The 55,757-nt window shown below is 64.9% G+C and carries 53 protein-coding genes and 1 other RNA gene (2 of these 54 running past the window's edge); 33 read left to right on the plus strand and 21 right to left on the minus strand.

Annotation, left to right across the window (positions count from 1 at the left end):
• Together JQ587_RS15680 and JQ587_RS15685 are read right to left on the minus strand one after the other, a co-directional pair.
• Positions 1–1,429 carry the beginning of an EAL domain-containing protein gene (locus JQ587_RS15680; RefSeq protein ID WP_212298331.1) on the minus strand. Its footprint begins 1,448 nt before the window's first position, so only the first 1,429 of its 2,877 coding nucleotides appear in the window; its start codon is at positions 1,427–1,429; its stop codon lies off the left edge, out of view.
• Between the two features lie 139 nt (positions 1,430–1,568).
• A complete protein-coding gene (locus tag JQ587_RS15685) occupies positions 1,569–2,567 on the minus strand; it encodes an NAD(P)H-quinone oxidoreductase (protein ID WP_212425866.1) in 999 nt (332 codons plus the stop codon).
• Positions 2,568–2,680: 113 nt separating this feature from the next.
• Between JQ587_RS15685 and JQ587_RS15690 the strand changes: the two genes are divergently transcribed.
• Complete coding sequence (locus JQ587_RS15690) at positions 2,681–2,872, plus strand: DUF1192 domain-containing protein (protein ID WP_212425867.1); 192 nt, start codon at positions 2,681–2,683, stop codon at positions 2,870–2,872.
• 433 nt (positions 2,873–3,305) lie between these two features.
• Positions 3,306–3,815: a protease adaptor protein RcdA gene (gene rcdA, locus JQ587_RS15695; protein WP_212298328.1), complete on the plus strand. Its 510-nt coding sequence runs from the start codon at positions 3,306–3,308 to the stop codon at positions 3,813–3,815.
• A 208-nt stretch (positions 3,816–4,023) separates the two neighbouring features.
• Here the strand turns inward: rcdA and rpmE are convergent, their stop codons facing one another.
• Positions 4,024–4,251 carry a 50S ribosomal protein L31 gene (rpmE, locus tag JQ587_RS15700; RefSeq protein WP_027530154.1) on the minus strand — a complete coding sequence of 76 codons (228 nt, stop codon included), beginning with the start codon at positions 4,249–4,251 and terminating at the stop codon, positions 4,024–4,026.
• Positions 4,252–4,452: 201 nt separating this feature from the next.
• On the opposite strand from rpmE, the gene JQ587_RS15705 reads away from it, so the two are divergent.
• The gene (locus JQ587_RS15705; RefSeq protein WP_212425868.1) at positions 4,453–6,300 is read left to right on the plus strand and encodes an ABC transporter ATP-binding protein/permease; all 1,848 of its coding nucleotides are present in this window, start codon (positions 4,453–4,455) and stop codon (positions 6,298–6,300) included.
• A 457-nt stretch (positions 6,301–6,757) separates the two neighbouring features.
• Here JQ587_RS15705 and JQ587_RS15710 read toward each other — a convergent pair whose 3' ends face one another.
• The 4 genes from JQ587_RS15710 to JQ587_RS15725 all read right to left on the minus strand — a co-directional run bounded on the left by JQ587_RS15710 (position 6,758) and on the right by JQ587_RS15725 (position 9,721).
• On the minus strand, positions 6,758–7,024 hold the full coding sequence (locus tag JQ587_RS15710; RefSeq protein WP_212298326.1) for a hypothetical protein: 267 nt from the start codon (positions 7,022–7,024) through the stop codon (positions 6,758–6,760).
• 68 nt (positions 7,025–7,092) lie between these two features.
• Positions 7,093–7,539, minus strand: a complete 447-nt coding sequence (locus tag JQ587_RS15715; RefSeq protein ID WP_212425869.1) for a GNAT family N-acetyltransferase — start codon at positions 7,537–7,539, stop codon at positions 7,093–7,095.
• Between the two features lie 106 nt (positions 7,540–7,645).
• Positions 7,646–8,674: a peptidoglycan -binding protein gene (locus tag JQ587_RS15720; RefSeq protein WP_212425870.1), complete on the minus strand. Its 1,029-nt coding sequence runs from the start codon at positions 8,672–8,674 to the stop codon at positions 7,646–7,648.
• 24 nt (positions 8,675–8,698) lie between these two features.
• Positions 8,699–9,721 carry a flagellar motor protein MotA gene (locus tag JQ587_RS15725; RefSeq protein WP_212298323.1) on the minus strand — a complete coding sequence of 341 codons (1,023 nt, stop codon included), beginning with the start codon at positions 9,719–9,721 and terminating at the stop codon, positions 8,699–8,701.
• A gap of 182 nt (positions 9,722–9,903) precedes the next feature.
• On the opposite strand from JQ587_RS15725, the gene JQ587_RS15730 reads away from it, so the two are divergent.
• Both JQ587_RS15730 and JQ587_RS15735 read left to right on the plus strand, forming a co-directional pair.
• Positions 9,904–10,713 carry a DUF1295 domain-containing protein gene (locus JQ587_RS15730; protein WP_212425871.1) on the plus strand — a complete coding sequence of 270 codons (810 nt, stop codon included), beginning with the start codon at positions 9,904–9,906 and terminating at the stop codon, positions 10,711–10,713.
• Entirely contained in the window at positions 10,710–11,741 is a 1,032-nt protein-coding gene (locus JQ587_RS15735) for an SAM-dependent methyltransferase (protein ID WP_212425872.1), read from the plus strand. The genes JQ587_RS15730 and JQ587_RS15735 overlap by 4 nt, the downstream gene beginning before the upstream one ends.
• Before the next feature lie 2 nt (positions 11,742–11,743).
• Here JQ587_RS15735 and JQ587_RS15740 read toward each other — a convergent pair whose 3' ends face one another.
• The gene (locus tag JQ587_RS15740; RefSeq protein ID WP_349629504.1) at positions 11,744–11,968 is read right to left on the minus strand and encodes an addiction module antidote protein; all 225 of its coding nucleotides are present in this window, start codon (positions 11,966–11,968) and stop codon (positions 11,744–11,746) included.
• A 795-nt stretch (positions 11,969–12,763) separates the two neighbouring features.
• Between JQ587_RS15740 and JQ587_RS15745 the strand changes: the two genes are divergently transcribed.
• Together JQ587_RS15745 and JQ587_RS15750 are read left to right on the plus strand one after the other, a co-directional pair.
• Positions 12,764–13,957, plus strand: coding sequence for an efflux RND transporter periplasmic adaptor subunit (locus JQ587_RS15745; protein WP_212425874.1), 1,194 nt, complete (start codon positions 12,764–12,766; stop codon positions 13,955–13,957).
• Positions 13,958–13,963: 6 nt separating this feature from the next.
• The gene (locus JQ587_RS15750) at positions 13,964–17,113 is read left to right on the plus strand and encodes a multidrug efflux RND transporter permease subunit (RefSeq protein ID WP_212425875.1); all 3,150 of its coding nucleotides are present in this window, start codon (positions 13,964–13,966) and stop codon (positions 17,111–17,113) included.
• Between the two features lie 83 nt (positions 17,114–17,196).
• Here the strand turns inward: JQ587_RS15750 and JQ587_RS15755 are convergent, their stop codons facing one another.
• The 8 genes from JQ587_RS15755 to tkt all read right to left on the minus strand — a co-directional run bounded on the left by JQ587_RS15755 (position 17,197) and on the right by tkt (position 26,798).
• A complete protein-coding gene (locus JQ587_RS15755; protein ID WP_212425876.1) occupies positions 17,197–17,988 on the minus strand; it encodes an inositol monophosphatase family protein in 792 nt (263 codons plus the stop codon).
• Positions 17,989–18,082: 94 nt separating this feature from the next.
• Positions 18,083–19,189, minus strand: coding sequence for a tetratricopeptide repeat protein (locus JQ587_RS15760; RefSeq protein WP_212298315.1), 1,107 nt, complete (start codon positions 19,187–19,189; stop codon positions 18,083–18,085).
• 8 nt (positions 19,190–19,197) lie between these two features.
• Positions 19,198–19,866, minus strand: a complete 669-nt coding sequence (locus tag JQ587_RS15765; protein ID WP_212425877.1) for a thiamine phosphate synthase — start codon at positions 19,864–19,866, stop codon at positions 19,198–19,200.
• Positions 19,867–19,869: 3 nt separating this feature from the next.
• A complete protein-coding gene (locus JQ587_RS15770) occupies positions 19,870–20,895 on the minus strand; it encodes a class I fructose-bisphosphate aldolase (protein WP_212298313.1) in 1,026 nt (341 codons plus the stop codon).
• A gap of 296 nt (positions 20,896–21,191) precedes the next feature.
• The gene (gene fba / locus JQ587_RS15775; RefSeq protein ID WP_212298312.1) at positions 21,192–22,259 is read right to left on the minus strand and encodes a class II fructose-bisphosphate aldolase; all 1,068 of its coding nucleotides are present in this window, start codon (positions 22,257–22,259) and stop codon (positions 21,192–21,194) included.
• 51 nt (positions 22,260–22,310) lie between these two features.
• Positions 22,311–23,507, minus strand: coding sequence for a phosphoglycerate kinase (locus JQ587_RS15780; protein WP_212425878.1), 1,197 nt, complete (start codon positions 23,505–23,507; stop codon positions 22,311–22,313).
• A 127-nt stretch (positions 23,508–23,634) separates the two neighbouring features.
• A complete protein-coding gene (gene gap, locus JQ587_RS15785; protein ID WP_212298310.1) occupies positions 23,635–24,642 on the minus strand; it encodes a type I glyceraldehyde-3-phosphate dehydrogenase in 1,008 nt (335 codons plus the stop codon).
• 170 nt (positions 24,643–24,812) lie between these two features.
• A complete protein-coding gene (tkt, locus tag JQ587_RS15790) occupies positions 24,813–26,798 on the minus strand; it encodes a transketolase (RefSeq protein WP_212425879.1) in 1,986 nt (661 codons plus the stop codon).
• Between the two features lie 299 nt (positions 26,799–27,097).
• On the opposite strand from tkt, the gene JQ587_RS15795 reads away from it, so the two are divergent.
• The 5 genes from JQ587_RS15795 (at position 27,098) to JQ587_RS15815 (ending at position 29,805) form a co-directional block, all read left to right on the plus strand.
• Positions 27,098–27,418 carry a DUF4164 domain-containing protein gene (locus JQ587_RS15795; protein ID WP_027530137.1) on the plus strand — a complete coding sequence of 107 codons (321 nt, stop codon included), beginning with the start codon at positions 27,098–27,100 and terminating at the stop codon, positions 27,416–27,418.
• Positions 27,415–27,798: a cell division protein ZapA gene (locus tag JQ587_RS15800; RefSeq protein WP_212298308.1), complete on the plus strand. Its 384-nt coding sequence runs from the start codon at positions 27,415–27,417 to the stop codon at positions 27,796–27,798. Before JQ587_RS15795 ends, JQ587_RS15800 begins: the two co-directional genes overlap by 4 nt.
• A 204-nt stretch (positions 27,799–28,002) precedes the next feature.
• Positions 28,003–28,163, plus strand: a non-coding RNA gene (ssrS, locus tag JQ587_RS15805) — 6S RNA.
• Positions 28,164–28,406: 243 nt separating this feature from the next.
• Positions 28,407–29,003, plus strand: coding sequence for a 5-formyltetrahydrofolate cyclo-ligase (locus tag JQ587_RS15810; RefSeq protein ID WP_212298307.1), 597 nt, complete (start codon positions 28,407–28,409; stop codon positions 29,001–29,003).
• A complete protein-coding gene (locus tag JQ587_RS15815) occupies positions 28,981–29,805 on the plus strand; it encodes a TIGR00282 family metallophosphoesterase (protein ID WP_212298306.1) in 825 nt (274 codons plus the stop codon). The genes JQ587_RS15810 and JQ587_RS15815 overlap by 23 nt, the downstream gene beginning before the upstream one ends.
• Positions 29,806–30,135: 330 nt before the next feature.
• Here JQ587_RS15815 and JQ587_RS15820 read toward each other — a convergent pair whose 3' ends face one another.
• Together JQ587_RS15820 and JQ587_RS15825 are read right to left on the minus strand one after the other, a co-directional pair.
• Entirely contained in the window at positions 30,136–31,560 is a 1,425-nt protein-coding gene (locus JQ587_RS15820; RefSeq protein WP_212298305.1) for a methyl-accepting chemotaxis protein, read from the minus strand.
• 107 nt (positions 31,561–31,667) lie between these two features.
• The gene (locus JQ587_RS15825) at positions 31,668–33,416 is read right to left on the minus strand and encodes a methyl-accepting chemotaxis protein (protein WP_212425880.1); all 1,749 of its coding nucleotides are present in this window, start codon (positions 33,414–33,416) and stop codon (positions 31,668–31,670) included.
• Positions 33,417–33,635: 219 nt separating this feature from the next.
• On the opposite strand from JQ587_RS15825, the gene JQ587_RS15830 reads away from it, so the two are divergent.
• The 7 genes from JQ587_RS15830 (at position 33,636) to JQ587_RS15860 (ending at position 38,901) form a co-directional block, all read left to right on the plus strand.
• Positions 33,636–34,382, plus strand: a complete 747-nt coding sequence (locus JQ587_RS15830) for a YebC/PmpR family DNA-binding transcriptional regulator (protein WP_212298303.1) — start codon at positions 33,636–33,638, stop codon at positions 34,380–34,382.
• A gap of 76 nt (positions 34,383–34,458) precedes the next feature.
• Positions 34,459–34,986, plus strand: a complete 528-nt coding sequence (gene ruvC, locus JQ587_RS15835; protein WP_212298302.1) for a crossover junction endodeoxyribonuclease RuvC — start codon at positions 34,459–34,461, stop codon at positions 34,984–34,986.
• Positions 34,983–35,600 carry a Holliday junction branch migration protein RuvA gene (gene ruvA, locus JQ587_RS15840; protein WP_212298301.1) on the plus strand — a complete coding sequence of 206 codons (618 nt, stop codon included), beginning with the start codon at positions 34,983–34,985 and terminating at the stop codon, positions 35,598–35,600. Before ruvC ends, ruvA begins: the two co-directional genes overlap by 4 nt.
• Positions 35,601–35,725: 125 nt before the next feature.
• Positions 35,726–36,784 carry a Holliday junction branch migration DNA helicase RuvB gene (gene ruvB / locus JQ587_RS15845; protein ID WP_349629505.1) on the plus strand — a complete coding sequence of 353 codons (1,059 nt, stop codon included), beginning with the start codon at positions 35,726–35,728 and terminating at the stop codon, positions 36,782–36,784.
• Between the two features lie 130 nt (positions 36,785–36,914).
• Positions 36,915–37,838: a metallophosphoesterase gene (locus JQ587_RS15850; RefSeq protein ID WP_212298300.1), complete on the plus strand. Its 924-nt coding sequence runs from the start codon at positions 36,915–36,917 to the stop codon at positions 37,836–37,838.
• Between the two features lie 68 nt (positions 37,839–37,906).
• A complete protein-coding gene (ybgC, locus tag JQ587_RS15855; protein WP_194466161.1) occupies positions 37,907–38,356 on the plus strand; it encodes a tol-pal system-associated acyl-CoA thioesterase in 450 nt (149 codons plus the stop codon).
• Between the two features lie 77 nt (positions 38,357–38,433).
• Positions 38,434–38,901 carry a nuclear transport factor 2 family protein gene (locus JQ587_RS15860; protein WP_212298299.1) on the plus strand — a complete coding sequence of 156 codons (468 nt, stop codon included), beginning with the start codon at positions 38,434–38,436 and terminating at the stop codon, positions 38,899–38,901.
• A 207-nt stretch (positions 38,902–39,108) separates the two neighbouring features.
• Here JQ587_RS15860 and JQ587_RS15865 read toward each other — a convergent pair whose 3' ends face one another.
• On the minus strand, positions 39,109–39,861 hold the full coding sequence (locus JQ587_RS15865) for a type 1 glutamine amidotransferase (protein ID WP_212425881.1): 753 nt from the start codon (positions 39,859–39,861) through the stop codon (positions 39,109–39,111).
• Positions 39,862–39,905: 44 nt separating this feature from the next.
• Complete coding sequence (locus JQ587_RS15870; RefSeq protein WP_212298296.1) at positions 39,906–40,832, minus strand: LysR family transcriptional regulator; 927 nt, start codon at positions 40,830–40,832, stop codon at positions 39,906–39,908.
• A gap of 150 nt (positions 40,833–40,982) precedes the next feature.
• Here JQ587_RS15870 and JQ587_RS15875 point away from each other — a divergent pair, with 150 nt between their 5' ends.
• From JQ587_RS15875 to JQ587_RS15915, 9 genes are read left to right on the plus strand one after another with little or no spacing between them, the layout of a single operon-like run.
• Positions 40,983–41,939: an N-carbamoyl-D-amino-acid hydrolase gene (locus JQ587_RS15875; RefSeq protein WP_212298295.1), complete on the plus strand. Its 957-nt coding sequence runs from the start codon at positions 40,983–40,985 to the stop codon at positions 41,937–41,939.
• Between the two features lie 57 nt (positions 41,940–41,996).
• On the plus strand, positions 41,997–42,824 hold the full coding sequence (locus tag JQ587_RS15880) for an ABC transporter substrate-binding protein (RefSeq protein ID WP_212425882.1): 828 nt from the start codon (positions 41,997–41,999) through the stop codon (positions 42,822–42,824).
• Positions 42,821–43,678, plus strand: a complete 858-nt coding sequence (locus JQ587_RS15885; protein WP_212425883.1) for an amino acid ABC transporter permease — start codon at positions 42,821–42,823, stop codon at positions 43,676–43,678. The genes JQ587_RS15880 and JQ587_RS15885 overlap by 4 nt, the downstream gene beginning before the upstream one ends.
• Positions 43,675–44,439, plus strand: a complete 765-nt coding sequence (locus JQ587_RS15890; RefSeq protein ID WP_212425884.1) for an amino acid ABC transporter ATP-binding protein — start codon at positions 43,675–43,677, stop codon at positions 44,437–44,439. The genes JQ587_RS15885 and JQ587_RS15890 overlap by 4 nt, the downstream gene beginning before the upstream one ends.
• Positions 44,440–44,455: 16 nt before the next feature.
• Positions 44,456–45,286: an ABC transporter substrate-binding protein gene (locus JQ587_RS15895; RefSeq protein ID WP_212425885.1), complete on the plus strand. Its 831-nt coding sequence runs from the start codon at positions 44,456–44,458 to the stop codon at positions 45,284–45,286.
• Positions 45,273–46,157 (plus strand): polysaccharide deacetylase family protein, encoded by an 885-nt coding sequence (locus JQ587_RS15900; RefSeq protein WP_212425886.1) that lies wholly within the window; start codon positions 45,273–45,275, stop codon positions 46,155–46,157. The genes JQ587_RS15895 and JQ587_RS15900 overlap by 14 nt, the downstream gene beginning before the upstream one ends.
• An 8-nt stretch (positions 46,158–46,165) precedes the next feature.
• The gene (locus JQ587_RS15905; RefSeq protein WP_212425887.1) at positions 46,166–46,819 is read left to right on the plus strand and encodes an aspartate/glutamate racemase family protein; all 654 of its coding nucleotides are present in this window, start codon (positions 46,166–46,168) and stop codon (positions 46,817–46,819) included.
• Between the two features lie 20 nt (positions 46,820–46,839).
• Complete coding sequence (locus tag JQ587_RS15910; RefSeq protein ID WP_212425888.1) at positions 46,840–48,423, plus strand: ABC transporter substrate-binding protein; 1,584 nt, start codon at positions 46,840–46,842, stop codon at positions 48,421–48,423.
• Positions 48,420–49,790: an amidohydrolase family protein gene (locus JQ587_RS15915; protein ID WP_212425889.1), complete on the plus strand. Its 1,371-nt coding sequence runs from the start codon at positions 48,420–48,422 to the stop codon at positions 49,788–49,790. Before JQ587_RS15910 ends, JQ587_RS15915 begins: the two co-directional genes overlap by 4 nt.
• 98 nt (positions 49,791–49,888) lie before the next feature.
• On the opposite strand, the gene JQ587_RS15920 is transcribed toward JQ587_RS15915, so the two are convergent.
• Positions 49,889–50,788 carry a LysR substrate-binding domain-containing protein gene (locus JQ587_RS15920; RefSeq protein WP_212425890.1) on the minus strand — a complete coding sequence of 300 codons (900 nt, stop codon included), beginning with the start codon at positions 50,786–50,788 and terminating at the stop codon, positions 49,889–49,891.
• 273 nt (positions 50,789–51,061) lie between these two features.
• Between JQ587_RS15920 and JQ587_RS15925 the strand changes: the two genes are divergently transcribed.
• The 5 genes in view from JQ587_RS15925 to JQ587_RS15945 are tightly spaced (at most 23 nt apart) and all read left to right on the plus strand, a layout consistent with a single transcriptional unit that may run on beyond the window.
• Positions 51,062–52,099, plus strand: a complete 1,038-nt coding sequence (locus tag JQ587_RS15925; protein WP_212425891.1) for an ABC transporter substrate-binding protein — start codon at positions 51,062–51,064, stop codon at positions 52,097–52,099.
• A 23-nt stretch (positions 52,100–52,122) separates the two neighbouring features.
• Entirely contained in the window at positions 52,123–53,163 is a 1,041-nt protein-coding gene (locus tag JQ587_RS15930) for an ABC transporter ATP-binding protein (protein ID WP_212425892.1), read from the plus strand.
• Positions 53,160–54,035 (plus strand): ABC transporter permease, encoded by an 876-nt coding sequence (locus JQ587_RS15935; protein ID WP_212425893.1) that lies wholly within the window; start codon positions 53,160–53,162, stop codon positions 54,033–54,035. Before JQ587_RS15930 ends, JQ587_RS15935 begins: the two co-directional genes overlap by 4 nt.
• The gene (locus JQ587_RS15940; RefSeq protein ID WP_212298282.1) at positions 54,032–54,838 is read left to right on the plus strand and encodes an ABC transporter permease; all 807 of its coding nucleotides are present in this window, start codon (positions 54,032–54,034) and stop codon (positions 54,836–54,838) included. The genes JQ587_RS15935 and JQ587_RS15940 overlap by 4 nt, the downstream gene beginning before the upstream one ends.
• An 8-nt stretch (positions 54,839–54,846) precedes the next feature.
• Positions 54,847–55,757, plus strand: partial view of an NAD(P)/FAD-dependent oxidoreductase gene (locus JQ587_RS15945; protein ID WP_212425894.1) — the 5' portion only. The gene runs 226 nt beyond the window's last position; 911 of the gene's 1,137 nt are visible here — the first part of the coding sequence; its start codon is at positions 54,847–54,849; its stop codon lies beyond the right edge, outside the window.

The raw sequence follows: 55,757 nt of genomic DNA on the forward strand, positions 1-55,757 counted from the left end.
GGCGGAAATCCTGCACCAACCTGCCGCGGCGCTGGTCGAGCACGCTGTCGAGCGCGGCGCGGAAACGGTCCTGGTCGAGCGGATGCAGCACCTCTAACCAGGACGCGGCCGGGCCTTCCAGCGTGCCGCGCTTGAGGCCGAGCAGCGCCTCGGTCTCGGGGCTGGTGAAGACCTTGTCGGCGGAGACGTCCCAGTCCCAGATCAGATCGCCGGAACCGGCCAGCGCCAGCGCGCGGCGTTCGATGTCGGAGACGACGCCGGTGGTGGCGCCGCCGCCCGCGAACGCATGCTGCATCACCGTGAAGCCGATCAGCATCACGATCAGCACGAGGCCGCCGAGCAAAGCAGGGCCGACGATGTCGTTGGTGACGGAGCCCGCCACCGTCATGCCGGCTGCGACCACCCAGACCACGAGGAGGAACCAGGTCGGGATCAAGAGCACCGCGCGGTCGAAGCCGTGGGTGGAGAGATAGACGATCAGCGCGAAACCGGCGAAGGCGATCAGCACCAGCGAGATGCGCGCGATGCCGGAGGCAACAGCCGGATCAAACAGCGCGAGCGCGACGAGGGATCCGAGGAACGCGAGCCAGCCCACCGTGATGTGCGAATAGCGCACATGCCATCGGCTGAGGTTGAGATAGGCAAACAGGAACACCAGCAGCGTCGCCGCCAATATCGCTTCACCGGCCGCGCGCCAGATGCGCTCGGCGTTGTTCGACATGTCGAGCACCTTGCCCCAGAAGCCGAAATCGACGCCGATATAGACCAGCACCGCCCAGGCCAGCGCCGCGGCGGCTGGGAACATGATGCTGCCCTTCACCACGAACAGAATCGTCAGCACCAGCGCCAAGAGGCCGGAGATGCCGATCACGATGCCCTGGTAGAGCGTGAAGGAGTTGACCTTGTCCTTGTAGGCTTCCGGCTCCCACAGATAGAGCTGCGGTAGCTTGTCGGTGCGCAGTTCCGCGACGAAGGTGACGACGGCGCCGGGGTCGAGCGTGACACGGAACACGTCGGCGGTCGCGCTCTCCTGGCGTTCCGGCCGGTCGCCGATGGACGGCGTGATGGTCGCGATGCGCGACAGCCCGAGGTCGGGCCACAACAGGCCGGAGGACACGATGCGGTAGTGCGGGGCGACGATCAGGCGGTCGAGCTGGTCGTCGGTGTTGTTGGCGAGCGCGAACACCACCCAGTTCTGGCCACCCTCGCGGGCGCGCACCTCGATGCGGCGGACGATGCCGTCGGTGCCGGGCGCGGTGGAGACCTGGATGCGGTCGGCGTCGCTGCGCTGATGCTCGAGCACGCCGGTGAGGTCGATCGCGGGCGCGTCGCCGCGGACGCTGACGGCGTCAAGCGCGCGTGCAGGCGACGCGGCGACGAGAACCATGAGGCCCAGCGCGATGGGCGCGAGGCACCTGATCAGACGCAAGGTCAGTTCTCCGCGTTCGACGCAACTCTTCGGTGCAAGACGATTTCACGCCGGACGGAATTGGTTCGGCGCGCCGCGATAGATGCCACGAAAGCGAGGAAAATCAAAGGGTTTCCGGCGTCTCCTGTGGGCCGCTGGCCTAGACCTCCAACACAATTTTGCCAATATGTGCTGAGGTCTCCATGCGCCGGTGCGCGTCGGATGCCTTTTCCAGCGGGAAAGAGCTGTCCATCAGCGGTTTCACCCGGCCTTCGCGCAGAAGCGGCATCACTTTCGCTTCAATGGCGGCCACCATCGCCGCCTTGTCCGCATTACTACGGGGCCGCAAGGTCGAGCCGGTATGCGTCAGACGCTTGACCATCACCTTGGCGATGTTGGCGGTAATCTTGGGGCCGTTGAGGGTTGCGATCTGCACGATGCGGCCGTCGACGGCGGCGGCGTCATAGTTGCGGTCGACATACTCGCCCGCGACCATGTCGAGGATCAAATTGACGCCGGCCTTGTTGGTCTCTTCCTTGACCACGGCGACGAAGTCCTCGGTCTTGTAGTTGATGGCGCGGTCGGCCCCGAGCTTGAGGCAGGCATCGACCTTGTCCTGCGAGCCGACGGTGACGAATACTTTTGCGCCGAATGCCTTGGCGAGCTGGATCGCCATCGTGCCGATGCCGGAGGAGCCGCCATGGATCAGCAGCGTCTCGCCGGCCTTCAGGCCGCCGCGCTCGAACACATTGTGCCACACCGTCATCAGGGTTTCCGGCAGTGCGCCGGCTTCCTTCATCGACAGCGCCGGCGGCACGCTCATGGCCTGGGCGTCCTGCGCGATGCAATACTGCGCATAGCCGCCGCCGGCGACGAGCGACATCACCTTGTCGCCGATCTTGTGCCGCTTGGCGTTGCTGCCGACGGCGACCACTTCACCTGCGATCTCGAGGCCGGGCAGGTCGCTGGCGCCGGGCGGCGGCGGATAGGCGCCGGAGCGCTGCGCCACGTCGGGACGGTTGACGCCGGCGGCCTCGACCTTGACCAGGATCTCGTCGGGGCCGGGCTGCGGCAGTGCTCGTTGTTCCGGCACCAGCACCTCGGGTCCGCCGGGAGCGGAGATGGCGACCACGGTCATTTGCGCGGGCAGCTTGTCCATGATGTGTCCTTGAGCAAAGGTGCGGGAGGAACGAGGCCATTGCTTAGCCAGCGCGGTCCAAGCTGGCAACCGCCTCAGCCGTGTGGCCGGACACGAACGCAGGAGGAACGACGATGCCGATGGAAGACGACGACCGCCCGCGCAAGAAGATCACCCATGAAATTGGACAGGATCTCTCACTGTTGTCGGTCGAGGAATTGACCGAGCGGGTCGCTCTGCTCAGGACCGAGATCACGCGATTGGAAGAAGCCGCCTCCAAGAAGCGCGCCTCGCGCGACGCCGCGAACAGTTTCTTCAAATCGTAAGGCTTGCGTGTCTTGGCGCGCGTCGCGCCGATCTCTCCGCCGTCATCCCGCGCTACGCGCCGCCCCGGAATGACGGCGGGGAGCGCGCGCAACACCCACTCGGCCAGTGACCGACATGGCTAACGAACTCTCAAAGAATTCGTTCGTTTACGCACCATTAAGCTTTCGAGTTTATGACTGGAACCGTCCTCGTTTGGACACCGAGTGGCTCCTGTCCACTCTGTTTGACGCCTCCCTGTTATCAACTTTCAAAGCCGCCGGTCTCCGGCGGCTCTTTTTTTGCCTCTCTTTTGGGTTGAATTCCTGGGAATGACCCGCGGAAACCATATCCGCGCTTGTCGCTGGACTCCGCGATCCGCCCGCGCAATGATTTGTTCATCATAAGCCGGCGCCAAAGCCGGATAGGTAAACAGTTGCGTAAGGGGCGTTAACCATGGAACGTTTGCAAGCCGAAGGTGCTCTCGTTCAACTCAGCGAGCGGTTCACCAATTCTGCGGCGTTCGGCGTCCTGTTCCGTGAGGGCATGGATCTCGTTGAAGAGACCGCCGCCTATCTCGACGGCGCCGGCCGCACCGAGGCCAAGGCGCTCGATCGTGCCGTCAGCCTCACCTATGCAACCGAAAGCATGCGCCTCACCACGCGCCTGATGCAGCTTGCCTCCTGGCTGTTGCTGCACCGCGCAGTGAAGGAGGGCGAGATGACGCTGGTCCAGGCCAACCGCGAGAAGACCAAGGTCAAGCTCACCGCCGCCGATCCCGGCCCCGCCGACACCATCGAGAAGCTGCCGAGCCAGCTCCAGGATCTGATCCATCGCTCGATGAGCCTGCAGACCCGAGTGCGCCGCCTCGACACCACCATCCACACTCCGCCGGCCGACCACATCGCGATCGGCAACCCGCTGGTGCCGCATCTCAACGCGTTGAAGGCTGCGTTCGAGCGGTAAGCTCCTATCAACAATTTCAATCGTCATTCCGGGACGCGCCACTTGGCGCGGGCCCGGAATCCATACTCTCGATCGTGGTTATGGATTCTCAGAATGCGCAATTGCGCATCGTAGCTCGCGACTTAGGTCGCGCCCCGGAATGACGGCAAAAACAAAAACGCCCCTGGTTTCCCAGGGGCGTTTTTCGTGTCCAGCCTTGTGGCCAGGATCAATCCTTCTTGAGGAAGCCCGAGAACTTCTTCTGGAAGCGCGAGACGCGGCCGCCGCGGTCCATGAGCTGGGCGTTGCCGCCGGTCCAGGCCGGGTGCGATTTCGGGTCGATGTCGAGGTTCAGCGTGTCGCCTTCCTTGCCCCAGGTGGAGCGGGTCAGGTACTCGGTTCCGTCGGTCATCACGACCTTAATCGTATGATAATCCGGATGAATTTCGGCTTTCATGGCAATTCCTAGGGCGCCCGGCGCCTTGCTTGAGGGGCTATCGAATGACGGATTTGGCCGGGTCTATACCTCACGGGCCCCCTTAAAACAAGCCATTGTGGGGACAGGAGAACCGGGCCGTCCCCTAAGGGACTTACCGGATTTGCCACTACCCTTGCACCGGCCTATGTGGAGCTAACTCCTCTTCCTGGGTCCGATCTCATGAGCGCAGTGGAACGGCTTGACGACCAATATCGCGAGGGCCAGATCGCGCCCGCTGAGACCGCCTCAATCGAAGCCGAGCTGATCGAGCAGCCCGCCAAGGGCCGCGCCAGGCTGCGCCCGCTGATGGCGCTTGCACCCTATGTGAACCGCTATCGCGGCCGGGCGGCGCTGGCCTTCGTCGCGCTCACGGTTGCCGCGCTGACCACGCTGCTGGTGCCGGTCGCGGTGCGCCGGATGATCGATTTCGGCCTGACGCCCGAGGGCATCGAGCTCATCAACAGCTACTTCTCGGTGATGATCGCGGTGGTGGCCGTGCTCGCGCTCGCAAGCGCCTCGCGCTACTATCTGGTGATGACGATCGGCGAGCGCATCGTCGCCGATCTCAGGCGCGATGTCTTTGCGCATCTGCTCTCGCTGTCGCCGTCTTTCTTCGATTCCGCGCGCAGCGGCGAATTGGTGTCGCGGCTCACTGCCGATACCACGCAAATCAAATCCGCCGTCGGCGCCTCGGTGTCGATCGCGCTGCGCAACCTCATGATGTTCTTCGGTGCGGCTGCGATGATGGTGATCACCAGCCCGCGCCTCTCCGGCTTCGTGCTGCTGGCGATCCCCCTGATCGTGCTGCCGCTGGTCGCCTTCGGGCGCTGGGTGCGGCGGCTGTCGCGTAACGCGCAGGACACGCTGGCCGACGCGTCCGCCTATGCCGGCGAGCTGGTCGGTGCAATCCGCACCGTGCAGGCCTATACCAGCGAGGGGCTGGCCGCGAAGCGCTTCGGCGGCGAGGTCGAGCAGGCCTACGAGGCCGCGCGCACCTCCACCCAGGCCCGCGCCGTGCTCACCGCCATCGTCATCTTCATCGTGTTCGCAAGCGTGGTCGGGATCCTCTGGATCGGCTCGCATGACGTGCTCACCGGCACGATCACGCCGGGCCGGCTCGGCCAGTTCGTGCTCTATGCGGCCTTTGCCGCGGCCGGCCTCGGCCAGCTCAGCGAGGTCTGGGGTGAGGTGTCGGCCGCATCAGGCGCAGCCGAACGCCTGTTCGAGATCCTGCACGTGCAGCCCGACATCAAGGCGCCCGTCACGCCGCGCGCGCTGCCGGTGCCGGCACGCGGCGAGGTCGGCTTCGATCAGGTCAGCTTCGCCTATCCGGCGCGGCGCGACGTCAATGTGCTCGACGCCGTGTCGTTCACCGTGCGCCCAGGCGAGAAGGTCGCGATCGTCGGCCCGTCCGGCGCGGGCAAGAGCACGATCTTCCATCTGCTGCTGCGCTTCTACGATCCGCGCAATGGCGCGATCTCGCTCGACGGCGTGCCGGTGAAGGCCGCCGACCCGCGCGATTTCCGCTCACGTATCGCGCTGGTGCCGCAGGAATCCAATGTCTTTGCGGCGAGCGCCCGCGAGAACATCCGCTTCGGCCGTCCCGATGCGACCGATGCCGAGGTCGAGCGCGCCGCCGAGCTCGCGCATGCCGCCGAGTTCATCCGCCGCCTGCCCGAAGGTTTCGACACCCCGCTCGGCGAGCGTGGCGTCACGCTCTCCGGCGGCCAGCGCCAGCGCATCGCGATCGCACGCGCCATCTTGCGCGATGCACCGCTTTTGCTGCTCGATGAAGCCACCTCCGCCCTCGACGCCGAAAGCGAGACGCTGGTGCAGACCGCGCTCGAAGAGCTGATGCGCCACCGCACCACGCTCGTCATCGCGCATCGCCTCGCCACCGTGCTGTCCTGCGACCGTATTCTGGTGATGGACCAGGGCAGGATCGTCGAGCAGGGCACCCATGCCGAGCTCGTTGCGGCGAACGGGCTTTATGCGAGGCTGGCGAGGTTGCAGTTCGAGGGGGTGTGAGTTGGACAAGGACGAAGCCGCAATCCTCAGGCGATACTGGTTTGGCTCAGTCCATGAAATTGCAGATATGGAGTTGCAGCGGAGCACGTGGCTCTCGCCGCCGACCCCAAGCCCACATTGGTCATATGTTGAGTTCTGCTGTTCATTTCCGCAACCCGGTCAGCTTCAGTTTGCATTTGATCGAGGGCACCTCTCCGTGCCTGAGTTTAATTTGTTGATTGCTCTCGGCAGCGCGATCGATGGCCACGAACCGCCTCGGGGCGACGCATACGACCATCGTGCAATTCTAGCCGATCCTGCTTGGCACGCAGTCGTCGCGAACGCCGAGCGAACGCGCCAAGAGTTGTTGGCGCTCACGAACGATCCAATAGAACGAAACTATTTAGTCGGCGACCAATCGGCCGCGTAAAAGTTGCCCGGATGGGATTGTTCTTGACAGTTTAGTTCGGGGAAGTGTTTACGGGCACTTCGGCGAGCCCATCGGCACGTTCGGCCAGGGCCAGTTTTTCCAGCTGCCGCCCTCACCGATGCAGGCCGAGCCACCATTGGCCGGCGCCGGGCTGTCTGTCGGGGCAGGGGTATTCGTTGGCGCGGGCGAACCGGTCTCACTCGCCGTCTTGGGGAGCGGAGCGAGGCGCTGATCGACATAGATCGTCGAGACATAGCCGGCGACGATGACGCCGAGAAATACCGAAGACCCCTTGGCCAAATCGCTCAGCCGCATCGATCCTCTCCATCTGCTTTGGTCGTTGTCACACTAGCGAATCCCGCCGCGCTATTGCGTGACATCAGTCACGGCCGCCACGTCATCTTCAGCACCGGCCGTCCCGACGTCGGGTTCACGTCTACGCCGGCATGGGCAAAGCCGTTGCGTTCGTAGAAGCGGATCGCGCGGCCGTTGTCCTTGTTGACCAGCAGTGTGACGCCCGATGGCGACAGGCGTTTTGCCTCGTCGACCAGCAACCGTGCCGCATCCGAGCCCCAATGGTTTGGGTCAACGACGAGCTGATCGAGATAGCCCTCGCCGTCGATGGTGACGAAACCGGTCAGCACGCCATCTTGTTCCGAGACGATGATTTGGGCCTTCGGCACCAGCTCGCTGCGCCAGCGCTCGCGCCACCAGTCCAGCCGTGCCGCGAAGTCGATCTGCGGATAGGCCTGCTGCCAGGTGCGATGCCAGAGGTCGATCGCCGCCGCTTCATCGGCGTCCACATAGGGGCGGAGGTGGAGGGAGGTCATCAGTATGTACCGTCGTTCCGGGGTGCGCGCAGCGCGAACCCGGAACCTCGAGATTCCGGGTTCGATGCTGTGCATCGCCCCGGAATGACTGTCTCAAGAAGCACCACTACCGCTCCGTCAGCTTCAGCTCGATGCGGCGGTTGCGCTTGTAGGCGTCTTCGGTGTTGGCGGTGTCGAGCGGCTGGAATTCGCCGAAGCCGGCGGCGACCAGGCGCTGCGCCGGCACGCCGAGCGAGATCAGATATTGCACCACCGAGATCGCGCGCGCCGCGGACAGGTCCCAGTTCGACTTGAAGTTCGGGCCATTCACCGGCCGCACGTCGGTGTGGCCGTCGACGCGCAGCACCCAGGCAATCTCGGCCGGGATCTTCTTGTCGAGCTCGATCAGCGCGGCTGCGACCGTATCGAGCTCGGCGCGGCCCTCGGGCAGCAGCGTCGCCTGTCCAGTGTCGAAGAAAACTTCGGACTGGAACACGAAGCGGTCGCCGACCACGCGGATGTCGGGACGGTTGCCGAGAATGGCGCGGAGGCGTCCGAAGAATTCGGAGCGGTAGCGTGACAGTTCCTGGACGCGCTGCGCCAGCGCGACGTTGAGGCGCGAGCCGAGATCGGCGATGCGATTTTGGGATTCCTTGTCTTTCTTTTCTGAAGCATCGAGCGCTTCTTCGAGCGCCGCCAATTGCCGGCGCAGCGCGCTGATCTGCTGGTTCAGCACCTCGATCTGCGCCAGCGCTCGCGCCGAAACCGCTTTCTCGGAGTCGAGCGCCTTGCCGAGCTCGGAGGTCTTGCCTTGCGCGTCGTTGCCGGCAGCGGCGAGCCCGTCATAGAGGCCCTTCATGCGGTCGCGCTCGGTCTCGGCCGAGGCGAGGCCAGCCTTGAGCTGCGAGACCTGATCGTCGAGCGAGAGCTTGCCGAGCTTCTCCAGCGACAACAGCTCGGTGAGCTGGGCGATCTTGGCGTTGAGCTGCTCCAGCGCCTTGTCCTTGCCGGTCACCTCCTGCGACAGGAAGAACTGCACGACCAGGAACACCGAGAGCAGGAACACGATCGACAGCACCAGCGTTGACAGTGCGTCGACGAATCCGGGCCAGTAGTTGAAGGCGCCTTCGCTGCGGCGGCCGCGGGCTAGAGCCATGCTCGCCTCTCAAATGCTGATTGCTTAACTCTTCTCGGGCTGGCGCGCTATGCGCTCCAGGAGGCGGCGGATCTCGCGGTTCTGCTCGCCCTGGCCGTCGGCCCATTCGCGGATCATCTGCTGCTCGGTCCGCATATGCGAGACCAGCGCCTGAATCGCTTCGGCAAGGCTCGCCATCGCCGCCGTGGTGCCGCGGCTGGCGCTGCCTTCCTCGAGCACGGAGCGCAAGCGTTCGACGGCGGCCTGGAGCTCGCCGCTGGCAACCCCGCCGCCACTGCTTGCGATGGCGGCGACCTCGCCGCTGCCGTATTCGCGCACGGTGGTGGCGAGCCAGTCCTCGAGGTCGGTGTAGAAGCGGTTCTGCGCCTGGCTCGATTGCAGGTCGAGGAAGCCGAGGATCAGCGAGCCGGCGAGGCCGAACAGCGAGCTGGAAAACGAAATGCCCATGCCGCCGAGCGGGGCGGCCAGCCCCTCCTTCAGCGTGTCGAACAGGGCGCCGGCATCGCCGCCGACCTTGAGGCCGTCGATCACCTTGCCGACCGAGCCGACCGTCTCGATCAGGCCCCAGAATGTGCCGAGCAGGCCGAGGAAGACGAGCAGGCCGGTCATGTAGCGGGAGATGTCGCGGGCCTCGTCCAGGCGGGTCGCGATCGAATCGAGCAGGTGCCGCATCGTGGTCTGGGTGATGGACATCCGCCCGGTGCGCTCACCGCCCAGGATCATCGCCATCGGCGCCAGGAGCTTCGGGTGCCGGGCCGGCGCCAGGCCGGGATCGGCGATGCGGAAATTGTTGACCCAGGACACCTCGGGATAGAGCCGGATGACCTGGCGGAAGGCCAGCACGATGCCGATGAACAGCACGGCCCCGATCAGGGCGTTCAGCCCGGGATTGGCGAAGAAGGCCTGGATGATCTGCTTGTAGAGCACCACGCCCACCAGCGTGCACAGCACCAGGAAGACCAGCATCCGGACCAGGAAGACGCTTGGCGAGGATAGTTTTGTGTACTCGATATCGAGGGAGGAGCGGGGCGAGGCGCCTGACGGCATGGCCGGTATCATCCATTACGACTGCTTGCTTGCCTCCGCACTATGGCACAGCGCTCGCCCAAAAAAAGCGCCGGATGTGCGGATTTCGGGAAGGGTGGGGAACCCGAAGCTGAAACCGGGCTTTGATAGAGACGTATTTTGCAAAACTTCGGCATTCCACAGGCTTAAGTCGGATTTTTTGCATGGCGATGTTTCTCGGAGGACTGACGGCCATCGCGCTCTCGCTCGCGGTCCTGATGGCCTTCGCCTGGGTCGTGCAGCAGCGCACCGGCAATTCCGGCTGGGTCGATACGATCTGGACCTTTGCGGTCGGCCTGGTCGGAGTGGGCAGTGCATTGTGGCCCATCGCGGGGGACGGTCCCAACGCCCGGCAATGGCTGGTCGCCGGCCTCGTGGCGGTCTGGTCGCTCCGGCTGGGCACCCATATCGCGATCCGCACCGCTGGGATCACCGACGATCCCCGCTATGCCGCCTTCGCCGCGGAGTGGGGGCTCAACGCCCCGCGGCGGATGTTCATCTTCCTGCAGAACCAGGCGCTCGGCTCGGTGCCGCTGGTGTTTTCCATTTTCGTCGCGGCGCATGTCCCTATGCCGGCGTTGCGGAGTCAGGACGTCCTCGGAGCTGTGATCCTGCTGATTGGGATCGCCGGCGAAGCGCTGGCGGATGCGCAGTTGCGCCGGTTCCGGCACGATCCCGCCAACCACGGCAAGGTCTGCGATGCCGGGCTGTGGCGCTGGTCGCGCCATCCCAATTACTTCTTCGAATGGCTCGGCTGGCTCGCCTATCCCGTGATCGGCCTTGCCGACGGATATGCGTGGGGCTGGGCCAGCCTGCTCGGGCCCGCCTTCATGTACTGGATACTGGTCCACGTCACCGGCATCCCACCCCTGGAAGCGCAGATGCTGCGATCGCGCGGCGAGCGCTACCGCGCCTATCAATCCAGAACCAGCATGTTCTTTCCCCTGCCACCGAGAGAGGGAATGGCCGCATGAGCGTCGTGTCCACGATCATTGGGACTGCCGAACGCGTGCCGCTGCCGGATCTCGTGGTCCGCGCCGCCATCCAGCGCCTTTGCTCGCGCACCGCAACGCGCCTGTCGGCGCACGGGGCGGGTGACGATGCCGCCTTTGCCGGACGGATGATGCTGCGGTCGATCGCCGAGCACGCGGACGCCGCCAACACCCAGCACTACGAGGTGCCGTCGAGCTTCTTCGCGCAGGTGCTGGGCCCGAACCGCAAATACTCTTCCTGCTTCTACAAGACCGATGCGACGACGCTGCAGGAAGCCGAGGAGGAAGCGCTGCGTCAGACCGTCGAGCACGCCGGTCTCGCCGACGGGCAGACCATCCTCGAGCTCGGCTGCGGCTGGGGGGCGCTGGCGCTGTGGATGGCGCGGCAATTTCCGCATGCGAAGGTGACGGCGGTGTCGAACTCGCAGTCGCAGCGCGCCCATATCGAGGGGATGGCCCAGAGCCGCGGTCTGCTCAACTTGCGCGTCGTCACTGCCGACATGAACGTGTTTGCGGCGGAGGGCCAGTTCGACCGCATCGTCTCGATCGAGATGTTCGAGCACATGATGAACTGGCGTAAGCTGATGACGCGCGTGCGCTCATGGCTCGCCCCCGAGGGGCGTTTCTTCATGCACATATTCACCCATCGGGTCGGCTCCTACGTGTTCGACCACGCCAATCGTGAAGACTGGATCGCGCAGCATTTCTTCACCGGCGGTGTGATGCCGAGCCATCAGCTCATTCGCCAATATACCGACATCTTCGCGATCGAGAAGGAATGGCGCTGGAGCGGCACGCACTATCAGCGCACCGCCAACGACTGGCTCGCCAATTTCGACGCGCATCGCGACACGATCGAAGCCTCTCTGCGCAACGTCTATGGTGAGGACACGGCGTTGTGGATGCGTCGCTGGCGCTGGTTCTTTCTCGCCACCGCCGGCTTGTTTAGCTATGCCGATGGGACGGAGCGGGGCGTCAGCCACTACCGGATGAAGGCGGCAGACCTTTGAGCCTAAGCAGCCTTGCGGGTTCGCGGCTTCGCCGATCTGCGCGGCTTGCCGGACTTTCTGGATAAGGGGCGCGCAGTCAGACCTAAGCCAAGCGCGCGCAACACCCCCAGCATGGTTGAGAACTCCGGATTTCCGGTCTCGCCGAGGGCCTTGTACAGCCCTTCGCGGCTCAGCCCGGTCGATCTTGCTATCTCGCTCATGCCGCGGGCACGCGCAACCGTATTCACAGAGTCGATGCGGCGCTGGCGTTGGTTTCTTCTCGCAGCCTCAGGCCTGTTCGGTTACGCCGACGGAACGGGTGGCGTCAGCCACTATCGGATGAAGGCGGCGGGGCGGGGCGCGTCGTGATGATTTCCGCGCCGTAGTCCGATCCTACCTAAGTATGGTCACTTCATACCTGCGCGCGATAGTCCGGCCAGGTCCTTGGTGTTACCGATACATCCAGAGTGAAAGGCAACGGAACCGGCCAGCGAGCCGGCAGTTGCGGGACAAGGCCGGCGGCGTAGTGCCCACCGGCCTTTCTCCCTGCTCTGCCACTCAACTGATGTTGGCCGTCACAGCTGGTGCAGCGAGTACGCCATGAGAAACATCGCCGATCTCCTCGTGTGGCTCTGGCAGGGAAGTCAGCCCGCGTCCAACACTCAGGTTGCGGCCATGCCTGACAACCAAGATCGATCCAGCATGGCTGATTTTGTCAGGATCCTGCAGGCTTACGATAAGGCCCAGTAGCTTGTCGCAAGCTCCATCCTCGCAATGACATTGAGCTGAGAGGCACGCGCAGAGGCTGCGGCATTGCGATGTTCTGTCGCAGCGCGGCGCGGTGGAACCTGACTCACAATCTGGTGAGTCCCAAAAATCAGCCTGAACTCAGCGCGATAGCGCGTGTGACATTGAGCCGCCCGCGCGATGCGTTGCGTCGCAGTACGCCCATTCTATTTTGATCGCATCAGCCGCGCAGGAAGTCCAAGACGGGCGTTGCGCGAGGCGTGATCAGTTTCAACAATTTTGGGGCACCCCACTTCATGTCAGGACTTCGAGCGCGATCGGCATGCGTTGCAATGATGCTCGCGGCCCTTGCGCCGCTGCTAGCTGCTTGCGACGAATCTTCATCGGCCATTTCGGCTGCCCAGCCCATCGAACCCGACGTCAGCATCGTCACAGTCAAGCCGCAGCTGCGCGCCGTGGTGCGCGAGCTGCCGGGCCGGATCTCGCCGACGCGCGTCGCCGAAGTGCGCCCTCGCGTCTCCGGCATCGTGGTCGAGCGCCTGTTTCGCCAGGGCAGCGAGGTGAAGGCGGGCGATCCGCTCTATCGCATCGATCCGCGCCCGTTCGAGGTCGAGGTGATGGCCAATGAAGCCGCGCTTGCCAAGGCTGACGCGGCCTTGATGCAGGCGCAGCAGCAGGCGCGCCGTATCGCGACGCTGACCAGCCAGCGCGCCGCGCCCGAAGCCGAGAACGAAAAGACCATCGCCGCCGAGCTGCAAGCCAGGGCCGAGGTCGAAGGCCGCAAGGCGGAGCTCGCGCGGGCAAAGCTCAATCTCGACTACGCGACCGTGCGCGCGCCGATCGACGGCGTAGTCGGCGCCGCACTCGTCAGCGAAGGCGCGCTCGTCGTGCAGAACGAGACCAATCTCGCCACCGTGCAGCAGCTCGATCCGATTTATGCCGACTTCACCCAGTCGGTGACCGAGCTCAATCAGCTGCGCCGCGCTTTTGAAAGCGGCGATCTCGATCGCATCGAGGCCGATGCCGTCAAGGTGCGCCTCGTGCTCGACGACAACACCCTCTATGCGCTCGATGGCAAGCTGCTGTTCTCCGACGCCAAGGTCGACGCCCATACCGGCCAGGTGACGCTGCGCGGCGAGTTCCGCAATCCCAAGCGCGAGCTGCTGCCGGGCATGTATGTGCGTGTCCGTCTCGACCAGGGTCTGGACTCCGATGCGATCGCGGTGCCGCAGCAGGCGGTCCAGCGCAATGGCGGCGGCGGCAGCGAGGTGTTCGTCGTCAAGGACGACAACCGCATCGCGGTGCAGCCGATCCGGACCGGCTCCGTGCAGGACGGCATCTGGTTCGTCACCGACGGCCTGAAGGCCGGCGACAAGGTCGTGGTCGAGGGCTTCCAGAAGTTCGCGGCCGGCGACAAGGTCAAGCCGCAATCCTGGTCCGAGGCCGAGGCGAGCGCGGATAACCGGCACGCTCTCAAGGTCGCGCGGTAACGCATCATGGCGAGCTTCTTCATCGACAGGCCGATCTTCGCCTGGGTCGTCGCGCTGTTCATCTGTCTGATCGGCGCGATCTCGGTCCCGCTGTTGCCGATCGCGCAATATCCGATCATCGCGCCGCCCTCGATCTCGATCTCGACGAGCTATCCGGGCGCGTCGCCGGAAAACCTCTACAACAGCGTCACCCGCCTGATCGAGGAGGAACTCAACGGCGCCTCCGGCATCCTCAATTTCGAATCGACCAGCGACTCGCTCGGCCAGGTCGAGATCATCGCCAATTTCCAGCCGGGCACCGACACCAGCGCGGCCTCGGTCGAGGTGCAGAACCGCATCAAGCGCGTCGAGGCGCGCCTGCCGCGCGCGGTGATCCAGCAGGGCATCTTGATCGAGGAAGCCTCGAGCGCGGTGCTGCAGATCATCACGCTGAACTCGACCGACGGCAGCCTCGACGAGGTCGGTCTCGGCGACTTCATGATCCGCAACGTCCTCGGCGAAATCCGCCGCATTCCCGGCGTCGGCCGCGCCACGCTTTATTCGACCGAACGCAGCCTTCGCGTCTGGGTCGATCCGGCCAAGCTGGTCGGCTACGGGCTCACGGCGGACGACGTCAACAAGGCGATCGCTGCGCAGAACGCGCAGGTCGCTTCGGGCAGCATCGGCGCAGAGCCGTCGACCGACAACCAGCGCACCTCCGCGCTGGTGCTGGTCAAGGGCCAGCTTTCGTCGCCGGATGAATTCGGCGCCATCATCCTGCGCGCCAATGCCGATGGTTCAACGGTGCGGCTGCGCGATGTCGCGCGCGTCGAGGTCGGCGGCCTCAGCTACCAGTTCAACACCCGCCTGAACGGCAAGCCGACGGCCGGTCTCTCCGTGCTGATGTCGCCGACCGGCAACGCGCTGGCGACCGCGAGCGCGGTCGAGGAGAAGATGAAGGAGCTGTCGCGCTTCTTCCCGGCCAACATCTCCTACGAGATCCCCTACAACATCACGCCGGTGGTCGAGGCCTCGATCAAGAAGGTGCTGACGACGCTGTTCGAGGCCGTGGTGCTGGTGTTCGTGGTGATGTTCTTATTTCTCCAGAACATCCGCTACACCATCATCCCGACCATCGTGGTGCCGGTAGCGCTCTTGGGCGCCTGTACCACGCTGTTGCTCGCAGGGTACTCCATCAACATGCTCTCGATGTTCGGCATGGTGCTCGCGGTCGGCATCCTCGTCGATGACGCCATCGTCGTGGTCGAGAACGTCGAGCGCATCATGGCCGAGGAAGGTCTGCCGCCGAAGGAGGCGACGCGCAAGGCGATGTCGCAAATCACCGGCGCCATCATCGGCATTACGCTGGTGCTGATGGCGGTATTTGTGCCGATGGCGTTCTTCCCGGGTTCGGTCGGCATCATCTACCGCCAGTTCTCGGTGACCATGGTCGCGGCGATCGGCTTCTCCGCCTTTCTCGCGCTGTCGCTGACGCCGGCGCTGTGCGCGACCTTGCTCAAGCCCGTCACGGCCGGTCATGGTCACGCAAAGAGGGGCGTATTCGGCTGGTTCAACCGCATGCTCGAAGGCGGCAAGGAGGGCTATTCCCGCACCGTCGGCTTCTCGCTCAAGCGCACCGGCCGCCTGATGATGATCTATGCTGCGCTGCTGGTCGGGTTGTCCTGGGCCTTCGTCAGTCTGCCCGGCGGCTTCCTGCCGGTCGACGACCAGGGCTTTGTCACCACCGACGTGCAGACGCCGTCGGATTCGTCCTACGGCCGCACCGAGGCCGTGATCGAGAAGGTCGAGAAATACCTGGCGGAGCGGCCGGGGGTCGACGACGTCACCTTCCTCACCGGCTTCAGCTTCTCCGGCCAGGGCATGAACACGGCGCAGGCCTTCATCACCTTGAAGGACTGGTCGGAGCGCGGACCGAAGGAATCCGCTGCCGCGATCGTTGCCGACATCAACCGCGATCTGTCGTCGTCGATCCGCGACGCCAAGATCTCGGCGCTGCAGCCGCCGCCGATCGACAATCTCGGCAATTCCTCGGGCTTCTCGTTCCGTCTCCAGGATCGCGGACAGAAAGGCTATCCGGCCCTGATGCGCGCCGCCGACCAGCTGATCGCGGAGGCCAATGCGAGCCCGGTGCTGCAGAAGGTCTATGTCGAAGGTCTGCCCGAAGCCGGCGTGGTCAATCTCATGATCGACCGCGAGAAGGCCGGCGCCTTCGGCGTCACCTTCGAGGACATCAACAACACGATCTCGACCAATCTCGGCTCGAACTACATCAACGACTTCCCGAACCGCGGCCGCATGCAGCGCGTCGTGGTGCAGGCCGATAGCCGCGACCGCATGAAGACCGAGGACATCCTCAACTACAACGTCAAGAACAGCCGCGGCCAGCTGGTGCCGTTCTCCTCCTTCGCGACCGTCGAATGGTCGCGCGGCCCGACGCAGATCGCCGGCTTCAACTACTACCCGGCGGTGCGCATCTCGGGCGAAGCCAAGCCCGGCTTCACCTCGGGCGATGCGATCGCCGAGATGGAGAAGCTCGCCGGCAAGCTGCCGCGCGGCTTCGGCTACGAATGGACGGGACAGTCGCTCCAGGAGAAATTGTCCGGCTCGCAGGCGCCGTTCCTGCTGGCGCTGTCCGTGTTCGTGGTGTTCCTGTGTCTCGCCGCACTCTATGAGAGCTGGACCATTCCGCTCGCGGTGCTCTTGACGGTGCCGCTCGGCATCGTCGGCGCGGTGGTGGCGGCGATGCTGCGCGGCCTGCCCAATGACGTCTATTTCACCGTCGGCCTGATCACCATCATTGGCCTCGCGGCGAAGGACGCGATCCTGATCATCGAGTTCGCCAAGGATTTGCGCAAGGAAGGCAAGCCCCTGGTCGAGGCCACGATCGAGGCCTGTCGCCTGCGCTTCCGCCCGATCCTGATGACCGGCCTTGCCTTCATCTGCGGCGTGCTGCCGATGGCGATTGCCCACGGCGCCGGTGGCGCCAGCCAGCAATCGCTCGGCACCGTCGTTATGGGCGGCATGATCGCGGTCGTGATCCTGGCGCTGTTGATGGTGCCGGTGTTCTTCGTCTCCGTGCAGCGCGTGCTGGCGGGAGACAGGGAGCCGAGGGCGAAAGCCGAGGCGTATGGGCCGCCAGCGCCGGTGAAGCCGTAGCCAGCAGGCTGGTAAGGAGCGCACGCTGTCTCACCCCCTCGCCCCGCAAGCGGGGCGAGGGGGCGCACCGTCGATGCGTCGCGCTACGCTGGCTTCCGCAAAATCTTCACCAGCTCGCCGTGCACGAACTCGTTGCCGCACACGACGTGACCCGTCAGCAGCGGATCGCCCGGCGTGTTGATGTCGCTCACGGTGCCACCGGCTTCGCGCACCATCAGCATGCCGGCGGCGATGTCCCAGGATTGCAGATTGCGCTCCCAATAGCCGTCGAGGCGGCCAGCGGCGACGAAGGCGAGATCGAGCGAGGCGGCGCCGAAGCGGCGCAGGCCTGCGACGCGATCCTGGATCGCGGTCATCTCGCGGCGGAATTCCTCGTGGTCGCCGCGGCCGATATGGGGCAGGCCGCAGGCGACCACGCATTCGTTGAGCTGGCGGCGGCCGGCGACGCGCAGGCGCTGGTCGTTGAGGAAGACGCCCTTGCCGCGCTCGGCGATGTAGAGCTCGTCATTGGCGGGATTGTAGATCACGCCGGCGATCACGGTGCCTTCACGCGCGAGCCCGATCGAGATCGCGAATTGCGGAATGCCGTGCAGGAAGTTGGTGGTGCCGTCCAGGGGATCGACGATCCAGGTGTGGCTCTTGTCGGTGCCCTCGCGCTGTCCCCCTTCCTCGCCGATGAAGCCGTAGCCGGGTCGCGCCTTGGCGAGGTCCTGGTAGAGGATCTCCTCGGCGCGCTTGTCGGCGAGCGAGACGAAGTTGGCCGGCCCCTTCAGCGAGACCTGGAGATGCTCGATCTCGCCGAGATCGCGCTTGAGGCTGCGGCCGGCACGGCGCGCAGCTTTGACCATGACGTTGATAGTTGCGGAATACAGCATGAGATCAGTCTTTATCGGGGAGGGGCGCGAAACCGCGCCATTTGAGGGGATTGGGTGCCCCGCGAGGGGCCAAACGTCAAGTGATTGCGTCAAGTCATTTGGTCCCGAGCCATTTCTTGGCGGCGGCCTCCGCCTTGGCCTGGTCCTCAGGGGGGAGCTGCGAAAATTGCTTATCGAGCTCGGGTTCGCCCTTGCCGGCGGTTCGGGCGACAAGATGCCATTTGAACCCCTCGATCTTGTCGACCGGTGTCCCGTCGCCGTAGATCATCACCCAAGCCAGTCGGCTTTGCGCGATCGCGCTGCCCTGGCGGGCAGCCTTACGCAACAGCGCCACGGCAGCCGGCTTGTTCTGCGGCGTGCCGGTGCCGTTGAACAGGGCGATGGCATATTCGACCTCGGCATCGACATTGTCGGCCAGCGAGGCCGCCTGGAGCAGCCGCACCGACCGTTCGGGGTCCTTCGGCACCCCGGTGCCCTCCTTGTAGAAGGTCGCGAGCGCGTATTGCGCCTCGGGCAGGCCGGCGTCGGCCGCCTGGCGCAACAGCTCGGCGGAGCGCTTGACGTCCTGCGGCAGGGTCTGGCCGTCGAGATAAAGCAGCGCGAGATTATAGGCCGCCTTGGGCTCGCCGAGCTTGGCGGCGGAGGCCATCAGCTTGACCGCCTCGCCCTTGTCGACCGGGCCGCCGCGGCCGGCCATGCGCAGCATGGCGAGCGCGAACATCGCCTCGCGGTCGCCGGCATCGGAGGCGCGCTTGTACCACTCGACCGCCTTGGCGTAGTCGCGCCGGATGCCCATGGCGTTGGAATAGAGCTCGCCCAGCATGGTCATGGCCTTGGCATCGCCGGTCTTGGCGCGCGCGCTGGCGAGGTCGAAGGCGGTCTTGTACTGGCCGCGCTGATAGGCGCCGAACACCAGGTCGACGTTGGAATTGTCGGTCGCCGGCGCCGGAATCACGGTGGCCGGCAGCGTCGGGCTCGGCGAGGCCGACGGCTTTGGCGCCGGCGCGGCCTCCTTCTTCTTGGTGATCGTGTGCGGCGCGGCCTTCGGCTTGTCTTTTGCCGCGTCCTTGGGCGCTTCTTTGGGCTTCTGCTTGTCGGGCGCAGGGCTCGGGATCGTGGCCGGCGGCGTGAGCTGGAGCTGCGCAGCCGCAGGCGTTGCCAGGACCAGCGCGGCCAGAAGCGTGATGCGAGGGAGCTTCATGGCGGGCGCTAGCCCTGGCCCACGGCAGCAGCCGTGAAGGCCTTCTTGATCGTGGCATCGGCCTCGATCAGCGCCGCTTTGGGGCCGCGCGGGTCGGCCCAGACGAGATCGCCGACCAGCACGAAATCGGCGCCGCTGGCGGCGAAGTCATGCGCCTCCTCGAACGACATGGCGAAGCCGACGCAGGGCGGCTCGAACAGCTCGGCCCACCAGTCGAGCCGCTCGGCGATTGCCTGAGGAGAGGGGCGCTGGCCGTTGGCGTCGGGCTCGCCGAACAGCAAATAGTCGGCGCCCGTCTCGCCCGCTTCCATGGAATGGTGCCGCGTCGTCAGCCCGCCGACGCCGGCGATGCGATCGGGCTTGAGCGACGGCATCGCCTCTTTCAGTGCGGCGATGCCGGGGAGATGCGCGCCGTCGGCGCCGCCGCGCGCGACGAGCTCAGGATGGTCGTCGACGAGCAGGGCCGCGCCGGCATTCTGCACGACCGGGGCCAGGGCCTTGATCCGCGAGATCATGGTGCGCTGGTCGGTCTCCTTCAGCCGCACCAGCACCGCTGCAACGTCGGCGGCTGCGAGCAGGCCCGGCAGCTCGGCAACAAGCGATGCGGGATCATCGACAACAGGCGTCGCGAGATAAAGGCGTGGCGCCGGGCGCGGCGGAGGCGGTTTGTTCGACAAGATCTAGGCTGCCTTCTTTTCCAGGCTGCTTTGCCATTCGCCCTTGGAGGCGAGGCCGTTCATGCGCGCACGATGACTGAATGCGTCTTGTCCGGCCGTAACATTCTCAGGCCTGCCCGACCAGGCCTTCTGCGGCGCGGCCTGCAGCGCGCGGCCATAGGAGAAGGTCAGGCCCCAGGGCAGCGGGCCGAGCTTGTGCATGGCGTTGAGATGCGCGGTCGCATCCTCATCGGATTGGCCGCCGGAGAGGAAGGCGATTCCGGGCACGGCCGCCGGCACGCAGGCCTTCAGCAGCCGGATCGTCTTCTCCGCGACTTCCTCGACGGAGGCCTGCTTTGCGCATTTCTTGCCCGAGATCGCCATGTTCGGCTTCAGCACCATGCCCTCGAGCGCGACGCGCTGCACCCGCAATTCCTGAAACGTCTTGTTGAGCACGCGGCTCGTAACGTCGTAGCAGCGGTCGATGTCGTGATCGCCGTCCATCAGCACCTCAGGCTCGACGATCGGCACGATCTGCGCGGCCTGGCACAGCGCGGCGTAACGCGCCAGCGCGTGGGCGTTGACGCTGATTGCGGTCATCGAGGGAACGCCGCTGGCGATGTCGATCACCGCGCGCCATTTGGCGAAGCGCGCGCCGCGTTCGTAATATTTCTTCAGCCGCTCGGCGAGCTTGTCGAGTCCGATGGTGACGAGCTCGCCCGGGCACATCGGTAAGGCTTGCGTGCCCTCGTCGACCTTGATGCCGGGAATGGCGCCGCTCTGTTCGATCAGCTTGACCAGCGGCGTGCCGTCTTTCGCGTCCTGCCAGATCGTCTCGTCATAGAGGATCACGCCCGAGATGTACTGGCTCATGGCCTCCTTGGAGCGGAACAGCATCTCGCGATAGTCGCGGCGGTTGCCTTCGGTCGATTCCACGCCGATCGCGTCGAATCGCTTCTTGATGGTGCCGGAGGATTCGTCGGCGGCAAGGATGCCCTTGCCGCGCGCGACCATGGCGGTCGCGACCTTGTTGAGCTCAGTCAGATTCATCGAGAGGTCCTCCCAAAACGATTCTGCCCTTGCCTGTGAAAATAGACGGTTCTCGGGCAATTGCCGAGTTAACGTTGGTCGCAGGGTAAAGGGGGGAGGTCGTCGGGGATACGTTTGGCCGGGCTGGCTGCCCTCAACCTCGCCCCGCTTGCGGGGAGAGGTCGGACTTTACGCGACGCGTAAAATCCGGGTGAGGGGGTACAGGTCTATCGGTAGGGCACAACTCGCGGAGAGAGCCCCTCACCCCAACCCTCTCCCCGCGAAAAGCGGGGCGAGGGAGCGATAGAGCGCGATCGTTACGCGACCTTCGGATCCAGCTCGCCCTTGGCGTAGCGCTTGGCCATGTCGGCGGGGGTCAGGATCTTCTTGAACTTGGCGGCCTGGCCTGCGGTGTTGAACTCCTGGAGCCGCTGCTTGCACAGCTTGGTCATCGCTTCCATCGCCGGCTTCAGATATTTGCGCGGATCGAACTCTTCCGGATTGTCCTTCAGCACTTTCCGGATCTGGCCGGTCATGGCCATGCGGTTGTCGGTGTCGATGTTGATCTTGCGCACGCCGTTCTTGATGCCGCGCTGGATCTCGGCGACCGGCACGCCCCAGGTCGGCTTCATCTTGCCGCCATAGGCGTTGATGATGTCCTGCAGGTCCTGCGGCACCGACGAGGAGCCGTGCATGACCAGATGCGTGTTCGGCAGCTTGCGGTGGATCTCCTCGATCACATTCATGGCGAGGATGTCGCCGTCGGGCTTGCGGGTGAACTTGTAGGCGCCGTGCGAGGTTCCCATCGCGATCGCGAGCGCGTCGACCTTGGTCTCCTGGACGAACTTCACCGCCTCGTCCGGATTGGTCAGGAGCTGGTCGTGGCTCAGCTTGCCTTCGGCGCCGTGGCCGTCCTCCTTGTCGCCCATGCCGGTTTCGAGCGAGCCGAGCACGCCTAACTCACCCTCGACGGAGATACCGCCGAGATGGGCCATGTCGGTCACCGTCTTGGTCACGCCGACATTATAATTCCAGTCGCCGGGGGTCTTGCCGTCGGCCTTGAGCGAGCCGTCCATCATCACCGAGGTGAAGCCGGCCTGGATCGCCGTCATGCAGGTCGCGGCCTCGTTGCCATGGTCGAGATGCACGCAGACCGGAATGTGCGGGTAGATCTCGGTCACGGCGTCCATCATGTGCTTGAGCATGACGTCGTTGGCGTAGGAGCGCGCACCGCGCGAGGCCTGGATGATGACGGGCGCGTCGACCTGGTTGGCCGCGTCCATGATCGCCAGCGCCTGTTCCATGTTGTTGATGTTGAAGGCCGGTACGCCGTAATCGTTCTCTGCCGCATGGTCGAGCAATTGACGCAACGTGATCCGAGCCATGTGTGTTCTTCTCCGTTTGGGCCTCTCGGGCCGCTTGTTTCTTGCCTTGAATTACTTGGTGCGAAGCACTTCGACGCCGGGCAGCGGCTTGCCTTCCATCCATTCAAGAAATGCGCCGCCGGCGGTCGAGACATAGGTGAACTGACCGGCCACATGGGCCTGGTTAAGGGCCGCAACCGTGTCACCGCCACCCGCGATCGAGATCAGCTTTTTCGCCTTGGTCCGCTCAGCGGCGTGCTTGGCGGCCGCGACCGTGCCGCGGTCGAACGGCTGCATCTCGAAGGCCCCGAGCGGGCCGTTCCAGACCAGCGTGGCGGCATCGTCGATCGCGGCTTGGACGCGCACGATCGACTGCGGGCCGACGTCCAGGATCATGCCGTCGGCCGGAATCGCATCGAGGCCGTAAGCATGCGAGGGCGCATTCGCGGCGAAATGATAGGCAACCGTCGCATCGACCGGCAGGATGATGGCGCAATTGGCCGCTTCCGCCTTCTCCATGATGCGCACCGCAGTCGCGGCGAGATCCTTCTCGGCCAGCGACTTGCCGACCGCGACGCCCTGGGCGTGCAGGAAGGTGTTGGCCATGCCGCCGCCGATCACGAGCGCGTCGACCTTGTTGACGAGGTTTTCGAGCAGGTCGATCTTGGTCGAGACCTTGGCGCCGCCGATGATGGCGATGACGGGCTTGGTCGGCGAGCCCAGCGCCTTCTCCAGCGCATCCAGCTCGGCCTGCATGGTGCGGCCGGCATAGGCCGGCAGCTTGTGACCGAGGCCTTCGGTCGAAGCGTGGGCGCGGTGCGCCGCCGAGAACGCATCGTTGACCCAGATGTCACCGAGCTTTGCGAGCTCCGCGACGAAGGCCGGATCGTTCTTCTCCTCTTCCTTGTGGAAGCGGGTGTTTTCCAGACAGAGGATGTCGCCGTCCTGCAACGCCGCCACGGCCTTGGCCGCGGGCTCGCCGATGCAGTCCTCGGCGAAGGCGACGGGCTTCTTCACGACCTTCGACAGCGCTTCGGCGACGGGCTGGAGCGAGTCCTTGGCATCACGCCCCTTCGGCCGGCCGAAATGCGCGAGCAGGATGACCTTGCCGCCCTTGTCCGAGATTTCGGTGATGGTCGGCGCGACGCGCTCGAGCCGGGTTGCGTCGCTGACGCGGCCATTGTCCATGGGCACGTTGAGATCGACGCGCAGCAGCACGCGCTTGCCCTTCACATCAACGTCGTCGAGGGTGCGGAATTTGTTGGTCATCTCTGGCTCTCTGTCCCGGGCCTCTGGTCATTCCGGGGCGCGCGTAGCGCGAACCCGGAATCTCGGAGATTCCGGGTCTGGTCCTTCGGACCATCCCGGAATGACGGTGCTCGAATGCGCCAGATCCTTACAGCACCTTCGACATCGCGACGGCGGTGTCGGCCATGCGGTTCGAGAAGCCCCACTCGTTGTCGTACCAGGACATCACGCGCACCAGCGTGCCGTTCTGCACCTTGGTCTGGTCCTCGTGGAAGGTCGAGGAGTGCGGGTCGTGGTTGAAGTCGATCGAGACGTTCGGCGCGGTGGTGTAGCCGAGCACGCCCTTGAGCTGCTGCTCGCTGGCGCGCTTCATCGCCGCGTTGATTTCCTTGGCGTCGGTGGCGCGCTTGGCGACGATCTTGAGATCGACGACCGAGACGTTCGGGGTCGGCACGCGGATCGCGACGCCGTCGAGCTTGCCCTTCAGCTCGGGCAGCACGAGGCCGATGGCCTTGGCGGCGCCGGTCGAGGTCGGGATCATCGACATCGCAGCCGCACGGCCGCGGTAGAGATCCTTGTGCAGCGTGTCCAGCGTCGGCTGGTCGCCGGTATAGGCGTGGATCGTGGTCATGAAGCCGGTCTCGATGCCGACGAGATCGTTCAGCACCTTGGCGACAGGCGCGAGGCAGTTGGTGGTGCAGGAACCGTTGGAGACGACCAGATGATCCTTGGTCAGCGTGTCGTGGTTGACGCCGAAGACGATGGTGGCGTCGGCGCCGTCGGCCGGGGCGGAGACCAGCACGCGCTTGGCGCCGGCGGCCAGGTGCGCGGAGGCCTTGTCCTTCGAGGTGAAGATGCCGGTGCATTCCAGCGCGATGTCGATGCCGAGATCCTTCCACGGCAGCTTCGAGGGATCGCGCTCGGCGGTCACCTTGATCTTGTTTGCGCCGAGGCTGATCGAGTCGCCGTCGACGGTCACGGTGCCGGGGAAGCGGCCATGGACGCTGTCGAAGCGAAGGAGATGGGCATTGGTCTCGACCGGACCGAGATCGTTGATGCCGACGACCTCGATGTCCTTGCGGCCGGACTCGGCGATAGCCCGCAGGACGTTGCGGCCGATGCGACCAAAACCGTTAATTCCAACGCGGACTGCCATGTTTCGTCTCCTTATGACCGTTCAGTGACGGCTGTTCAATAACCCCATCGTCCCGCACAACGCGCTTTGCGCGCCTGCGAGGGTTTTTTAGAGGCGGACGCCCGGTTCGGCCGGGCGATGCTTGATCATATGAGAGACTACGTAGTCCTTTTTTTTGGCAACCTCAACTCTCAGCTGACGCGCTTCAGCACAGCGTTAACCGCAGCCTCGGCGGTAATGCCGAAATGCTTGTAGAGATCCTTCGCCGGCGCGCTGGCGCCGAAGGAATGCATGCCGATAAATTCGCCATCCTGGCCGATCACGGCATCCCAGCCCCAGCGCACCGCGGCCTCGATTGCGACCTTCACCGGTGCATTGCCGATGATGGCGGCGCGCTTGGCCTCTGGTTGCGCTAACAACAGCTCCAGCGAGGGCACCGAGACCACCCGTGACGCGATGCCGCGCTCGGCGAGCTGCTTCTGGGCGGCCACTGCGATCTCGACCTCGGAACCGGAAGCGAACAGCGTCGCCTTGGCTTCGCCCTGGACGGCGACCAGCTCGTAGGCGCCGGCCGCGCAAGGGTTGTCATTCGGCGCGGTGGTGCGGAGCTGCGGCAGGTTCTGTCGCGTCAGCGCCAGCGTGGTCGGACCGTCGATGCGGTTCAGCGCAAGCTCCCAGCACTCGGCCACCTCCATGGCGTCGCAGGGACGGAACACGCGCATGTTCGGAATGGCGCGGAGCGCGGCGAGATGCTCCACCGGCTGGTGGGTCGGGCCGTCTTCGCCGAGGCCGATGGAATCATGTGTCATCACATAGACGACGCCGGCGCCCATCAGTGCGGCCAGGCGCATCGCAGGCCGCGCGTAGTCGGTGAACACCAGGAAGGTCGCGCCGTTCGGCGCGAAGCCGCCGTGCAGGAAGATGCCGTTCATCGCCGCGGCCATGCCGTGCTCACGGATGCCGTAATGGATGAAGCGGCCTTTCGGCGTCTTGGCGGAGAAGGCGGTCGCCGACTTCGCCTTGTTGTTGTTGGAGCCGGTGAGGTCGGCCGAGCCCGCCAGGAACTCCATCGGCATCGCGCCGGCAATGACTTCGATCACGGCTTCCGACGACTTGCGGGTGGCGGCCGTCATCGGCTTTTCCAAGAGCTCTTTCTTGTAGGCGCGCACGGCCTTTGCCAGCGAAGCCGGACGCTCGTGGCGTAGGCGGCGCTCGAACTCGGCGCGCTTGCGGCTGCCGAGCTCACCGAGACGTCCTTCCCATTCCTGGCGTGCCGTCGCACCACGGCTGCCGGCTGCACGCCAGGCCTTCAGCACATCGTCCGGCACCGAGAACGGCTCGAGCGAGATGCCGAGGTTTTCCTTCGCGGCCTTGAGCTCGTCGGCGCCGAGTGCTTCGCCATGCGCCTTCGCCGTGCCGGCCTTGTGTGGCGCGCCGAAGCCGATGGTGGTGCGGCAGGCGATCAGCGTCGGCTTGTTGGATTTCTGCGCGCGGGTGATCGCTGCGGCGATGGCAACCTGGTCATGGCCGTCGATCTTCTCGGCGGCCCAGCCGGCCGATTTGAAGCGCTTCACCTGATCGACGGAGTCGGAGATCGAGGTCGGGCCGTCGATCGAAATGCCGTTGTCGTCGTAGAGCACGATCAGCTTGCCGAGCTTCCAGTGACCAGCCATGGCGATCGCTTCCTGCGATACACCTTCCATCAGGTCGCCGTCGGAGGCGAGCACGTAGGTGTGATGGTCGACGATCTTCTTGCCGAACTCGGCGGCGAGCATCTTCTCGGCGAGCGCCATGCCGACCGCGGTCGAGATGCCCTGGCCGAGCGGGCCGGTGGTGGTCTCGATGCCCTTGGTGTGGAAGTTCTCGGGGTGACCCGGCGTCAGCGAGCCGAGCTGACGGAAGTTCTTGAGCTGGTCCAGCGTCATCCCTGCGTTGCCGGTCAGGTACAGCAGCGAATAGAGCAGCATCGAACCGTGGCCGGCCGAGAGCACGAAGCGGTCGCGGTCGGGCCAGTCGATTGCAGCGGCGTCGAATTTCAGAAATTGCGTAAACAGCACCGTGGCGATGTCGGCGGCGCCCATCGGTAGCCCGGGATGGCCCGATTTCGCCTTCTCGACAGCGTCCATCGAGAGGCCACGGATCGCGTTGGCCATACGGGTGTGGTCGACTTGCGTCATGTCTGAAATCCGTCTGAAATGAGGCGCTTGGCGGTGGTGCGGGCCGCGTGGGAGGAGCTTGGCGGCCACGAAAGGTGGGGGCTGGGATAGCACCTCGGTTCCGGGAGTCCAAGGCAATCAAACGTCGGTTTGGCCGTAAAAGTTGCTTAGCAGTGCATAGTTTCGCGGCGGCGTTGCGCTCGGCTAGCTTGCCACGTAAATTTCTGCTTCTAACCGCTTGCCGAACCGAGTCTTTTGCCGGACGGCAAGCTCCGAGGTAAAGGCCACGGGCTAAGCCCATAGGTTCCGCCGCTGACTGCATGAACGATCGCGTATCCAACAGCTCTGCCATGACGGAGTCCTCTGCCGTCGAGATCGAGATCGCGACCCGCAGGCTCACGGCGGCGCTCGATGCGCTCGAAAGCGCGGTCGAGCGAAGGCGCGATGCCGACCGTGACGAGAACGAGCTCGCGACACGGATTCAGGCGCTGGGCGCAGACCGTTCGCGGCTTGCCGACGAGCTCGACGGCGCGCTGGTGAAGGCGCGCAAGCTCGAGCGCACCAACCGCGAGATCTCCGATCGGCTGGATTCCGCGATCGTCACGATACGCTCGGTGCTCGATACCGGAGAGGACGGATGAGCCACATCAACGTCACCATCAACGCCCGGCAATATCGTATGGCCTGCGAGGAAGGTCAGGAAGTCCGGCTGTTGAAGCTTGCGGAGAGCCTGGAGACGCGGATTCAGTCGCTGCGTGGAAAATTCGGAGAGATCGGCGATGCCCGTCTCACCGTGATGGCAGCGCTGACCGTTTGCGACGAACTGATCGACGCCGGCAACCGCATCCGCGCCATGGAGCAGGAACTCGTTGAGCTCCGGGATTTCCGTAATGCCGCCGTCGAGCGCGCCCGGATGACCCAGACCGCCGTGGTCAACGCGCTGAACGCCGCCGCCGAACGCATCGAGAAGTCGACCCAGGTCTTGAACCGGACCGTCGGCAACGGGATCGCGATCGGGTAGGGCTGCCACCACGCGGGCGGTGCGCTCCCTCCCTCGCTTGCGGGGGAGGGTTGGGGAGAGGGTGTCTCCGCCGGGCGAGAACCCCCAAGAGGAGAGAACCCTCACCCGCCGCGCTTTGCGCGTCGACCTCTCCCGCAAGCGGGAGGAGGTGAGTAACCGGCAGCCGGGCTGGCGATTCGTCAGTATCGTTGTTACATTGCGCAAGCGAGGCTGCGACGCGCGTCCGGAGCCATATATCCCCGGGGCCTTATCGATCCTTTAGGGAACTGTCCCTGGCCGGGCCCGTGGGCCCGGACATATGGTGCCCACCTACTTTCGTAGGGAACTCCGGGATCGAGTGCTTCAACGGCGTCCGCGGCTTCGCACTTTTGTTGGCCTGTTCGTTTCTGTCGAAATTGCGTCCCCTACACGCTTGCGGTTCTATTGAGGCTCGGTGTCATGCCCCGCCTAGTGCGCAATTGCGCACGGGGGGCGGGGCATCCAGTACGCCGCGGCGTCGAGGTCTAGCACTGCGTCTCTGGAATACTGGATCACCCGCCCCAGTGCGAAAGAGCGCACAAGGCGGGTGATGACGGCGGAGCAAGACTTTGCCCTCGGGAAAAGCGCACATGACCAACACCAAATCCGAACTCCGCGCCAAAGCCCTCGCGGCGCGCGATGCGCTGAGCGAGAAGAAACGCATCACGGCCGCTGCAAAACTCGCCAAGCGCGGGCTGCCGTTCGAGTTGCTGCCCGGCAGCATCGTTTCCGGCTATTCGCCGATCCGCAGCGAGATCGATCCGATCCCGCTGATGAAGAAGCTCGCCGAAGAAGGCGCCAGGCTGGCGCTGCCCTGCGTCACCGCGCGCGGTCAGTCGCTGATCTTCCGCCTCTTCCATCCGAACGACCGCCTGATGCTCGGCCCGCTCGGCATTCCCGAGCCGTCGCCGGCAGCAGCCGAAGTCATTCCCGACATCATGCTGACGCCGCTTGCGGCATTCGACCGTCTCGGCCATCGCATCGGCTATGGTGCAGGGCATTACGATGTCACCTTCGCGCATTTGCGGAAAACCAAGCACATCGTCGGCATCGGGCTCGCCTTTGCGGCGCAGGAGATCAAGGCGGTGCCGGCACTATCGCACGACGTGGCGCTGGATTATGTGCTAACGGAATCCGACGTGTTCGATTTCCGGAGTTCTGAAGTTGCGCATTCTCTTCGTGGGTGATGTCGTCGGCCGTAGCGGGCGTAACGCCATCGCCGAATATCTCCCCGGCATGGTCAAGGACTGGTCGCTCGATTTCGTCGTCGTCAACGGCGAGAATTCGGCCGGCGGCTTCGGCATCACGGAGGCGATCTATCAGGAGTTTCTCGACGCCGGCGCCGATGCGGTGACGCTCGGCAATCATTCCTGGGACCAGCGCGAAGCCCTGGTCTTCATCGAGCGCGCCGAGCGCCTGGTGCGTCCCGCGAACTATCCGCGCGGCACGCCCGGCCGCGGTGCCGCTTTGGTGGAGACCAAGAACGGCAAGCACGCCCTCGTCGTCAACGCGCTCGGCCGCGTCTTCATGACCCCGTTCGACGATCCCTTTGCTGCGCTCGAGCGCGAGCTCGGCGCCTGTCCGCTCGGCGTTGCAGCCGATGCCATCGTCGTCGACTTCCATTGCGAAGCGAGCAGCGAGAAGCAGGGCATCGGCTTCTTCTGCGACGGCCGCGCCAGCCTCGTCGTCGGCACGCATACGCATGTGCCGACCGCCGATCACCAGATCCTGTCGGGCGGCACCGCCTACATGACCGATGCCGGCATGACCGGCGATTACGACTCGATCATCGGCATGCAGAAGGAAGAGCCGCTGCGGAGATTTACCTCAGGAATTCCGTCGGGCCGGTTCGAGCCGGCGGCGGGTGCGGCGACGCTCAGCGGGGTTGCGGTCGAGACGGATGACGCGACGGGGCTCGCACTCAAGATCGCGCCGGTGCGTGTGGGCGGAAGGCTGGAGCCTGCAACGCCGAAATTCTGGTTGAGCTGAATGGCGGCGCTGCACACTCGGTGTCGTCCTGGCGAAAGCCATAATCCCGGGGAGTAGTTGCTGCGCGAAGCTGGTCACTCCGAGCCTTCGCAAAACGTCCGCTGCGGCGTATGGGTCCCGGATCTGCGCTTCGCTTGTCCGGGACGACGGCAGAGATTGACGCGCGGTCACGTGTCAATCTCGCCCCACGCGACTCCACTGTCGGAAAAATTGTGCGCCTGTTTTGCCCGTCCGAGCCAAATTGCGTCGCGGCCTGGCGGCGCAAGCCGTTGATTCCCCACGCCTCGGCTACGGTGCATGGGGTTGTTTTTCAGGTTTTGATTCGACGGCTCAGCCCTGCCGGAATCCCATCCGGAACGCGCCCCAATGCTTGCCGCGGACCATGATCGGCGAGGAGAGGTCCTTCATCAGCACGAACTGCCCGCCGCCCATGTCGCGGCGGTAGGTCTGGAGCAGGAAGGGTTTTGTGTTGGCCGCGACCTTCTTCACGGTGCGATCGGTGAACAGGCGGCGGTTGCGGCAATTGGCGTTGTTCCAGACCGGATCCTTGCCCTGGGGCAGGCGGTAGTTCGGATTGTGCGTCGGCAGGTAGCCGCCCCTGGCCCAGGCGACGCAGAACACGATGCGCGGATCCGACTTCTGGATCGGGTCCTGAATCGCCGGCAGCACGCGGTCGGTGAAGTCGACGTAGTTGGTGTTGTACTGCTTGGGATCGGTCCCGGCGATCTCGCGGTAGTTTTCGTCCATGAGCTGGTCGAGCGTGATCTCGCCGCGGTCGATTGCGGCTTCGAACTCGGCGGAGATCCGCTTGGCGGTGTCGACGACGACACGTATCAGCGGTGCGTCCGATGTCTCCACACCGCTGTCGGCGATCAGCGCGATCAGGCCTTCGGAGGTGTCGAGCAGTTTTGTCACGCGCTGGTCGGCGCTCTTGAGGTCGCGCGAGGAGAGGTCGACGCCCCTGGCGAGCTCGTTGAGCTCGCTGATCACGGTGTCGCAATGGCCGAGATTGGAGGTCGCCGCGCGCGTGACGCTGTCGATCTCCGCTTCCACGGATGCGAATCCCTGCTGGACCCGCGAAATGATGCCGGAGATCTGCTGGGCGCCTTCGCCGGCGGTCTTGGCGCGCTGCGAGGCGTCGCTGCTTTCGCCGATCAGGCCTTCGATCTGGCCGTCGAGATCGCGCACGGTGTCGGAGATCTGATGCGTGGCCTGGCGGGTGGCTTCGGCGAGGTTCTTCACCTCGCTTGCGACCACCGCAAAACCGCGACCCGCGTTGCCCGCGCGCGCCGCCTCGATGGTGGCGTTCAGCGCCAGCAGATTGGTCTGTTTCGCGATCGCCTCGATCGAGCCGGACACCTTTGCCACCTGCGCCAGCGCCGAGCCGACGGCACTGAGGCGCGCCTCGATCCGCTCCACCGCCGCCACCAGCTCGGAGATGTGGCTGACGGCGGTATCGACCGCGCTGCGCGACTGCGCGATCTCGCCGACCGCCGCCGACGTGGTCGTCTGCACGGCCTGCGAGGCATTGGCGATGTCGTGATTGGCCGAGACCATCGTCTCCGCCGTCTTCTGCAGGTGGTGGAACCGTTCCGACTGGTTGGCCACGCGGCTTGCGACTTCCTGGACATTGCCGGCGATGTCGGCGAGCTCCACGCCAAGACCGCCGATGCGATCGGCAAGCTGGTCGATCAGCCGCTCGGCCAGCGTCCGGTTGGAGCCGGTGTCCAGTACTGCAAGTTGTGCGAGGGACATTTACGGGCTTTCTTCAGGCGGAGCCGTCCATCGGCTCACCGCGGCATTCCCATTCCAATTCCGACGTTAAAGGATGATTCGCGCCCGGCGTCTTGCCTGAGCGTGCACTACAGCTTGTAAGCTGTGCGGAATCCACCCCAATGCCGGCCCTGCACGCGGATCGGGACGTCGATCTCGCGCATCATCACGGTATTCCCATTGCCCATGTCACGCGCGTAGCTCTGGACCAGGTACGAGCGCAGGTTGCGCGCGGCGGCCAACCCCGCCGGATCGTTGAAAATTCGCCGGTTGCGGCTGTTGGCCGTATTCCAGGCGGTATCGCCCGGTCGCTGCGGATGCGAATAGATCTTGTTGTGGACCGGCAGGAAGCCGTTGCGGTCGACCATGGCGCAGAACGCCATGCGTGGTTCCCTGGCGAGAAAGGCTTCCTGGAACGGCGGCAAAGCCCGGTCGGCCCAATCAAGATATTTTGTGCGGTATTGCTGCGGATTGGTGCCCGCGATCTCCGCGTAGTCCGTGTCGAAGAGGTCATCCATTTTGACCTCGCCGCGCGCGACCGCCTGCTCGAATATCCGGGTCAGCGCGTTGCCCGCCTCCATCGCGCGGGTGACGAACTCCGTGTTCTCCTCGTGGATCGACCAGAGCTTGTCTTCGATCTTCTCGCGCAGTGCGGGATCGGGGGCGACGAATTGTGCACGGGCGCCGGCCTTGGCTTGCTCGACCACGCGCAGCCGGCAGGTGCCGACGTCTTCGAGGGTGCCGTCGATGATCGCCTGCGGCGTGAGCCGGCTTGCCTCCGCACCGCCGATCAGCACGCCGTCCATCGCGATCTCATAGACCGGCAACATGCCGCGTGTGCTCTCGAATTTGAGATGGCACGGCAGCCGCTCGGTCTTGCGGCGGTCGTCGTGCTCGCTCTGCTTGAGCAGGACCGCGCAGCGCGATTTCAGCTTCTGCGCGAAGGTCGTCACGGCCTTGCCGGCGCTGGCGACGTTCTCGCCATGGGTCTCGGCGGCCTTGGTCGCGGCGTCGATCTCGGCCGCGCTCTCGCCGACCGAGATGATGAATTCCGATGCGCTTGTCGCGTTGCCGGAGACTTCGCTGGTGGTGGCGTTCTGCTCGGCCACGGCGCCGTTGACGGTGTCGAACACCGGACGGATTGCCTCGATGGCCTGCGAGATCCGGTGCACGGCGTCCGCGGAGCCTGCAGCATCGCGCTGGAGCGCGTCGATCTTCTTGGAGATCTCCTCGGTCGCCCCCTGGGTTTGCACCGCGAGCGCTTTGACCTCGGTGGCGACGACGGCGAATCCTTTGCCGGCGGCGCCGGCGCGCGCGGCCTCGATCGTGGAGTTGAGCGCGAGCAGGGTCGTCTGCCGCGCGATCTGCGCGATCAGGTTGACGACGTTGCCGATCGCAGCCGAAGATTCCCGCAAGCGATCGACGTTGGCGCGGGCTTCCTGTGCCGCGGCGCTGGCCTCGTCGGCGAGCTTGCCGGCCTCACGAACCTGTGCGCCGATGCCCTGCGCGGATTGGGTGAATTTGTCCGCGGCATGCGCAAAGCCCGAGGCGTTCGACTGCGCGGCATTAGTCCGCCCTGTCAGCGCGTCGGTGCGCTGGCGGATATCGGCCAGCGTTGCCGCCGTGGCCTCGGCGCCGCCCGCCACCGAATTGGCGGCCCGCTCGAGCTGGCGGATCATGGCACCCAGCTCGAGTTCCAGCAGTTCCAGGATCTCCCGGGCCGAATCACCTTCGGGAGCGGGGGCCGCCTCGGAATTGGCTGGCGACTGCGCGGCCTGCGGAGCAGCCGCAGGCGCAGCCATCTCCGGCAGACGCTTCCGAAATAGTCCGAACGCCATCAGGTCTCTCTTGTCGGGGGACGGTCAGGCGTTATTTTCGCAGTCCGGAATGAAATCAGGGTTAACAATGCCCGACATCCAGCCACGGACCATTCCGGGGGTACCGCTACAGTGCTACCTCAAAGCAGCTGAGCCCTTTGATTCCGGCGGGTTGGCGGCCTATAAGGCCGCGCTTCCCACCGTTACCTTTGGCTGACGATCCTCTAGAGAAGACCACGCATGGCCGGACATTCCCAATTCAAGAACATCATGCACCGCAAGGGGCGGCAGGATGCCCAGAAGTCGAAGCTGTTCGGCAAGCTGGCGCGGGAAATCACCGTCGCGGCCAAGCTGGGCACGCCTGACCCGAACATGAATCCACGCCTGCGCGCGGCCATCATCGCGGCGCGGCAGGAGAACATGCCGAAGGACAATATCGAGCGCGCGGTCAAGAAGGCGCTCGGTAATGAGGGCGAGAACTATGACGAGATTCGCTACGAGGGCTACGGCCCGGGCGGCGTCGCCGTCATCGTCGAGGCGCTGACCGACAACCGCAATCGCGCGGCCTCCGACATCCGCTCCTTCTTCACCAAATCCGGCGGCAATCTCGGCGAAACCGGCTCCGTCTCCTTCATGTTCGACCGCACCGGCATCATCGAATACGACCGCAGCGTCGCTGACGACGACGCGGTGCTCGATGCCGCGATCGAGGCCGGCGCCGACGACGTGGTCTCGGGTGAAGGCGGCCATGAAATCTACGCCTCGACCGAAGGTTATCGCGACGTCGCCAAGGCGCTGGAAGCCAAGTTCGGCGAGCCGCGCAAGGCCGCGCTGATCTGGAAACCGCAGAACACGGTCGCGGTCGACGACGAGACCGGCGAGAAGCTGCTCAAGCTGATGGACCTGCTCAACGAGCACGACGACGTCCAGAACGTCTACGCCAATTTCGAGGTGTCGGACGCGCTGGTCGCGAAGATGGGCGGGTAGGGCGCAGGCGCCTTTCCCCGGGGACTTCTGTTCTGTTTCTGTTTCGCTATCATGGGCCAACCGCTATCACTGGCCCATGACCGCGCTCCCGATTCGCCAACCCGTTCGCATCATCGGAATCGACCCCGGCCTGCGCCGTACCGGCTGGGGCGTGATCGAGGCCGACGGCAACCGATTGATCTACGTCGCCTGCGGTTCGGTGGAACCGCCGGACGATCTGCCGCTGTCGAGCCGGCTGCTCGCGATTCACGAGGGGCTCGCCTCCGTGCTGTCCGATCACAAGCCGATGGAAGCGGCGGTCGAGCAGACGTTCATCAACAAGGACGGCGCCGCGACGCTGAAGCTGGGCCAGGCCCGCGGCGTCGCCATGCTGGCGCCAGCAATGTTCGGCATCTCTGTCGCCGAGTACGCGCCGAACCAGGTCAAGAAGACCGTGGTCGGCGCCGGTCATGCCGACAAGCAGCAGATCGGAATGATGCTGAAGATCCTACTGCCGAAGGCCGAGCCTCCGACGGCGGACGCCGCCGATGCGCTCGCGATCGCCATCACCCACGCCCATCATCGCCAGAGCACGGCGCTCAGGCTGAAGGTGGCGGGACTATGATCGGCAAGCTCAAAGGTCTGATCGATTCCTACGGCGAGGATTATGTCGTCCTCGACGTCGGCGGCGTCGGCTATCAGGTGCATTGCTCGGCGCGTACGCTGCAGCATCTGCCTTCGCCGGGCGAAGCGGCCGTGCTGTCGATCGAGACCTATGTCCGCGAGGACCAGATCAAGCTGTTCGGCTTCCGCACCGACCAGGAGCGCGAATGGTTTCGCCTGCTCCAGACCGTACAGGGCGTCGGCGCCAAGGTCGCGCTCGCGGTGCTCGGCACGCTGGCGCCGGCCGATCTCGCCAACGCCATTGCTCTGCGCGACAAGGCCGCGGTGGCGCGCACGCCCGGCGTTGGGCCCAAGGTTGCCGAGCGCATCGTCACCGAGCTGAAGGACAAGGCGCCGGCGTTTGCCAATGTCGATCCCGCCGTCGTGCATCTCGCCGGTGCCGTCGACGATCAGCGCGCGCCGCGTCCGGTTGCGGACGCGATCTCCGCGCTCGTCAATCTCGGCTATGGCCAGCCGCAGGCGGCCGCGGCGATCGCCTCGGCCTCGCGCAGCGCGGGTGAGAATGCCGAAACGGCACAGCTCATTCGCCTCGGCCTCAAGGAGCTCTCGAAGTGAGCGCGTCAATAGTCAGTCTCGCAGGGTGGGCAAAGCGCAGCGTGCCCACTACCTTTGGAGCGATCGGGGACATGGTGGGCACGGCGCGAAGGGCGCCTTTGCCCACCCTACGAGGAGTTGGCTGAGTGAGCGATCCCAAGGCCAATCGCATGGTTTCGCCCGAGCGCCGCAGCGACGATGTCGGCGACACTGCGCTGCGTCCGCAGTCGCTGTCCGATTTCGTCGGCCAGCAGCAGGCGCGCAAGAATCTCTCGATCTTCATCGAAGCCGCCCGCAAGCGCGGCGAGGCGCTGGATCACGTGCTGTTCGTCGGCCCTCCGGGGCTCGGCAAGACCACGCTCGCGCAGATCGTGGCCAAGGAACTCGGCGTCGGTTTTCGCGCCACATCAGGCCCCGTGATCGCCAAGGCCGGCGATCTCGCAGCGCTGCTGACCAATCTCGAAGAGCGCGACGTGCTCTTCATCGACGAGATCCATCGCCTCAACCCCGCGGTGGAAGAAGTTCTCTATCCCGCGATGGAGGATTTTCAGCTCGACCTCATCATCGGCGAGGGGCCGGCGGCGCGCTCGGTCAAGATCGAGCTGTCGAAATTCACCCTGGTCGGCGCCACCACGCGCGCGGGTCTGTTGACCAATCCCTTGCGCGATCGCTTCGGCATTCCGGTCCGGCTCAACTTCTATACAATCGAGGAGCTCGAGAGCATCGTCAGCCGCGGCGCGCGCGTGCTCAATGTCGGCATGAGCGCCGATGGTGCCAACGAGATCGCGCGCCGCGCCCGCGGCACGCCGCGTATCGCCGGGCGCCTGCTCAGGCGTGTGCGCGATTTTGCCTCGGCGGCGAATGCCGATACGATCGATCGCAAGATCGCCGACCATGCGCTCAGCGCGCTCGAGGTCGACGCCGCCGGCCTCGACGCGATGGATCGCCGCTATCTCACCACCATCGCGCAAAACTACGGCGGCGGCCCGGTTGGCGTGGAGACGATGGCGGCCGCCTTATCCGAGCCACGTGATGCGATCGAGGACATCATCGAGCCCTACCTGATCCAATGCGGCTATCTCCAGCGCACGCCGCGCGGCCGCCTGCTGACCTCGCACGCCTTTCGCCATCTCGGCATTGCCGAGCCGTCGCGCGATGCCGCGGCCCAGTTCGGCCTGTTCGGCACGGACGAGAGCGACGACTGATCTCGCGCAAGGGCAGCGTGCTCCGATTCTCATGAATTTCCGGTAATCTCGTGCAGGCGATCTGCACGAGCGCACCCCAATTCCGCTTCAATCGAGCCGCATCACGGGGCTGCATCATCATCGGGCTATCATGATCACGCGCCGTCATCTCATCCGTTCCATGGGCGGTCTCTCCGCCCTCGGCGTCTCGACGGCGGCCTATGGGGTCGGCGTCGAGCCGGTGCTGCGGCTTCGCGTCACCCGCTATCATCCGATGCCGCGGCAATGGCCCGCGGATTTTCCATTGAAGATTGCCGCGATCGCCGACATCCATGCCTGCGATCCCTGGATGTCGCTGGAGCGGATCGAGGCAATCGTCGACCGTACCAACGCGCTGAATGCCGATCTCATCGTGCTGCTCGGCGACTATGTTGCCGGCCTTCATCAGGTCACGCGCATCATTCCGGCGAACGAATGGGCCAAGGTGCTGACCGGCCTCAGGGCGCCACTCGGCGTCCATGCGGTCATGGGCAATCACGATTACTGGGCCGACAGAAACGTGCAACAGGCAGGGCAAGGACCGACGGTCGCGCATCGCGCGCTGGAAGCGGCCGGCATTCCCGTCTACGAGAATGACGCCGTCCGCCTCCGCAAGGATGGCCGCCCGTTCTGGCTCGCCGGCCTCGGCGATCAGCTCGCCTTTCTGCCGGCGCGGCGCTTCCGGAGCACGGGACGCTTCGGCGCCGATGATCTCAATGCGACGCTCGCCAAGGTCACCGACGACGCGCCGGTGATCCTGCTCGCGCATGAGCCCAACATCGCGCCGCGCGTGCCTGCTCGTGTCGCATTGCAACTGTCCGGCCACACCCATGGCGGCCAGATCCGCCTGCTCGGCTGGTCGCCGGCCGTTTCGCGTCAGCATGGCCTCCGGCTCGCCTATGGTCACTTCCGCCTGAAGTGCGACGTCATCGTTTCCGGCGGCCTCGGTTGCAGCATCATGCCGGTCCGCGTCGGTGTGCCGCCCGAGATCGTCGAGGTGACGCTGGGGCGGGCACCCGTGGCGGCTGTGTCCTAGCCGCGCTTGCGCGGCCGGCCGTTTTTGCGCACAACGGGCCGGCAGCGACAAGCGAAGAGGCTCGCGACGTGACAGCTCATCTCGACGGCGAGATCCGCGACGGCCGCCATCATATGCAGGTCCGTGTCTATTACGAGGACACGGATTTCTCCGGCATCGTCTATCATGCCAATTATCTGCGCTACATGGAGCGCGGCCGCACCAATCATCTGCGGTTGATGGGCGCCGAGCAGCAGGCGCTGTTCGATCAGCCCGAGACGGAAGGTGCCGGCTTTGCCTTCGTCGTGCGCTCGATGCATCTCGACTTCCTCAAGCCTGCGCGAATGGACGACGTGCTCGACGTCGTGACCTGGCCGGTCGCGGTGAAGGGCGCGTCGATCATGCTGGCGCAAGAGGTGCGGCGCGGAGAGGACGTGCTTGTGAAGGCCGAAGTGCGCGTCGCCTTCATCAGCGGCGGCCGCGCACAGCCGATCCCCAAATCGATCCGCACGCTGATGAAGGCTGATCTGATTTCGTGATCGCCCGATAGGGGATCGCCTCTCGACTCCATGGCGAGCGGGGATAGATTACGGTCCCGCAAACCGATGAGGCCATCATGTCGCGCCCACCGCTTCCGCCCTTCACCCGAGAGACCGCTGCGCAGAAGGCTCGCATGGCCGAGGACGCCTGGAATTCGCGCGATCCGGTGCGCGTATCGCTCGCCTACACCGAGGACAGCCGCTGGCGCAATCGCTCGGAAGTGTTTCAGGGGCGCGAGGCCATCGTCGCATTCCTCACCCGCAAGTGGGAGAAGGAGCACGACTACCGCCTGATCAAGGACCTCTGGGCCTTCGACGACAACCGCATCGCCGTGCGCTTCCAGTACGAATGGCACGACGCAGGCGGCCAGTGGTATCGCTCCTACGGCAACGAGCAGTGGGAGTTTGACGAGCACGGTCTGATGCGGCGGCGCGAGGCCTCGATCAACGACATCGCGATTGCAGAGAAGGACCGCCGGTTTCACTGGGCGGCGCCGGGACCGCGGCCGGCGGATGTGCCGGGGTTGGGAACGGATCCGTTCTGATCACCTAACCGCCCGCATCGCTCTTGCCTTTCACTTTTGGGAAGTCCTCCCAAAACCACATACCGCCTAACGCCGTCACGAAACCGGCGGCCATTAGCATCCAGCCCTTCCACCGAAGTGCGAAGAACAGGAGATAGACTGCAGCCCCCAGCCCTACGACAAGTAAGGCGAATGCAAACATCAGGCTTACCGTGCGACGAATTGGACTCATTCCCTATCCAGCCTAAGACGTCCAGAGGTGCGCGACCGAGGCGCCGTGCGCTTTGCGAGAAACCTAGTAATCGCCCCACCGAGCTTCGCGCTGTCCATCGGCTCGGTCAGCGACGCCCTTGCCGTCGCCACGACCTCATCCGGCGCCTTGCCGTCGCGCAGCTCGCAGCACACCTGCGCGAACTCCACGTCGAATTCGGGATGCGGCTGCACCGTCAACGTCGCGCCGTTGGCGTAAAGCAGGCCGGCGTGCGGGGTGAACTCGGACGAGAGGATCGTCAGCGCATCGTTCGGCGGCTCGATGACCTGGTCCTGATGTGAGGCGGCGATCGCAACCGCCTCGCCCTCGACGACGCCGTTCTCCGGCAGCACCTGATAGACGTGCCGGCCGATGCCCCAGCCCTTCTCGGATTTGCGCACGGTGCCGCCGAGCGCCTGTGCGATCAGCTGATGGCCGAAGCAGATGCCGACCATCGGCGTCTTGTTGGCGTAGGCGGTGCGCACGAAATCTTCCAGCGGCGCGATCCAGTCCAGTCCGTCATAGACGCCGGCGGCAGCACCGGTGATCAGCACGGCTTCGAGCTTGCCCGGGTCGGGTAGCGCATCGCCATTCGGAATGCTGACGACGTCGACCGTGGCCGTCGGGTCTTCGGCGTGGACCATGCGCTCGAACATGTCCGGAAACGAGCCGTGCTGCTCGCGGTATTTTTGCGGAACCTGTCCGGTCTCGATGATGGTGATGCGTGCCATAATTTTTTACCCAGACGTGCCCCTCAGGTCAAAGGCTGCGAAGCTCAGTCGCTTCCTGCCCCATGTTGCTGGTGTGGCGCTGTGTGCTCCAACAGCGCACTCTCCTTGCGGATCTCGCCGAGAAAGGCTTTGGCCAGGCGCGACAGCGGCTCCGCCTCCGACCATAGCATGTAGGCGACCGCGCGGGTCGTCGGCGTGAATGGCCGGACGACGAGGCCATGGCCGCCGTTCTGGCGCGGCGAGAAGGGATCGACCACGGCGGCGCCGACGCCGGCGGCTGCGAGCACGCAGGCCGTGTTGCAATAGCGCACCTCGACCGTCGCCTGGAACGGCGCGCCGGCCCTGGCAAAACTGTCGCGCACGGCCTCGCCAAGCCGCGTGCCGCGCTCGAGCCCGATGAAGGGCAGGCCGGACAGATCGGAGGCCGAGATCACCGGCCTGTCGGCGAGTGGGTGCTGAGGCGGCAGCACGCAGACCATTTCGCCGGTGTGCACCACCTCATGCGCGATGCCGGGATGATGCGTCAGGCCGAGCGCGAAGCCGAGTTCGGCGACCCGGCTGAGCACGCCCTCGATGATGCCCTCATAGCGGCGCACGTCGAAGAACACGCGCGTCTCCGGACGGCGGCGCAGGAAGCCTGACAATGCGGAGGGAATGATGCTGTAGGCGAGCGGAGGCGTCGCCACGATCGCGAGATGCCCGGCGCGGTTCTCGCGCAGATCGCGCACGCGGTTCTCCAGCTTGGCGTGCAGCGCGAAGATCGCCTCGCTCTCCTTGTAGAGCGCCATTGCCTCTGCGGTCGGAAACAGCCGGTTGTTGACGCGCTCGAACAGCGCGAAGCCCGCCTGTGCCTCCATCGTCTTCAGCGCATTGCTGACTGCGGGCTGCGACAGTGCCAGCTCGTCGGCCGCCGCCACAGTGGTGCGGTGGCGGATGACGGCACGCAGGATCTCGAGCTGACGCAGGTTCATATCACTGCCGATTATACTCAGGGCCAAAACATCATAGCACCATGAATTGCTTTTGCAGCCCCACTTGCGCCTAATGGTCGCGGATTTGCATGCTGGATCAAGGGGTTCATTCGCCCATTGAGGCAGCACGCGCACAGATTGGAGGCCATCTTGGTTCGTGTCCTTCGCGCCGCCGCCGCCCAGATGGGGCCGACGCAGAGAGCCGATGCGCGCGAGCATACGCTGTCGCGGATGCTGGCCATGCTGGAGGAAGCTGCGAGCCGCGGCGCCAGCCTCGTGGTGTTTCCCGAGCTTGCCTTCACCACCTTCTTTCCGCGCTGGCTGCTGGAGGGCGCGGCCCTCGAGCAATATTTCGAGCACGGCATGCCCAACCCCGCCGTGGCAAAGCTGTTCGACCGTGCGCGTGCGCTGCGCGTCGGCTTCTATGTCGGCTATGCCGAGCAGACAGCAGAAGGTCGCCGTTATAATTGCGCGATCCTGGTCGATCGCGACGGCGAGATCCTTGGCCGTTATCGCAAGGTGCATCTGCCGGGCTCGGTCGAGCCGCGCGAGGGCGCGCGTTACCAGCAGCTCGAAAAGCGCTATTTCGAATATGGTGACCTCGGCTTTCCTGCGTTTCGTGCCGGCTCGGCCTGGGCGCACGCCATCATGGGCATGATGATCTGCAATGATCGTCGCTGGCCTGAATCCTGGCGCGTGCTTGGCCTGCAGGGCGTCGAGTTGGTCTGCATCGGCTACAATTCGGCGGCCTACGATCCCAATGGCGGCGTCACTGAAGATGCTTCCTTGCGCACCTTCCACTCGACGCTGGTGACGCAGGCCAACGCCTATATGAACGCGACCTGGGCGATCTCGGTCGCCAAGGCGGGCGAGGAGGACGGCTCCGGGCTGATCGGAGGCTCCTGCATCGTCGATCCCAACGGGCGCATCGTCGCGCAGGCCGCGACCCTGACCGACGAGGTGATTGTCGCCGACATCGATCTCGACCTCTGCCGGCAGGGCAAGGACAAGATGTTCAATTTCGCCGCCCATCGGCGGCCCGAGCAATACAGGGTGATCACCGAGCGCGCCGGCGTCATCGAGCCGGCCGTTCTCGATGCGGACTGACGTTGGCACGACGCTGGCAATGGATCGGTAAAGCAAAACGTTGGCAAAGGAGCTGACATGACGCGCCTCTCGTATTTCCTTGGGCTTGCAGCACTGGCTGCGGTGACGTCGGTGCGGGCGGGCGAGCTTCCGGCGGAAATCAAGCAAGCGGGCGCGCTGAAGCTCACGGTCAACTCGACCTACGCGCCGATGGAATATCGCGATCCCGCCAGCAACGAATTGGTCGGCCTCGACATCGATCTCGCCAATGAGCTTGCCAAGCGGTTCGGCGGTCTCAAGATCGTCTGGAGCGAGACGCCGTTCGCCGAGCTGATCCCGTCGCTCCAGACCAAGCGTGCCGATTTCATCATCTCAGGCATCTCCGACCGCGCCTCCCGGCGCGAGAGCGCGGATTTCGTCGACTACTTGACGACCGGACCGCAGTTCTTCGTGATGGCGGAGAGCGAGGCAAAGGCCGCGACCGATCTGTGCGGCAAGAAGGTCGGCACCACCCGCAGCACCAGCTTCCCGGTCGAGATCGAGAAATGGAGCAAGCCAAATTGCGAGGCGGCCGGCAAGCCGGCGATCCAATACGTGCCGGGCGAGAATTCGATCGACGTCCGCAACCAGCTCAAGCAGGGCCGCATCGATGCCGCCGTGCAGGGCAGCGAGACGCTGCCTTATGCGCAGACGCAGGAGCCCGGCAAGTACCGCGTGGTCGGCGAGCCCTTCGCCAGGGGATATCAGGGCATCATGTTCCGCAAGGACGATGCGGTGCTGCGTGAAGCCGTGACGGAAAAGCTCACGGCGATGATCGCCGACGGCGCTTACAAGGCTGTCCTCGACAAATGGGGCCTGGGCGCGAACGCGGTCACCCAGCCCCTGCTGAATGCGGCGCCGCAATGAGGCCGGCGCCGGCACTCGCGGAGGGTTTTCCCGATCTGTCGGGAATGCGGATCGCGCGCGAGCCGCACTGGTTTCGCTGGATCAGCGCGGCCCTGATCGTCCTCGTGCTGGCGGCGATCGTGCGCGCGTTTGCGAACGGCCAGATCGAATGGTCCTATGTGAGCCGCTTCTTGACCGCGAAGGTCATCCTCGAAGGTATCGTCAACACGATGGTGATGGCCGTGCTGGCGATGGCGCTCGGTATCCTTCTCGGCATCGTCGTTGCGATCATGCGGCTGTCACCCAATCCGGTGCTGAAGACGGTCGCTGCCGGCTACACCTGGTTGTTTCGCGGCACGCCGCTGATCCTGCAGCTCCTGTTATGGTTCAACCTCGCGCTGGTGTTTCCAACCATCGGCATTCCCGGCCTCTGGAGTGCGCGCGCCGTCGACGTCATGACGCCGTTTCTTGCGGCACTGCTCGGGCTCGGTATCAACCAGGGCGCCTACACGTCCGAGGTGATGCGCGCCGGCATGCTGTCGGTCGATATCGGACAATATGAAGCGGCGCAGGCGATCGGCATGGGACGGTTGCGCGCGTTGCGGCGGATCGTCCTGCCGCAGGCGATGCGGGTCGTGATTCCGCCGCTCGGCAACGAGTTCATCGGCATGGTCAAGGCGACCTCGCTTGCGAGCGTGATCCAATATCCGGAACTGCTGCACAACGCCGAAAACATCTACTACGCCAACTCCCGCGTGATCGAGCTCCTGATCGTCGCCGGGCTCTGGTACCTGCTCGTGGTCTCATTTCTGACCCCGCTCCAGATGCTGCTCGAGCGGCGCTTTGCACGCGGCACATTGCGGCTTGCGCGATGACAAAACCCCTCGTCGCGATCCGTTCCGTCAGCAAGAATTTCGGAGAGTTCCAGGCTCTCAAGAACGTCTCGCTCGATGTCTGGCCCGGCGAGGTGATGTGTCTGATCGGCGCCTCCGGTTCGGGCAAGACCACACTGCTCCGCTGCATCAACCAGCTCGCCGTGATCGATAGCGGTGGCATTTGGCTCGACGGCGAGCTTTTGGGCGTGCGCGAGCAAGGTGGGCGCCTGCATCGCCTCGGCGAGCGTGAGATCTCCCGGCAGCGTCTGAAAACCGGCATGGTGTTTCAGCGCTTCAATTTGTTTCCGCACAAGACGGCACTGGAGAACATCATCGAGGGTCCGCTTCAAGTCCAGGGCCGCAAAGCCGACGAGGTGTGCGCCGAGGCGCTCGAATTGCTCCGCCGCGTCGGCCTGTCGGCGAAAGCCGACTCCTATCCCGCGCAGCTCTCCGGCGGCCAGCAGCAGCGCGTGGCCATTGCGCGCGCGCTCGCCATGAAGCCGATGCTGATGCTGTTCGACGAGCCGACCAGCGCGCTCGATCCCGAACTCGTCGGCGAGGTGCTCGCCGTCATGAAGGAGCTGGCAAAGAGCGGCATGACCATGATGGTGGTGACGCACGAGCTCGGCTTCGCCCGCGAGGTCGCCGACCGCGTCGTCTACATGGACCAGGGCGCGATCGTCGAGCAGGGCCGCGCTTCCGACGTCTTGGGCGCGCCGCGCGAGGAGCGCACCAAGGCCTTTCTTTCGGCAGTGATCTAGCAGTGGGGGCGAATTGATGAAGAGACCTTTCGTTGCGTCGGCACTTTTGGGGGCCATGACCGTTTGGGCCTTTACGGTCGAAGCATTGGCCATCGAGCTGCCGCCTGACATCGTCAAGCGCGGCAGCGTCAAGGTGGCGCTGGTGCCCAACTATCCGCCGATGGAGTTCCGCGATCCCGCCACCAACGCGCTGTCCGGGTTCGACATCGATCTCGGCGAGGCGATCGGGCGCAAGCTTGGCGTCAAGATCGAATGGACCGAGACCAGCTTCGCCGAGTTCATGCCGTCGATTTCGACGGGCCGGGTGGATGCCATCCTGTCCGGCTTCACCGACTATACGAGCCGGCACGAGATTGCGTCCTTCGTCGATTATCTGCGCAGCGGCCCAAAATTCTTCGTGCAGCAGTCCCGTGCGTCCGAGTTCAAGGAGATGGCTGCGCTGTGCGGCAAGAAGGTCGGCGCCAGCCGCCGCACCATGTTTCCGGCAGAGATCGACAAGTGGAGCCAGAAGAACTGCGCCAGCAATCCGATCCAGTTCGTCGGCACCGACGGCTCGGCCGACGCGCGCACCCAGCTCAGGCAGGGCCGTATCGATGCCGCCGTGCAGGGCAACGAGACGTTGCCCTATCTGATGGATCTCGAGCCGGGCACCTATGCGCCGGTCGGCGACGCGTTTGCGACGCAGTTCACAGGGATTGCGCTCCCGGTCAAGGAAAAGGTGCTGCAGCAGGCGATGGTCGATGCGCTGGATTCGCTGATCGCTGACGGAACGTATCGTACGCTGCTGGCGAAATGGAAACTGAGCGACAACGGAATAGAGAAGGCGACCATCAATGCTGGACAGTAAGGCACTTCAGAGCATCCCGCTCACCCCGGCCAACACGGCGGATCCCGCGCCGGACTATCCCTGGCCGAAGCCATACAAGGCGGCGATGTTCCTCTCGTTCGACGTGGATGCGGAAAGTGCGTGGACCAGCAAGGACGCGGTGCACGCGCAGCGGCTCATCACCATGAGCTATGGCGGCTATGAGGCGCGCGTCGGCACGCCGAAGCTGCTGGAGCTGCTCGATCAGCTTGGTCTCAAGGCGACGTTCTTTGTCACGGGATGGTCGGTCGATGCACATCCGGCGATGGCCGAATCCATCCTCAAGGCAGGCCACGAGATCGGCCATCACGGCTACCATCATCTGCTGCCCGATCCCGGCGATCCCTGGATCGAGGAGGAGATTGAGCGTGGCTTCGAGGCTCTGAAGCGCCGGCTCGGCGTCAAGCCGACCGGCTATCGCGCGCCTTACGGCGAATTCACCGAGGAACTGCGCGTCGCGCTGGTGCGCCACGGCATCGTCTACACTTCCTCCTTCCGCGACGACGTACGGCCCTATCGCCATCGCCTTGCCGACGGCAAGCCCGGCACGATCGAGCTGCCGGTGACCGCGAGCTATGACGACTGGATGCATGGTCTGTCCGCGCGCTTTAGCCCGCGCTCGATCTTTCCCAAGGAGCATGTGCTCTCGATGTGGAAGGACGAGCTCGACGAAGTTCGTGACTGGGGCGCGATGGTGACGACCGTGCTGCATCCGCAATGCAGCGGCCGTCCGATGCGGCTGCGCCTGTTGCGCGAGTTCCTGACCTACGCAAAATCGTGCCCGGACGTCTGGATTACCACCGGCGAGAAGATCGCGGAAAACTTCCTGCGCCACGAGGCCGCCAACCGTTGAGGCATGCCATGACCCGCCGCATCCTCGTCATCAATCCCAACTCCTCGGCGTCGGTGACGGCGGCGATCGACAATGCGGTGGCGCCGCTGCGCATCGCAGGCGGCCCCGGGATCGAGGTGGTCGGCCTCGCCGAGGGGCCACCGAGCATCAGCTCGCAGCGCGATGCCGACGGCGTCGTCATGCCGCTGGTCAATCGCGTCACGCGCGACGACGCGGATGCCTTCGTGCTCGCCTGCTTCAGCGATCCCGGCCTGCATGCGGTGCGTGAAGCCGCCGGCGGCCGCCCGGTGCTCGGCATTGCAGAGTGCGGCATCTTTCGTGCGCTGATGCTGGGCGAGCGTTTTGGCATCATCGCGCTGTCACCGTCGAGCATCCGCCGCCAGCAGCGCATGGCGCGGGTGATGGGCGTGGACAGCCGTTATGCCGGCAGCTGGTCGGTCGGCGCGAGCGCAGCGGAAACGGCGGGCGCGGATATCCGCGGACGGCTGATCGAGGCCGGCCGCGCGCTGGTCACGCAATGCCGTGCCGATGTCGTGGTGATGGGCTGCGCCGGCATGGCGTCGCACCGTGCAGCGATTGCGGAAACGATCGGCGTGCCAGTGGTCGAGCCGGCGCAGCAGGCGGTTGCTGTTGCGATCGGCGCGGTCTTGTTGAATACGTAAATCTTCAGGAGCCTCTGTTAATGCCCATCTCCCGCCGCTCGCTCCTCAAGGCTGCCGCAGCCGCGCCGGCACTTTCGCTGCCAGGCATCGTCCGCGCCGAAGCCCAGAGCACGCTGCGCTTCATTCCCGTCATCGACCTCGCCTTCGTTGATCCCATCTATTCGACTGCGCAGGTGTCGCGAAACCATGGGTTCATGGTCTACGACACGCTGTACGGCATGAGCTTTGCGCTCCACGTTTCGCCGCAAATGCTGTCGGGCCATGCCATCTCCGCCGACCAGCTCCAGTGGGACCTCACGCTGCGTGACGGGCTGTTCTGGCATGACGGCGAGCGCGTGCTCGCCCGCGATTGCGTCGCCAGCATCCGGCGCTGGGCCGCGCGCGACGGTTTTGGCGGCGAACTGATGGAGGCAACCGCTGAGCTGTCGGCAGTTGACGACCGCACCATTCGCTTTCGCTTGAAACGTCCGTTCCCGCTGCTGCCGCAGGCGCTTGGCAAGGCCGCGATCAATGCCTGCTTCATGATGCCGGAGCGGCTGGCGAGCCAGGACCCGTTCAAGCCGCTGACAGAAGTGATCGGCAGCGGTCCGTTTCGCTATCTCGCCGACGAGCGCGTCCAGGGCGCCCGCAATGCCTACGCCAAATTTGAGCGCTATCAACCGCGCACCGACGGCAAGCCGGATTGGACCGCAGGTCCCAAGATCGTCCATTACGACCGGGTGGTCTGGACCACCACGCCCGATGTCGGCACCGGCGTCGCCGCGCTCCAGACCGGCGAGCAGGACTGGCAGGAGACCACGCCGCACGATCTATTGCCGATCATCAGGGCGGCCGGCGACATCGAGACGCGGATCCTCGATCCCCGCGGCTACGCCTGCATGCTGCGTCTCAATCATCTGCAGCCGCCATTCGGCAACCCGGCCATCCGCCGCGCGCTGTTGGGTGCGATCGACCAGGCCGCGTTCATGACCGCTGTTGCCGGCACAGATCCCGCGTTCCAGGTCTCGCCGGTCGGCTACTTTGCGCCGGGTACGCCGATGGCGAGCGATGTCGGCCTCGACGTGTTCCGCGGTCCGCGCAACTACGACAAGGTCAAGGCCGACCTGAAGGCCGCCGGCTACAATGGCGAGAAGATCGTGGTGCTCGTCCCCACCAATTCGCTGGCGCAGAAGCCGCTCGGCGAGATCGCGGTCGACAGCTTGCGCAAGGCCGGCATGAACGTCGAATATGCAGGGCTCGACTTCGCCGTTGTGCTGCAGCGTCAGCTCAAGAAGGACCCGATTGGGCAGGGCGGCTGGAGCGCGGCGGTCGGCAATTGGCAGGGCATCGACTGGCTCAATCCGGCCGGCAACACCAACATTCGCGGCGAAGGCAAGGTCGCCGGCTGGTATGCGAGCGAGAAGATGGGGGGCTTGCGCAGCCAGTGGCTGGCGGCGTCCGAACTCGCCGAGCAGCAGCGCATCTGCCGCGAGATCCAGGCCGTCGCGTTCGAGGAAATCCCCTATATTCCGATCGGCCTGTACAAGCAGCCGACAGCCTATCGCAAAGAGATCACCGGCATTCTCGACGGCACCGCCGTCTTCTGGAACGTGCGCCCCGCATGAGCACCGCAATCTTCGGCAGCTATGTGCTGTCACGCAAAGACGGCGCGCAGGATGTGCTGCGCGACCATTGGGTCCTGGTCGAAGGCAAGACCATCGCCGCAATCACGCGCGACAAGCCCAGCGCGGATCGGGTCTACGATCGCCCCGGCCGTTTCGTGCTGCCGGGCCTCTTGAACCTGCACAATCACTGTTTCTCGGAAGCGGTGGCGCGCAGCCACAGCGAGGACGGCAACGGCCGCAAGAACAACCAGAGCATCGTCTATACGGTGTTGTTGCCGCTGACCAAGCGCGGCGCGGAGATTCTGTCGGCCAGGGAGCGTCTCGCTGTCGCGCGGCTCGGCATCCTCCAGCTGCTCAAGGGCGGCGCCACGACGGTGATGGAGCCGTTCAGGAATTCGATCCCCGAGATGTTCGACGCGGCGGAGGAGATGGGCATCCGCTTCTATGGTGCGCCGTATCTGTTCTCGACCTCCGATGCGAAGGCCGGCCCCGATGGCGTGGTGCGCTATTCCGGCGATGACGGCACCGCCGACATGGCGACATGGGATGCGCTCTACCAGCGCTGGAACAATCGCGGCGACGGCCGCATCAGCCTGGCGATGAGCCCGCATGCGACCGATACCTGTGGTCCGGATCTGCTCAAAGCCTGCGCGATACGTGCACGCGAGCTCGGCGTGCCCATCACGACGCACATGGCGCAGAGCCGTGCCGAGGTCGAGACCATCGGCAAGCGCTATGGCGGACGCACGCCGGCGGAATATCTGGACTGGCTCGGCCTGCTGGCGCCCGATCTGATGGCGGCGCACTGCATGTTCAGCAGTGACGACGATCTCAAGCTGATGGCCGCGCGCGGCATGACTGTCCTCAATTGCCCGCGCGTGTTCGCGCGCGCCGGCGTCACCGCGGCGTTCAGCCGGTTCGCGGAGCATGGCGTCCGCACGGTAGTAGGCACCGACGGCTACAACATGGACCTGCTCGGCGAGCTCAATGCGGCCTCGCTGATCTCCAAGGTCACCTCGCAACGTGCCGATGTCGCGAACTCGCCGGAGCTGATCGAGGCGAACACGGCTGTCGCCGCAGACGCGATCAAGCGGCCGGATCTCGGCCGGATCGAGCCGGGCGCCACCGCCGATCTCACCGTCGTCGATCTCACCCATCCGCATCTTCAGCCGCTGTTCGATCCGCGCCGCGCGCTGATCGCGCTCGCCAACCGCGCCAACATCGATCAGGTCATGGTCGATGGCCGCATGCTGGTCGATGAGGGGCGCTATCTTGGCGCGGATGAAGCCGCGATCACCGCGGCGGGCGCCGCCGCGATCGGCAAGATCTGGGATCTGCCGGAGGCGCAGGCCGCGTTCAACGGCTGAGGGCGCCTCGACGAAGAAGGTGTGCTCCCTCTCCCGCCGCAAGCGGGAGAGGTTGCAGCGGGCTCGTGGCGAGATCGATTCAACTCAAAGCGCAACGGCTAGCTCTCGAACTCGACAAGGGATTTGCGGATGGTCTCGACCAGGTCGAGCGCGACCGGCGAGGGGCTTCGCTGCGCCGGAAACACCGCGGAGAACTCGAAGTCGATGCGCGGCAGGAAGCGGCGCACGACGACGCCGCGGGTGGAAAATTCCTGCGCGGTAAAGGGGTCGCAGATCGCAACGCCAAGTCCCGATGACACCAGGCCGCACATGATCTCGGATAGCGCGGTCTCCACGCGCAGCACGCGGCGGACATCGTGACGATGGAAGATCTGGTCGACGAGGTGCCGGCTCGACGATCCCGCCGACAGCGAGATGAACGTCTCGCCCTCGAAGTCGCGTGGCTCCAGGACCTCCTTTTCCGCGAGGCGATGACCTGTCGGCAGCACCGCGACGCGCGCCGGCGCCGGCAGCTTCTGGCTCGGCAGGCCGGAATGGGCGATCGGCACCTCGGCAAAGCCGACGTCGCACTGATTGTTGAGCACCCAATCGACCACGATCGGAGAGATGACGCCGAAGAAGGCAAGGTTGAGATTGGGTCGGTCTTTCAGGAACTGACCGGTCAGACGCGGCAGGTAGCCGTTCGACAGCGCAGGTAGGGCGGCGATCCGCAGCGAGCCGGTGCGGCGGCCGCGAATTTCTTCCGCCGCTGCGGTGATGCGTTCGAGGCCGATGAAGGAACGCTCCACCTCAGTATAGAGCGCCATCGCCGCCGCGGTCGGCACGAGGCCCGTGCCGCGCCGTTCGAACAGCTCCATCTTCAGCAGCGCCTGAAAGTCGCGCAGCAGCCGGCTCACCGCCGGCTGCGTCACCACCATCAGCTTGGCGGCCTCGGTGACGCTGCCGGTCAGCATCGTCGCGCGGAAGGCCTCCACCTGCCGCGAATTAATCCGCACCATCTCGATTTCCATTCATAATATTTGAGCATGCAGACGGTGCCATTATTCATTGGACGATGGAAGCTTGGGTTTGCGATCTTTTTCATCAGAGCCGGAGTCGGCCCGCTTTTTCGGCAGATTGGAGGGGTTCAACCCTCCAGATCGCGCCAAAACCAGCCGAACAGGGACCGGTGCCCGTTCGGAGAAGGTTTGCGCGGAAGGAAATGCGGCAACGCGCTTCGGCCAGTGATTTGTCGGCACGTCACCTCATTCCGGTATTGGAGATCGGTCCACATGAAGACTTTTCGCCTTCTGACCGCGGTCAGCATCGCTGCTCTCATCGCCGTTCCGTCCGCCGCCTCGGCCCAGCAGAAAACGCTCTATGTCGCCGGCTATGGCGGCTCGTTCGAGAAGACGATCCGCGACGAGGTGATCCCGGCCTTCGAGAAGGAGAACGGCGTCAAGGTCGAGTACGTCGCCGGCAATTCCACCGATACGCTGGCCAAGCTCCAGGCGCAGAAGGGCAATCAGCAGATCGACGTCGCCATCGTTGACGACGGCCCGATGTACCAGGCGATCCAACTCGGCTTCTGCGGCAAGCTCGACGGTCTGCCGGCTTCTGATCTCTACGACACCGCGCGCTTCAAGGATGATCGCGCGGTTGCGATCGGCATCGTCGCGACCGGTCTGATGTACAACACGAAGGTGTTTGCCGAAAAAGGCTGGGCGCCACCGACCTCGTGGAACGACCTGAAGGACACGAAATACGCAAAACAGCTCGTGATCCCGCCGATCAACAATACCTATGGCCTCGAAGCACTGGTGATGCTGTCAAAGATGAACGGTGGCGGCGAGTCCAACGTCGATTCCGGCTTCAAGATCTTCAAGGAAGAGATCAATCCGAACGTGCTCGCCTACGAGCCGTCGCCGGGCAAGATGACCGAGCTGTTCCAGTCCGGCCAGGCCGTGATCGCGGTGTGGGGCACCGGCCGTGTGCAGAGTTTTGCGAATACCGGCTTCCCGGTCGACTTCGTCTACCCGAAGGAGGGCGCGGCGACGCTGCTGACGACGGCCTGTCCGATCACCAAGCCGAACGCCTCGCCGCTGGCGTCCAGCTTCGTCAAGATGCTGCTCGATCCCAAGATCCAGCTCGTGATGCTGAAGGACTACGGCTACGGCCCGGTGCTGAAATCCCTGAAGGTGCCGCCGGAACTCGGCAAGATGGCGCCGATCGGCGAGCGCGCGGCCAAGCTCTATAATCCGGACTGGGCCGTCATCAACGAGAAGCGCGAGGACTGGACCAAGCGCTGGAACCGCGAGGTCGAACGCTGATCGGTCGCAGCGGAGACAGCGTCATGGCCTTTCTCGAGCTCGATCGGGTCGCAAAACAGTTCGGCGCGACGACTGTGGTCGATGACTTCAGTCTCGCGGTGGGCAAGGGGGAGTTCATCTCCTTCCTTGGCCCCTCCGGCTGTGGCAAGACCACGACCTTGCAGATGATCGCGGGCTTTCTTGATCCTACAAGCGGCGCGATCCGCCTGGAGGACAAGGACCTGACCGCGATCCATCCCGCGAAACGTGGGCTCGGCATCGTGTTCCAAAGCTACGCGCTGTTTCCGCACATGACGGCGGCGGAGAACGTCGCGTTCGGCCTCGAGATGCGCAACGTGCCGCGCAATGAGCGGGGCGAGCGCGTCCGCTCCGCGCTCGCAATGGTGGGCCTCGCCGGCTACGAGGACCGCCATCCGCGCCGCATGTCCGGCGGCCAGCAGCAGCGCGTGGCGCTGGCGCGCGCGCTGGTGATCAAGCCGAGCGTGCTGCTGCTCGACGAGCCGCTGTCGAACCTCGACGCCAAGCTGCGCGAGGAGATGCAGATCGAGCTGCGCCAGATCCAGCGCACCATCGGCACCACCACGATCCTGGTCACCCACGATCAGAACGAGGCGATGTCGCTGTCCGACCGCATCGTGGTGATGAGCCAGGGCAAGATCGAGCAGATCGGCACGCCGCAGGAGACGTACGAAAGACCGGCCTCGGCCTTCGTTTCGCAGTTTTTGGGCAAGACCAACGATTTTGCCGGCACGATCGATCGGACCGTGGCGCCTGGGCAGTTGGTGGCAGGCTCGTGGAGCGCGCCGGCGCCGGCAGGCGTGAGCGGCCCTGTCACCGTCAGCATTCGCCCCGAACGCATCGGCTTCGGAGATGCCGGCCTTAGCGCGAAGATCGTCACGCGCATCTTCCAGGGCAATCACTGGCTGTTTCAGTGTGACAGCGAATGCGGCCCGGCGATCGTGATCCGCCAGAATGACGGCAAGGCGCAGCCGGCCGAAGGCGAGGCGGTTCGACTCGCCTGGCGGCCCGAGGACATGAGCGTGCGTGCGAGGGCCGGCGCATGAGCGCGGCCGCGGAGGAGCGCGGCGCGCGTGCGCCCTGGGCGCTGACCGCGCCCGCCCTGATGCTGTTCGTCGGCGTGCTGCTGATTCCGCTGGCGATGACCGTGATGCTGTCGTTCCATGATTGGGGTCAGTACAAGGGCATCGAGCCGGTCTTCATCCTCAAGAACTGGCGTGAGATCGCGACCGATCCCTATTACGCCGAGATGTTCTGGCGGACGTTTCGGATCGCGATCCTGACCACGCTGCTCACCGCGCTGCTTGGTGCACCCGAGGCCTACATCCTCAACCGCATGAGTGGTCGCTGGAAGAGCTTTTTCCTGCTGGTCATTCTCGGGCCGCTGCTGATCTCCGTGGTCGCGCGCACGCTCGGTTGGGCGCTGCTGTTCGGCGGCAACAACGGTCTCGTCAACAAGCTCTTGATGTCGCTCGGCGCGATCCGTTCACCCATTCCCTTCATGTTCACCGAAACCGGCATGGTCGTCGCGCTCGCGCATGTGATGATGCCGTTCATGGTGCTGTCGGTATGGGCGGCGCTGCAGCGGCTCGATCCGCAGATCGAGAATGCTGCGATGTCGCTCGGCGCAGGACCCGTGACCATCATCCGCCGCATCATCATGCCGCAGATCATGCCTGGCGTGCTGTCGGGCGCGATCATCGTGTTCTCGCTCTCGGCCAGCGCCTTCGCGACGCCCGCCATCATCGGCGGCCGCCGGCTCAAGGTCGCGGCGACGCTCGCCTATGATGAATTCCTCAACACGCTCAACTGGCCGCTGGGAGCCGCCGTCGCGACACTGCTGCTGGTCGCGCTGGTGCTGATCGTCGTCGGCAGCAATGCCCTGATCGAACGCCGCTATGCAGAGGTGTTCCGATGAGACGGAACGGCCCGCTCGCCCTGATCTTCCATACCATCTTCGTCATCGTCATGGTGGCGCCGATCCTGGTGGTCTGCCTCGTCGCCTTCACACCCGAAGGCTTCCTGTCGTTGCCGACCAACGGCTTTTCGCTGCGCTGGTTCAGGACCATCGCGAACTACCCTGAATTCATCCACGCGTTCTGGGTCAGCCTCGGGCTTGGCGCCTTGTCGTCCTTCGTCGCGTTGCTGTTCGCCGTGCCGGCCGCGCTCGCGATTGCGCGCTATCGCTTTCGCGGGCGTGATGCGCTGGCGGCGCTGTTCCTGTCGCCGCTGATGATCCCGCATGTGGTGCTCGGCATCGCCTTCCTGCGCTTCTTCACCTCGGCCGGGCTCGGCGGCAGCTTTGCCGCGCTGATCATCGCCCATGTCATCATCGTGTTTCCGTTCGCGCTGCGGCTGACGCTGGCGGCAGCAACCGGCATGGACCGCACGGTCGAGATGGCCGCAGTCTCGCTCGGCGCCGGCGGCTGGACGCTATTCCGCCGCGTGACTTTGCCCCTGATCTTGCCGGGCGTGATCAGCGGCTGGGCGCTTGCCTTCATCCAGTCCTTCGACGATCTCACCATGACCGTCTTTCTTGCAGCGCCCGGCACCGAGACGTTGCCTGTGCGCATGTTCCTTTATATTCAGGACAACATCGATCCGCTGGTGACGTCGGTCTCGGCGTGCGTGATCGCTGTTACCATGACCGCCCTCATCCTGCTCGACCGCTTCTACGGGCTCGACCGTGTGCTCGCCGGCAAGGGCGATACGGGACGATAGGAGAACCCATGTCCAGGGAATACGACGTCGCCGTTGTCGGCGGCGGACTGCTCGGCTCCGCCATTGCCTGGGGCCTCGGAAGGCTCGGCAAGCGCGTCGCCGTGCTCGACGAAGGCGACATCACCAAGCGCGCCTCGCGCGCGAACTTTGCTCTGGTCTGGGTCCAGAGCAAGGGCCTCGGCATGCCCGCCTATACGGTGTGGACCGTGCGCGCGTCGGAAGCGTGGGGCCGGCTCGCCTCGGAGCTAAAGGAGCAGACAGGGCTCGACGTTTCTCTGCAGCAAAATGGCGGCTTCCATCTGACGCTCGGCGACGACGAATTCGGTCAGCGCACCGAGCTCGTCAAGCGTATGCACAATCAGACGGGTGCCGCCGACTACAAGATGGAGATGCTCTCGGCATCCGAGGTGAAGAAGTCGCTGCCGCTGATCGGGCCGGAAGTCTCGGGCGGCAGCTATTGTCCGCTCGACGGCCACGTCAATTCGCTTCGCACCTTCCGCGCCTTCCACACCGGCTTCAGGGAATTCGGCATCGACTATCTACCGGAGCTGCCGGTCTCGGCGATCAGCAAGAGCGGCGGCGAGTTCTGCCTGACCACGCCGAAGGGGGAGCTGCGCGCCGCCAAAATCGTGCTCGCCGCCGGCAATGCCAACCAGACGCTCGCGCCGATGGTCGGCCTCTATGCGCCGATGGGGCCGACCCGCGGTCAAGTCGTCGTAACCGAGCGCACCATGCCGTTCCTGCCGCATCCGCTGACCACGATCCGCCAGACCGACGAGGGCACGGTGATGATTGGCGACAGCAAGGAAGACGAACTGGACGATCGCACGCTGAAGCATTCGATCAGCGCTGTCATGACAGATCGCGCCCAGCGGATGTTTCCGCATCTCGCGCGGCTCAACGTCGTCCGAAGCTGGGC

This window comes from Bradyrhizobium manausense (assembly GCF_018130615.1).
Lineage (GTDB): Bacteria > Pseudomonadota > Alphaproteobacteria > Rhizobiales > Xanthobacteraceae > Bradyrhizobium > Bradyrhizobium manausense_A.

What these genes read in the sequence shown, in the direction of transcription:
- JQ587_RS15685 (WP_212425866.1), bottom strand. Translation starts at nt 2,567, where the DNA reads ATGGACAAGCTGCCCGCGCAAATGACCGTGGTCGCCATCTCCGCTCCC.
- JQ587_RS15690 (WP_212425867.1), top strand. Translation starts at nt 2,681, where the DNA reads ATGCCGATGGAAGACGACGACCGCCCGCGCAAGAAGATCACCCATGAA.
- rcdA (WP_212298328.1), top strand. Translation starts at nt 3,306, where the DNA reads ATGGAACGTTTGCAAGCCGAAGGTGCTCTCGTTCAACTCAGCGAGCGG.
- rpmE (WP_027530154.1), bottom strand. Translation starts at nt 4,251, where the DNA reads ATGAAAGCCGAAATTCATCCGGATTATCATACGATTAAGGTCGTGATG.
- JQ587_RS15705 (WP_212425868.1), top strand. Translation starts at nt 4,453, where the DNA reads ATGAGCGCAGTGGAACGGCTTGACGACCAATATCGCGAGGGCCAGATC.
- JQ587_RS15710 (WP_212298326.1), bottom strand. Translation starts at nt 7,024, where the DNA reads ATGCGGCTGAGCGATTTGGCCAAGGGGTCTTCGGTATTTCTCGGCGTC.
- JQ587_RS15715 (WP_212425869.1), bottom strand. Translation starts at nt 7,539, where the DNA reads ATGACCTCCCTCCACCTCCGCCCCTATGTGGACGCCGATGAAGCGGCG.
- JQ587_RS15720 (WP_212425870.1), bottom strand. Translation starts at nt 8,674, where the DNA reads ATGGCTCTAGCCCGCGGCCGCCGCAGCGAAGGCGCCTTCAACTACTGG.
- JQ587_RS15725 (WP_212298323.1), bottom strand. Translation starts at nt 9,721, where the DNA reads ATGCCGTCAGGCGCCTCGCCCCGCTCCTCCCTCGATATCGAGTACACA.
- JQ587_RS15730 (WP_212425871.1), top strand. Translation starts at nt 9,904, where the DNA reads ATGGCGATGTTTCTCGGAGGACTGACGGCCATCGCGCTCTCGCTCGCG.
- JQ587_RS15735 (WP_212425872.1), top strand. Translation starts at nt 10,710, where the DNA reads ATGAGCGTCGTGTCCACGATCATTGGGACTGCCGAACGCGTGCCGCTG.
- JQ587_RS15745 (WP_212425874.1), top strand. Translation starts at nt 12,764, where the DNA reads ATGTCAGGACTTCGAGCGCGATCGGCATGCGTTGCAATGATGCTCGCG.
- JQ587_RS15750 (WP_212425875.1), top strand. Translation starts at nt 13,964, where the DNA reads ATGGCGAGCTTCTTCATCGACAGGCCGATCTTCGCCTGGGTCGTCGCG.
- JQ587_RS15755 (WP_212425876.1), bottom strand. Translation starts at nt 17,988, where the DNA reads ATGCTGTATTCCGCAACTATCAACGTCATGGTCAAAGCTGCGCGCCGT.
- JQ587_RS15760 (WP_212298315.1), bottom strand. Translation starts at nt 19,189, where the DNA reads ATGAAGCTCCCTCGCATCACGCTTCTGGCCGCGCTGGTCCTGGCAACG.
- JQ587_RS15770 (WP_212298313.1), bottom strand. Translation starts at nt 20,895, where the DNA reads ATGAATCTGACTGAGCTCAACAAGGTCGCGACCGCCATGGTCGCGCGC.
- fba (WP_212298312.1), bottom strand. Translation starts at nt 22,259, where the DNA reads ATGGCTCGGATCACGTTGCGTCAATTGCTCGACCATGCGGCAGAGAAC.
- JQ587_RS15780 (WP_212425878.1), bottom strand. Translation starts at nt 23,507, where the DNA reads ATGACCAACAAATTCCGCACCCTCGACGACGTTGATGTGAAGGGCAAG.
- gap (WP_212298310.1), bottom strand. Translation starts at nt 24,642, where the DNA reads ATGGCAGTCCGCGTTGGAATTAACGGTTTTGGTCGCATCGGCCGCAAC.
- tkt (WP_212425879.1), bottom strand. Translation starts at nt 26,798, where the DNA reads ATGACGCAAGTCGACCACACCCGTATGGCCAACGCGATCCGTGGCCTC.
- JQ587_RS15795 (WP_027530137.1), top strand. Translation starts at nt 27,098, where the DNA reads ATGAACGATCGCGTATCCAACAGCTCTGCCATGACGGAGTCCTCTGCC.
- JQ587_RS15800 (WP_212298308.1), top strand. Translation starts at nt 27,415, where the DNA reads ATGAGCCACATCAACGTCACCATCAACGCCCGGCAATATCGTATGGCC.
- JQ587_RS15810 (WP_212298307.1), top strand. Translation starts at nt 28,407, where the DNA reads ATGACCAACACCAAATCCGAACTCCGCGCCAAAGCCCTCGCGGCGCGC.
- JQ587_RS15820 (WP_212298305.1), bottom strand. Translation starts at nt 31,560, where the DNA reads ATGTCCCTCGCACAACTTGCAGTACTGGACACCGGCTCCAACCGGACG.
- JQ587_RS15825 (WP_212425880.1), bottom strand. Translation starts at nt 33,416, where the DNA reads ATGGCGTTCGGACTATTTCGGAAGCGTCTGCCGGAGATGGCTGCGCCT.
- JQ587_RS15830 (WP_212298303.1), top strand. Translation starts at nt 33,636, where the DNA reads ATGGCCGGACATTCCCAATTCAAGAACATCATGCACCGCAAGGGGCGG.
- ruvC (WP_212298302.1), top strand. Translation starts at nt 34,459, where the DNA reads ATGACCGCGCTCCCGATTCGCCAACCCGTTCGCATCATCGGAATCGAC.
- ruvA (WP_212298301.1), top strand. Translation starts at nt 34,983, where the DNA reads ATGATCGGCAAGCTCAAAGGTCTGATCGATTCCTACGGCGAGGATTAT.
- JQ587_RS15850 (WP_212298300.1), top strand. Translation starts at nt 36,915, where the DNA reads ATGATCACGCGCCGTCATCTCATCCGTTCCATGGGCGGTCTCTCCGCC.
- JQ587_RS15860 (WP_212298299.1), top strand. Translation starts at nt 38,434, where the DNA reads ATGTCGCGCCCACCGCTTCCGCCCTTCACCCGAGAGACCGCTGCGCAG.
- JQ587_RS15865 (WP_212425881.1), bottom strand. Translation starts at nt 39,861, where the DNA reads ATGGCACGCATCACCATCATCGAGACCGGACAGGTTCCGCAAAAATAC.
- JQ587_RS15870 (WP_212298296.1), bottom strand. Translation starts at nt 40,832, where the DNA reads ATGAACCTGCGTCAGCTCGAGATCCTGCGTGCCGTCATCCGCCACCGC.
- JQ587_RS15880 (WP_212425882.1), top strand. Translation starts at nt 41,997, where the DNA reads ATGACGCGCCTCTCGTATTTCCTTGGGCTTGCAGCACTGGCTGCGGTG.
- JQ587_RS15885 (WP_212425883.1), top strand. Translation starts at nt 42,821, where the DNA reads ATGAGGCCGGCGCCGGCACTCGCGGAGGGTTTTCCCGATCTGTCGGGA.
- JQ587_RS15890 (WP_212425884.1), top strand. Translation starts at nt 43,675, where the DNA reads ATGACAAAACCCCTCGTCGCGATCCGTTCCGTCAGCAAGAATTTCGGA.
- JQ587_RS15895 (WP_212425885.1), top strand. Translation starts at nt 44,456, where the DNA reads ATGAAGAGACCTTTCGTTGCGTCGGCACTTTTGGGGGCCATGACCGTT.
- JQ587_RS15900 (WP_212425886.1), top strand. Translation starts at nt 45,273, where the DNA reads ATGCTGGACAGTAAGGCACTTCAGAGCATCCCGCTCACCCCGGCCAAC.
- JQ587_RS15905 (WP_212425887.1), top strand. Translation starts at nt 46,166, where the DNA reads ATGACCCGCCGCATCCTCGTCATCAATCCCAACTCCTCGGCGTCGGTG.
- JQ587_RS15910 (WP_212425888.1), top strand. Translation starts at nt 46,840, where the DNA reads ATGCCCATCTCCCGCCGCTCGCTCCTCAAGGCTGCCGCAGCCGCGCCG.
- JQ587_RS15915 (WP_212425889.1), top strand. Translation starts at nt 48,420, where the DNA reads ATGAGCACCGCAATCTTCGGCAGCTATGTGCTGTCACGCAAAGACGGC.
- JQ587_RS15920 (WP_212425890.1), bottom strand. Translation starts at nt 50,788, where the DNA reads ATGGTGCGGATTAATTCGCGGCAGGTGGAGGCCTTCCGCGCGACGATG.
- JQ587_RS15925 (WP_212425891.1), top strand. Translation starts at nt 51,062, where the DNA reads ATGAAGACTTTTCGCCTTCTGACCGCGGTCAGCATCGCTGCTCTCATC.
- JQ587_RS15930 (WP_212425892.1), top strand. Translation starts at nt 52,123, where the DNA reads ATGGCCTTTCTCGAGCTCGATCGGGTCGCAAAACAGTTCGGCGCGACG.
- JQ587_RS15935 (WP_212425893.1), top strand. Translation starts at nt 53,160, where the DNA reads ATGAGCGCGGCCGCGGAGGAGCGCGGCGCGCGTGCGCCCTGGGCGCTG.
- JQ587_RS15940 (WP_212298282.1), top strand. Translation starts at nt 54,032, where the DNA reads ATGAGACGGAACGGCCCGCTCGCCCTGATCTTCCATACCATCTTCGTC.